Genomic DNA, 56,947 nt, shown 5'->3' on the forward strand with positions numbered 1-56,947 from the left:
AAAAAGGCGGCGTAGCCCTAGCTGCCGTGGCCACAGGTTTGAGCGCACCGACCGACAGCGCATTGGGTATCGCCGCAGCGACAGCCAGCCCTGCGGCCGCTACCAAATCGGCCAATACTTTAAAGGCGTAGCCGCTCAAAATTCAGACGGCCAATTAACCGCCGCACAAGAAACCGCCCGCGCAGTGGCCCACGGCGTCATCGCCGCGGCCACCTCAGCAGCCGGAGACCACAACGCCCTCACCGCCGCAATTAGCGCAGGAGGCGCAGAAGCCGCCGCGCCGTATGTAAGCCAATGGCTGTATGGCGAGAAAGACGGCAGTAAGCTGACCGCGGAGCAGAAAGAAACTGTGTCGGGCATTCTGAGCCTGGGCGGAGTGGCGGTAAGTGCGGCTGCAGGTGGCTCGGGATCGGACTGGGTAGCCGGCGGGCAGGCTGCGCAGACGGCGGTGGAGAATAATTTCTCATTGAGTGATTTTGGAATTTCTCAAAATGCGCAAAACAATCTTCAACAAATGGCACACCAACAAGTTCAACAATTTGTCGTAAACGCCCGTAGTTCTCCCGATGAGAAAAGTAAGTTAATCGAGTTATTAAGGTCTTATGGTGCAAATAAGGCAATTTCAGCAGAAATTACAGCAGCTCTTGGAGTAGGTGCAAATGTTAATGTAACTATCAATGAAAATCGAGATCTGATTATTTCAATTGCAGGTACTGCTGGGGCGGGTGTATCAGGATTTATTGGTGCAACTACATCCGATAAATCGCGGAAAGACGGTTGGTATTCAGAAGTTTGTGTAAATGGTAAGTTAGGAGCCGCTGGTGGTGGCTGTATAGGAGCCAATTTGGAAAAAGGTGCCCCAGTTATGCATACACTAAAGCTAGGCGTTGGCCTTGGAGTAATACCAGTTGAAGCAAATGCAAATATCGGCTACCAATCAACTTGGAAGTTAAAGAATCCTACAAAACAAGGACATGAAAACAAATGAAAAATTTAAGCTTTTTCTCGATATTTTTCATAATTTATTTTGTTCAAGTAATTTTTCATTTCATATTATGCTATAAAATATTGAAGTCTGAAAATAAAATATCAGGATTTTGGGATTTTATGTATAAAAGCAATAGTATTTATCCGATAATGTATCAAATTTTCTTTAAAAGAAAGATGCTAAAAAGTAAAACAATAACCAACCTGTTTATTTTTAATACATTTTTTGCGATTATATCTTTTATATTTTTATCAATATCAGTATTTTTTGATATCTAAGCTTAGCAAGCGTAGGTACGGTTAGCCGCCCTATGCGGCGTAACCGTACGCACGTCGGCAAACTTTAATAAAAATAACAAGGCTGTCTGAAATCCGTTTTCTTAAAACCTTTCAAACGGCTTTGTTTATTTCATAGGATTTCGTACGGTTACGCCGCTGGAAGCGGCTAACCGTACCTACACGGTCTGAACAATGCGTTTGATAAAGAGAAGGTTCAGCGCGAGATTGATTTGCAAAGGAAAGTAACGCAAGAATTCGGTAAAAACGCCGCGCAGGGCGTTGCCCGACTGTCGGATTACTTGGGCAACAGCCAAGACTTCCAAAGAGCGGAAATACTCCAATCCGCCATCGAAAGCGAACTGACGCAAACCCAAGATGCCCAACAGCGTGAAAACCTGCAACAGGCATTAAATCAGGTAGACGGCTACCTTGAAACCAACCGAGGCCGCTACGAAACCTGGAAAGAAGGCGGCATCGGCCGCAGCATTCTGCACGGAGCAGTAGGCGGATTAACAACGGGCGGCATCGGTGGCGCGCTGGGCGCGGGCGGTGCATCCGCAGCCGCGCCCTACCTCGACCAAGCAGCGGAAAACCTGAATCCGACCGGCAAAGCCGTTGTGGATACCGTAGGCGGCGCAGCTGTCGGCTATATGCTGGGCGGCAATGCCGGTGCGGTAACGGGAGCGAATGCGGATTGGAATAACAGGCAGCTGCATCCGAGTGAGACCCTCGTACTCAATCGTTTGAAGCAAGGGAAAAGTACCGAGGAACAACGCCGTCTGAATGCGGCAGCATGTGCTCTTGTTCGTTGCGCAGAAGGCGTTCCGACAACCGATCCTTATTATCGCCAATTGAGCGAATTGCAAGAATCAGGAGACAGATACCAAGCAGAAAAAAACTTATTGCTCAAATCCGGCAAAGGATTATTTGAATATGGTTTTTGGAACAGCGCAAATGATTTGCGCAGCAGCTATGACCGTGCGATTACCAAAGGCAAAGGCATTGTCAATACGGGAGCCGGAGCCGCTGTGGCAGTTGGCTCGGCAGTTGGAGGGGCTGCATTATGTACTACAGGTGTCGGCTGCCTTGGCGGCGCGGGCATTGCTACCTTAGGTACTGCCGGCGGTTATGCCCAAAGCAAACACGGAGCGGAACAATTATTTGGTACTTACCGCTCTAACTGGGGTAGGCAGGTCATTGATTCTTTAGGCACTCCTATCAAGAACCGTCCGCCTTTGGTGCAAGATGCCGCCGATATTACCTTATGGAGTGCAGAAACCTTGGTTGGCCGTAAATTCAGCCAGCTGACGGGACAAAAATCCATAGACCGTTATATCCAATTACAGAAACGCCAATCTTCGGTTCTGCCTGATAATTACATTTATGATGAGGCCAGCAAAACCTTTATCGGGCCGAAGGGAGGCAGAAGTGTTGCCACTACTTACAAAGACGGTTCGGGCAATACGGTTTACCGCCGTATAGATGGCAATGGCCAACCTCAAAACAGTTACTATGTAGTGAATGCTGATGGGAAGCAGGTTGCGGTAAGAAATCCTGACCCAACCCCCAAAGGTCAAATCGTTACACATTCAAGAAATCTGCATGAGGAATCAATAAAAGCCACAATCCAAAGTTTTGAAAACCAAAATGTCAGAGTAACTACCAATGTTAGTATTCAAAGCCCAAATGCAGCACAACGCTCCGTTATCGACCAAGTACTGAATGGGCAACCAAATCAAAATATTCCTGTTCCTCAAGGCTACACGGTAACCGATATTGCAACAGGAAGAAAAGTAAGTACTATCAAGTTAGATGATAAAGGCTTCGCTGGTTTGGAAATGAAAACAGGAGTAAAAGACCGCGCTTTACAGCGTTCGCAAGCAATCAATTATTTGGAAGCTATCAAGGGGAACGCAGTCAGCATGGGAAAAAAAGCTGAACAAGCTGGTTTATCTAAAGGTCTAACTCCAACTAAAATGTATCAAATCGAGCCCCTTAAATGAGTAAATCTATTATGAATCAAAAAGATGTGAAAGAATTTTGCGAGAACCTAGCTTCAGAACATGTTGGTTGGACATACCACGGTTCAAAATTCAAATACAAAGAATTGAAACACTCAGAAATTCATATCGATCCGTCTTGGGTATTACATTTGTCTGCTGAACCGAGCGTTATTGTTTACAACAAATCAGTCAATCAAGTTGTTAAAGAGTCATTTCAAGGAGAAGCTTTTTACAGTAAGTATTGGACGGCTCGAATGCTTATTCTTAGCCCAGATGCACACAATAACGTCATGATATATAGAGAACTGGTACATACCCGACCTGAAGCAGAGGCCTATATCCGTGCTTTTTTTGAGAGGGGCTTGGATTTAGTCAACCGTTATTTCAGCAGTCCCGATGAAAAAGAATTCCTCAGTAACTATCCGATTGAGGCAGAATTTCCCAATCCCTGTACCGATTTTGGCTACGAAAGTTTAGGGAATTGCATTGCGCGTGCTGTTATTTTGGATTTTGATTATGTTGAACGTTTTATTCGTAATGAATTACCCATTAAACGCGGCGTACCGATTTACGAACCTTATCGTACACGCGTAGCAGAGTGGCTGCCGATTTGGAAAAAACGTGCTGAACTTTATGGCAGTATTTTGAAAAAGTAGCAAGCGTAGGTTGGGTTGAAAACCCAACAAAACCTTATATCTCTAGGTAATTGTTGGGTCATGACCCAACCTACACTTGCTAAAAGATATGGAAAAATTTTTAAAAACAAGGAAATAATATGAAAAATCAAGATATTGAATTTTACGAAGAAATGAAAGAAAAATATAAAAATGATGTAGGAATGTTAGTAACCTTCGCCGGCGATCAAGGAGATATAGCCTTCTTACAAGAACTAGCGGAAACAGGCCGGTTTAATCCATTAGCAACCACCCCTCTCGAAGGGTGGAGTTATTTGCACAAAGTTAATCTTGGAGAAGCATGCCCCTTATCAACCATCCGCTTTTACTTGGACAAAGGCGTAGCAGTCAATGCCCAAGACTGCTACGGCATGACACCGCTGCACTATGCGCTTCGGGTGCAAAACGCCGATGCGGCCATTGCCCTTCTGGAAGCAGGAGCAGATCCGAATATACCCAATATTGACAACTTGCGCCCTTTATCTATGGTTGGGTATACCAAAGACAGGTTGGATGTATTGGAATTAATGCTAAAAACGGAGGTAATGTCCATAATATTATTAATGATAATGAAACTATTTTGGAAAGTTGGAAGCCTAGTGCCATTTCATCTCAATGGGAAATTGATATTTATAAATTGATGAAACAATATGCTTAACTTATCCGCCACCGATATCCAAAACAGCGGTGTGGTTCAAGGCGGTAAAGTACGCTTACGCGGCCAAGACGTGAACATCGACGGCGGCACCGTTGAAGCCGACACCCTCCTCGCCGTCGAAGCCGGCCGCACCGTGATCCAAAGCAGCGGCGGCACCACCCTCAAAGGCGCGCAGGTAAAAGGCAAAGGCGTTGCCCTCAGCACCCGAAACCTCAACATCGAAAGCATACAGGATAGCGCCGTCTACCGCAGCAAACAGCAAAACCTCAGCGGCTCGGTAACCGTCGGTTACGGCGCATCCGCGACTGCCGACTACAACCAAAGCAAAACCAACGCCGACCACCGCAGTATCAGCGAACAAAGCGGCATCTTTGCCGGTGACGACGGCGACAGCCAAAGCGGCGTTACCAAGAGCGGCATCGGCACGCGCAACATCGTGATTGCAAACGACACCGACGGCACACAGGCCAAAGCGGCCTATACCGCCACCCGCAGCGAAACCGCCGAAGCGGATTCAGGCCGTCTGAAAAATGTGTTTGATAAAGAACGGGTTCAGAATGAGATTGATTTGCAGCGGAATGTGAGCCAGGACTTCAGCCGCAATGTGCAGGAAGCCAGAACGGAAATCAACCGCAAAGCCGAAGGCTACAAAGCACTCGCCAACGCAGCGGAAGACAACGCTGCCCAAGCATTACAAAACGGCGATTTGAACGCCTACCGCGAAGCCGTACAAACCGCCAATGAACACCATCAAAAGGCCGACAACTGGCAAAAAGGCGGCGTAGCCCTAGCTGCCGTGGCCACAGGTTTGAGCGCACCGACCGACAGCGCATTGGGTATCGCCGCAGCGACAGCCAGCCCTGCCGCCTACCAAATCGGCCAATACTTTAAAGGATTGGCTGCCGAAAATTCAGACGGCCGGTTAACCGCCGCCCAAGAAAGCGCACGCGTGGTTGCCCACGGTGTGATTGCCGCGGCCACCGCCGCAGCGGGCGACAACAACGCCCTGACTGCCGCCCTAAGCGCGGGCGGAGCGGAAGCCGCCGCGCCGTATGTGAGCCAATGGCTATATGGCGAGAAAGACGGCAGCAAACTGACGACGGAGCAGAAACAGGCTGTGTCGAATATTTTAAGTTTGGGCGGGATAGCGGTTGGTGTAACCGGCAATTCCGCAGCGGATGTTGTGGCAGCGGGAACGGCTGCGCAGACGGCGGTGGAGAATAATGCTTTAGAGACTGCATGGGATGTTGTTAATCTAGGTATTGGAGCAGCGTCTTTAACTTATAATGTTTCTCAGGGTAATTATGGTTCAGCAGCCTTAGATACAGTAGGCTTAATCTATGATGGTGCAGCGACAGCAGTTCCGTTTCTTCCAGCAGGTGCTTCCGCGGCAATTAAAGCAAAACGTGCTGGAAACTCGATTAAGCAATCTATTGCAATTGGACAAGATGTTGCGAAAGCTACAAAAGCTGCTAATCAAGCAGCTAAAAATAGTAAAAACATAACATCAAAAGCAAGTACAACAGGTACAAAAATTCACCGTGAGACAGGTGAACTTCTAGGTGAGAAGAAAGGAAAAGCAAAAAAATTATCAAATTCTGCCAGTTCTTATTTTAAGGGTGCGAATAAATCTACAGGTCTTCAACCCGATTTAAGCTGGAAAGGAACGGGAGTATGGGCTGATTTGACTACTCCCAAGCAGTGGGAAGCACATATTAGAAAATATAATCAAACCCATGGGCAGGGAGTTCCCATTATTTATAAACCAGGTAGGGGGGTATTTGATAGAAGGATGCCATCTATTGGAGGAACTATATCTGGAGTTAATACATTAAATAATCATGAAGGAAATAAGAAAAAATGAGTTATTTAGTTATGATATCTGATAAACATATTATTAAAAAAACAACCTGCTCTTTTAGATAATTTTGATGCTGTCTTCAAGCTTCTCACCGATGAGTTTGGATTTAAAGCACAAATAAAAGAAGATGGGGATTTTGAATTTTTTTATAATGATCAATTTCCTAAAAATATATTAGGCTATGAAGATTCAGTTTTATGGACAAAAAATCCAACTGATAATTTTCTAAAATTATTAATCAATATTTCTAACAGAATTGAAAACTCAAGAGTAATTGGAGATGAAGGAGAATGGTACGTTTCTCTAAATGAAATCCGCTATTTAGAAGTGAATTCAGAGTTAAGAGCTAATATTTTTTTAGAATATTTGAAGGCGTGGTCTCCTGCTATTATTTTAATAATTATAGCTATGGTTTTAAAAATATTTTTTGGTGCTTAAGCAAGCTGTAGCTTGCATAAACTCTAAAATTCACAGATAGGGTGTGTGCCTTTAGCACGCACGCGTTCTAAGGATTTGAATCTGATGTCGTCTGAAAACTAATAAGATTTTTTCAGACGGTATTTTCTCACCCGCAGCGGCATCGGAACGCGCAACATCGTCATCGGCAGCGACACCGACAGCACACAGGCAAAAGCGGTATACACCGACACCCGCAACGAAACCGCCGAAGCAGATTCAGGCCGTCTGAACAATGCGTTTGATAAAGACGAAGTGCAGCGCGAGATTGCTTTGCAAAGAAACGTGAGTCAGGATTTCGGCCGCAACGTGCAGGAGGCCAAAACAGAGGTCAACCAACAGATAGACCGACTGAAAGCACAAAAAGAAGCCGGAAAAATCAGCGAAGCCGATTACCACGATAAAGTGCAAAAGCTGCAATACCTGAACGTGGGTATCAGCAGCGTGGCGGGTGCATTGGCGGCACCGACCGAGAGCGGTTTGGGCATAAGCGCCGCCGCACTCAACCCCGCCGGAGCTTATGCCATAGGGCAGTATTTCAAAGGCTTGGTAGACGAAAACGGCAGATTGGGCGGCGACAAAGAAACCGCCCGCGTGTTGGCGCACGGTATTTTGGCCGCCGCCGCTGCGAAAGCATCGGACGGCAACGCCCTGACCGCCGCGATAAGCTCGGGCGGGGTGGAAGCGGTGATACCGTATGTGTCGGAATGGCTGTACGGCACCCGCGACACGGAGAAACTGAGTGCGGAGCAGAAAACCGTTTTAGGCAATATCGCGCAACTGGCAGGCACAGGGGTGGGGCTGGCTTCGGGCGGCGGCGCGGAAGCGTTTTCAGACGGCCTGCGGGCACGGAATGCGGTAGAGAATAATTTCTCTATGCAAGATTTAGGAATTTCGCAAAATGCTCAAAGTGGTTTGCAACAAATAGCGCACCGACAAGCTCAACAATTTGTTGTTAACGCAAATAGTTCTGCTGCCGAGAAAAGTAAACTATTTGAGTTGTTAAAGGCGTATAAAGCAAATGCTGCAATTACTGCTGAAATAACGGCTGCTTTGGGATTTGGTGCTAATGTTAGTATTACCATTAATCAAGATAAAAGTGTAACAATAACTGCTGCAGGTACTGCAGAATATGGAGTAGAAGGATTTGTAGGAGTGTCCGCTTCTAATAAATCTAGACTAGACGGTTTCTTCTCAGAAGTATGTAGCTCCGGCGGTGGCGCAGTTGTAGTTGGAGTATGTGCTGGAGCAAATCTTGAGAGAAATCAGCCATTAATAGTAACCGGTAAAGTTGGTACAGGAGCAGGAGCTTTTGCAGGTGCAAATGTTGGCTATCAATGGACTGTTAACTTGCCAGAATCAAAGGATGACCACAAATGATTTCATCTCCTTATTTTTTTGGTTTTCTATTTGTAATCTATATTGTTTTGGCTATTTTAAATCTGTTTGTTTCATATAGGATATTCAAAGAGGAAAAAGAAATTTCTAATTTAATAGATTTTTTTGTCTATTCCAGTTCTTTGAATTTTAAAATTTTAAAAATTTTATTTGGTAGAAAATCTATTTCAAATAAAAAAAATTTGAAATTATTAAGAGTTAATTTTATTTCAGCTATGATTGTTTTAATTTTTCTGATTGTTAGTATTTTCATAAAAATATGACAAGTATAGTAAGCTGTAGCAAGCCGTAGCCAGCATCAATATCCTATTCGGGGCGTAGCGTGTGTGCCATCAGGCACGCACGTGTTGTGCGTCCCACAAGGCCGTCTGAAAAAATCTATCATCTTTTTTCAGACGGCCTATCCCAATAAATAATCCTGTTTTGATGAAACGCCTGGGCGACGGCTATTACGAGCAAAAACTGGTGAACGAGCAAATCGTGCGCTTAACCGGTTACCGCCGCCTCGACAGCTACAGTAACGACGAATCCCAGTTCAAAGCCCTGATGTGTCAATAGTCACGTAAAAGTGCACCACAATGAGCACCTAAAAGTGCACCACTTTTAAATCAATATCAACAACGATTTTTAAATCTAAATGACTCATTACCCGTTTCAATCAGTTCACAACGATGCAGTAACCTATCTATAAGAGCCTGTGTCATTGTTTCATCGCCAAATAAAGTCCCCCATTTGGCAAATACCAAATTAGTTGTCAGCATCAAACTGACTTTTTCATGTAAATGACTAATCAGATTGAATAACAATGCACCGCCTTTTTGACTAAATGGCAGATAGCCCAACTCGTCCAATATCAGAAGGTCATATCGGCTCAACTGTCCTATCATTTTGTCTTCCAAACTATCTCGGTCTTTCTCCAAATGGTTAACCAAATCCAATACATTAAAGTACCTTACCCTAAATCCTTCAGAAGCTGCATGAATGCCCGTCGCTGTGGCCAAATGATTTTTACCAGTCCCCGGTCCTCCGATAAAAATAATGTTGCGTTTGTTTCGGATATAATCGTTCTGCATCAGTAAGCGGATATGGCTTTCATCTGCCATTGATTGTTCAAAGACAAAGTCCGCTAAAGTCTTATGTCGAGCAAATTTTGCTGCTTTTATCCTGTACTCAATACTGCGAATATGTCTTTGAGTTAACTCCGTCTGTATCAATCTCTCCAAAATATCTGCCGTACTGCGTTTGCGACGGATACCGTCGGTAACGATTTCATCCCAATGCTCTGCCACAGCATTCAGTTTTAATTGCTCTAATGCAGCAATATATTCATTTCTCTGCATCATCATATCCTTAATTCTTACTATGTTCTAGACCATAGTGTTTCAAGACACTGTTGTAGCGGTTCAGATCAGTCTGAACGGGTATATTCAGTGGAATATCAGGCAGGTTGAATTTTGATATAACCGGTTCATTCAACCGGTTAATTGTTCTGCACTGCTGCTACCGTAGGCATACCGCATTCCATAGCCAACTCTGCAGCCGCTGTACCGACTTCTTCTCCATGTCCGGCAATGAGTGACAATATCTCTACCATAGCTTTATCTCCCGATTTTTGTTTCATCAAGTGCTTTTGCAGTTCTTTTATGGCAGGCGGCAATATCCATTGTTTGAATGGTTCTCCATTTCTCAATGCGCCCGGCTTACGTTTAAGCAGTGGCAAATAATGCTGTGGCTGATAAGCAGTCTGACCTTTTCCCGATAGTCTTACATACTCGGCAACGACTTCTTGCCCATCTACTATTTGTACCTTATCCAAATAAATATGAAGGCTGATCTGCCGTCTCACTAAATGACAAGGTGCACTATAACGGTTACCTTCAAAGTTCACTAAACAATAACTGTTCACAGCAGTTTGTACGATACGGCAGTAGGCATAAGGTGGACGGATACGCTCTTTTAGACAGCTCTCTTGCTCTTGCAAGAAGATTTCTGCAACCGTCTGCTATTTGAAATGAGGATGTTTGCGTTTTGCCATATCACTGTTGCATCTTTCGGGCAGATAACGATTAAGTTCTTCCGGATCGGAGAAAGATAACATTGGCCGGAAGAAACGCTTGCGATAAATACTGACTTGACGTTCTACTTGACTTTTCTCCCGGCCGGCTGCGGGTGTACAGGCAGTTGGTTCAATACAAAAATGGCCGCACATACAGTAAAAACTGTCGGTCAATATCCGCTCTTTACCTTTGAGTACTTTGCTGACAGCGGTCTTGAGGTTGTCATAAATACCTCGTTGAGGAATACCTCCGAAGAATGCAAATGCACGGTTGTGCGCATCAATAAACATTTCGGCAGTTTGATTAGGATAACAACATAAAAAGAAGGCTCTGTTATGACAGAGCCTGAATTGTGCCGGTTAAACTTTGCAGATTTTACCTGCCGGTCTAACGGTTTCTGTACTCCGGTCGAATTGATAAGCCTCACCCGGTTCAAAGCTTAATGGGATGAAAGCATCTGTTGTGACATTAGGTATCTGCTTTTTGTAGAAATTAGCTACAAAACGGCGTACTGCACTGTATGAACCGGTAAATCCTAGTGATTGAAGGTATTCAAAGTGCTGAGCAGACATTCTTTGCCGGGATGGTAAGGTCGGTTGTTGCGTTAAATATTGTTGCAGAATACTGATGAATTCATCTAATGCGGGATAGTGTTGTTTGCTTCGTCGGTATTTGGTCGGTTGAAGCGTTTGGGCATGGATATATTTATTAACGGTTCTACGGTTAATGTTGAGCTGTTTGGCGATTTGTCTGATGGACATACCTTGATTAAATAGGCGGCGTGCTTTGGTAATAGTTTCCATATTAATCATTTCTAGGAAAACTCCGCAAAAACGGAGAGTTTATCAACAATCAGGGTGGTGCACTTTTAGATGCCCATTCCCTGATTTCCTAGTGCAGTTTTACATGCCTGTTAACAGAACAAATGCGACAAACGCAAAAAAACCGGGCGAAAGCACCGGCTATCGTCAACATTAATGTTGACAATCATACATGAATAAACATAAACAAACAAATTCCTAACATAAAGTCAGAGACCGTCTGAATGTTTCAGACGGCCTCTGATGACTAAAAGCAATTCCAATTCATTTCTCAATCTACATACCGACAAAGCGGCGAATCTGTTCCCAATAAAACAAACACCCAATGGCCACCAATGCAACGCTGATGCCGGCCGCGTTGATACTGCTGATTTTCTCTTTGAATATCCACGCGCCGACCAATGTACCCAACACAATCACACCCATGTTCATGCCGGCAAAAACCAGCGTCGGGTTATCGCTTATGGCTTGGTGCGCACTGATGTAGGTGACAATATTTAAGAAGTTCAAGCCGCCGAGCAACACGCCGCCGATGATGCCTTCTTTGGTCCATTTCGTTCCTTTGGAAAACAGATAAGAAAACATCACAATCGCCGCCAAGCAAAATGCCACCAATAAATTGCCGGCAAAGGCCGTGCCGCTTTTGGCAACTTGTTTGAATAAAACATCAATCACGCCATAACCCGCCCAAACGCCCATCAGCAAAGCGATTTGCGTGGTAATGCCGCCTGATTTTTTGCTGCCGTCGGCTTTCCACAGCAGACAAAACAACGCCACGAACGCCAACGCAATACCAATCAGACGGCCCTCGGTTAGTTGTTCGCCGAAAATGGCAAACGAAGCGACAATCGGCAAAAACAGCGACAACCGCTGCGCTGCATCGGATTTCACAATGCCAACGCTTTCCACCGCCTTGCCCATAATCACAAACACACTCGGCAACAGCACGCCTAGCGCGGCAAACAACCACCATGTCGGCAAAAAGCCTACCGGATTGCTCAAATCCGGTTTCAGTACCACCATCGTCAGCGTAATCGCCACAATATAATTCACCGCCACCGCTTGCTCGATTTTAATTTTCTGTTTGCGCGCGACCTTCAGCAACACCGACACCAACACGCTGCACAAAATACTGGCAACAAGATAATGCATATTTTCTTTCTCATTCAAAGGGCTAAAACAAACTTCAGACGGCCTTTAATCGCATAAAGGCCGTCTGAAAAATAAGCGGGTGAAATTAGATTTACAGCCAGCCGTCAGGCGAGACCGGTTTACCGTCGTACAGTTTAACAAAACCGGCAACTACGCGGTAAATAAACCACAAGCTCACGATAAACAAGAGCACCAAACCGATACCGATAAACATCGTGACCGCGCCGATAAAATAACCGATAACGCTGACCCAAAATGTTTTAATCAGGTAGCTGATGTGATGCTCGTAAATCGTGCCGCACATGTCGTCATGTTTCACATAGGCCAGAATCACACCGATAATACATGAAAATGCGGTGAAAACAGTCAACGCATACAGGCCGTAAATCACCATCATATAAGTTCGGCGGTTATCGTTAACCGGTGTTTGGGGAGGAATAATGTCGTTCATCTTTGTCCCTGAAATTTGAATTATGCAGGTGTTGATATTATAGTGGTTCAAATTTTAAAAAAGTGCCAGTCTTGCGCTTGCTTTCGGTGAAACATGGTTTACTATACCATATATCATTTTTAAAATCAGGAGTTCCGACATGAGCGTTGAATATTTCGGCCAACACGCGCGCCTATCCGAAGCCACCGTTGCCAACGGCTTCGTGTTCCTATCCGGCATGGTTCCTGAAAACACGGAACAAGCCGATGCGAAAATACAGACTGCCGACGTGTTGGCACAAATTGATTCATGGCTGCAACAATGTGGTTCAAACAAGAAACATATTGTCGAAGCCACCATTTATCTGAATGACATGGCCGATTACGCCGTGATGAACGAAGCTTGGGATGAATGGGTCGACCCGCAGCATTCTCCTGCCCGCGCCTGTATAGAAGCCAAACTGGCCAAACCGGAATGGAAAGTCGAAATCAAGGTATCAGCTGTTCAAATAAAATGAATGATTCAAGGCCATCTGAAAATGACATTGTATATTTTAGATATTCAGACGGCCTAAGACAGGCGATCTTTATTTTGCCGTCTTTATTTTAGTGATAACGCCCCCATATCATTGCCATTGCGAACCTTATTTGTGACTGTTACCAAGGAATCCCCACCATGCAAACTTGTCTGCCTTTCTTCGGCGTAGTCCGTGTCAGCGGTGACGACCGCGCTGATTTTCTACACAATCAATTATCAAACGACATTCTAAACCTCCCCACCGGCCAAGCCTGTTACGCCACCTACAACACAGCCAAAGGCCGCGTGCTCGCCAATATGGTTGTGCTCAACCGCGGCGACGATTTGCTGCTGGTGATGGCACAGGATTTGGTTGAACCCATCCTCAAAAAATTGCGTATGTATGTGCTTCGTGCCAAAGTAGTGTTTGAACCGCTGGCTGATTTTGCTGTGGCCGGCGAATTGGCTGACGATGCCAAAGCCACAACCGCCGTTGAACCGAACTTGGCGTTTGCCGCAGAAAATCAAAATAATGTTTGGTGCATCAACCTGCCGCACACAGGCCGTTTCAAAGTCGGCTTGTCAGAACAATTACCGCCGTACGACGCAGCCGCAGAAAATGCTTGGAACCTGCACGAAATTTGCAGCGGTTACGCTTGGATTTCCCTCGCCACCAAAGAAACCGCCGTGGCGCAAATGCTCAACCAACACATTATCGGTGGCGTTCACTTTCGCAAAGGGTGCTATCCGGGCCAAGAAATCATCGCCCGCGCCCAATATCGCGGCCAAGTAAAACGCGGTTTGGCCGTATTGCGCGGCAGCTCATTGGAAGCAGCAGGTATTGCGGTGAAGGTTGGTGAAGAAGAAGCCGGTCAAATCATCAATACTACCCTCACCGATGATGGCAGCTTGAATTTAGCCGTGATTAAATTTTCTGCTGCCGAGGCCGCATTAACCGATGCTGATGGCAATGCTTTAACGGTAGAACAATTATTCTTTACAGTTGAGCCGAAAAAATAAGCGAAGATAAATAAATCAATAAAGGCCGTCTGAAATTTCAGACGGCCTTTATTGATTGGTTCACAACCATTCAGAATTAAAATTTCACACCTTTATGCAAAGCCACAATGCCCGCACTCATGTTGTGGTAATCCACGCTGTCGAAACCGGCTTCGAGCATCATCTGCTTCAGCGTTTCTTGATCGGGATGCATGCGGATGGATTCGGCCAAGTATTGGTAGCTGTCGGCATCTTTGGCAATCAATTTGCCCATCACCGGCAGTAATTTGAACGAATACAGATCATATGCGCCTGATAACGGCTTGTAAACCTTGGAAAATTCCAATACCAATAGTGTGCCGCCCGGTTTCAATACCCGATACATTTCTTTTAATGCCGCATCTTTGTGCGTCATGTTGCGCAAACCGAAAGCGACCGAAACCAGATTGAAATAGTTATCCGGAAACGGCAATTTTTCCGCATCGGCCAGCGACACCGGCAAAATCAAGCCTTCGTTGAGCAGGCGGTCGCGACCAACGGTGAGCATCGATGAATTGATGTCAGTCAGCCATACTTCACCTTCTTTGCCCACTCGCTTTGCCCAGCCGCGCGACAAATCGCCTGTACCGCCGGCGATGTCCAACACTTTATCGCCTTTTTTCAGGCGCGCAGTGCTGATGGTGAAATGCTTCCACACACGGTGCAAACCGCCCGACATCACGTCATTCATGATGTCGTAGTTTTTCGCTACCGAGTGGAACACTTCGGCAACCTTGCCGGCTTTTTCATCTTCATCGACGGTTGAAAAACCAAAGTGGGTTTTGTGGTCGCTCATAATCTGCTTTCTTTAAATGGAATAGTTGTGTCTATCTTAATGGCTGCAGCCGCAACTGCCGCCGCACGAATGACCGGTTTTAGCCGGCGCCGCCGAATCTTCAGCCGTCCGAATGCGTGAAGCACCGGCCAACTCAATGCGGCGCAAATAATCGGCCCACATTTCGTCATATTGGCAGGCCAATTTGTGTAAATACGGCCAATCGTACAAGCCGCTGTCGTGGCCGTCTGAAAAAGTGATTTTCAGCGCATACTGCCCGACCGGCTCTAAGCCCATAATGGTGACATCGGCTTTGCCGGTCTGCAAAACTTCCTGTCCGAGCGCATGGCCGCGTACTTCGGCGCTGGGCGAATACGCGCGCAAATACTCGGCCGGCAAGCTTTTGTGCTCTCCATTGTAAATCAAAGTCAAGGCTGCGCGGCCGTTTTGCAGACGGATTTCTTCGGGGATTAGGGGTTCGCTCATTTGATCACTTTCGTACTGTTTTTGCGCAGCATGGCCACTCTGATGGAAAAAATACCGCCCAAAACAGCAAACAGCACCAGCGCATACAAAGAAATGCGCATGGCAATAATTTGATGATTCATGCTCAAACCCAAAGGTGCAACCATTAACAAGACAAACACCAAAAAAGTCAGCATCATCAACGCAATACACACAAATGCATAGCGCGTATTGGCTTGAATTTTCGGATTGGTCATATGATAGCCGATGGGATGAAAACGGTATTTTAGCAGCTTTCCGGTTAAATTTCGATAATCCTCAAATGGCTTTCCAACAATTACTTAGGCCGTCTGAAACTGTTTCAGACGGCATGAATGTAAGAGAAGCCGGCGTTGTTTACAGCGCCCGAAAGACAAGACTGCAATAAACACCCGCAACAATACCCGACACCGCACCGACATCAAGCCGTTTGGCACTTACGCGCAGGATAAAATCACCGTTACTTCACCCGCCCGGCTATACCAAGCCAGCAGAATAACCATTTAAGTATCCTTAAAGCAGCACGTAACTGCCCTCACCACACAACAATACCGACAACCGTTTCAAACGAGCCAAAGAGGTATGACACGTTTGGCTTAATTTAAAAAAAAGACATCGGACAAAAGCTCAAAAAACAAACCGAACGCTACAGCAAATTCTATATGTGAAAAACAATTGCGTTGTTTACACAACAGGTTGAGAACACAGCACGGATAGTTGTTATCTCAGGCCATCTGAATATTTCAGACGGCCTTTCTGTATTCAATCCGCTTAGGCTGCTATAATCGATTCGTCTAAACCATATCAATGGTTTTCTTCCATTTTATTATTACCACAAGAGACTGATTACCCATGGAAAAACCTTGGTTGCAAAGTTATGAAACCGGTGTGGCGCATGAAATCGACATCACCCGTTACCAATCTATTATTGATGTATTCCAAAAAAGTGTGGCCAAGTTTGGCGAGAAACCGGCATTTCAAAACATGGGCAAATCGCTCAGCTACAACGAAACCGCCAAGCTCGCCACCGAATTTGCCTCCTATCTGCAAAATGTTTTAAAGCTGCAACGCGGCGGACGCGTGGCCATCATGATGCCCAACCTGCTGCAATATCCGGTGGCGCTGTTCGGCATTTTGCAAGCCGGTTTGGTCGTGGTGAACACCAACCCTCTCTACACCCCGCGTGAACTCGAACACCAGCTGAAAGACAGTGGTGCAACCACCATTATTGTGTTGGAAAATTTTGCCAATACCCTGGAATTGGTATTGCCACGCACCGACATCAAAAACGTGATTATCGCCTCTGTCGGTGAGATGTTTGGTGCCATTAAAGGCAGTTTGATAAACTTTGTTTTGCGCAAAGTAAAAAAAATCGTACCCGAATACCTCATTGCCAATACAACCACTTTTCAGACGGCCTTAAAACAAGGTGCAGCACACACCTTCCACCCTGTTGATTTAAACCGCGATGATACCGCCCTGTTGCAATACACCGGCGGCACCACCGGCGTGGCCAAAGGCGCTATGCTCAGCCATGGCAATATTTGCGCTAATATGATGCAGGCTTCGGAATGGATTAAAAATCTGCTGCGCGAAGGCGAAGAAGTGGTCATCGCGGCACTACCGCTTTACCATATTTTTGCGCTCACGGTGAACCTGATGATTTTCTCGAATGCCGGTTCCAAAATTATTTTGATTACCAACCCCCGCGATATGAAGAGCTTTATCAGCGACATGAAAAAAGACCGCATCAGCGTGTTTATTGGTGTGAATACTCTGTTCAACGGTTTGGTAAACCGTCCGGAATTTGCCGAAATCGACTTTTCCAACCTGAAGCTGACTTTAGGCGGCGGAATGGCCACACAACGCGCCGTGGCGGAGAAATGGAAAAAAATCACCGGCACACCGATTGTCGAAGCATACGGCCTGACCGAATGCAGCCCGGGGGTATGTTGCAACCCGTTGAATATCGAAGCATACAGCGGGGGCATAGGCTTACCTGTTCCTTCTACTGAAGTCGAGTTGCGCGATGGCGACGGCAAACTTGTGCCGCAAGGCCAACCGGGTGAAATGTGGGTACGCGGCCCGCAAGTGATGAAAGGCTATTGGAACCGTCCCGAAGATACTGCCAAGGCCATCGACAGCAAAGGCTTTATCGAAACCGGCGACATTGCCGTGATGGATGAAAAAGGCTGGTTCAAACTGGTTGACCGTAAAAAAGACCTCATCGTAGTTTCCGGCTTCAATGTTTATCCAAACGAAATCGAAGAAGTAGTCGCCCACCACGATAAGGTTTTAGAAGTCGCCTGTATCGGTGTGCCGAATGAAAAAACCGGCGAAGCCTTAAAAGTATTTGTCGTAAAAAAAGATGATTCGCTCACCAAAGAAGAATTGATCAATTTTTGCCGCACTGAGCTGACTGCTTATAAAATACCGAAAGACATCGAATTCCGTGACGAATTGCCGAAATCCAATGTCGGCAAAATTCTGCGCCGCGAATTGCGTGATGAAGCATTGAAAAAATAAGCGTTAAATTGGATTGGCTCCATATCCGTCAGGCCGCCTGAAAATGAACTGTCCCCCATACTTGCAAGTTCAAAAACTTTTTCAAACAGCCTGAGAACTTTGCAAAACCTCATGAACCACCAATAAAAAACTAAACAGCCGTCATTAGCTTCGCAAGTCCGCTGCACTTCCCCCGTGCAGCGGACTTGCGAAGCTAATGACGTCGGTTCTTTGTGCTGTGGGTTTTTAGGGAGTTTTGCAAAGGTCTCGGCCTATTTATACCACGTCAAAATTTTGTCATCATCTTACGCTATGATACAGACTAACAGAAAAACACAGCAACTTTACATAATCGCTGTATTCAATTCTGTGAAAAACGCCTATTATGCCAACATAACATCTCACAATAAATATCGCAGATTTGATAAAAAAACATAATCTGCACAAAGCAACAAAGTGAAAGGAAGTATTTTTATGCAACATCGTCGACGTCAGTCCATTTTCCAGGCTGCCAAACGCGCCTCTTTTGGTAACAAACCGACGACTCCTGCACAAGCGCAAAGTCGTTAATTAAAATCAAGGTGCATCCATAGTGTGGGTTGCACCTTTACCATTTCTATCATGCCGTCTGAAATTTCAGACGGCATCGTCTCATTAAGATTGTGCTTGAAGATAGGCAGCCAATTTGTCTTCTTCTAAAAACCAATGGCAAATTTCCTGATCACCATGCAGTAACACCGGCACCAATTCGTTGTATTGTTCTTCTAAAATCGGATCTTCATCGACATCAACCACATCCAATTCAAAACCAAATTGCTGTTGAAACGGCTGCAATTGATCACGCATTTTGTGACACAGGCTGCAATACTCACGAAACATCAAAGTCAATCTCATTATATCGTTTCCTTCGTTTTACGATGATATTCAATGCTGCCACATCAACACCAGCGAAATCGGGATAATCGACAACAAAGTCGCCATCAACATCACCCCCAATGTTTCCTTGGCAAAGCCATGAATACCACCAAACAGCGCATACAGGCTGGCCATCGGTGCACCGGCAAACAGCATATCCTTATCCGCCCCCATCAGCCACAAACAGGCAAACACTACCAGTGGGCACAAAACCAATTTACCGAACGTCACCCACGCCATGTCTTTCACATTGCCACGGATACTCATGCCGTAAAGGTTACCGCCAATCATAAATAAGGCCAACGGTGACGTTGCCGTTGCCAGCATAGCGGAAAGCTTGTCCATGAAGGACGGCAATGGCAGCCAACCGAAAGCAAAAATCAAGCCGATGGGCATGGCGATGATAATCGGATTGGTCAGCAAGCCTTTACCAATTCGGGTAAACAATGCCCAATAATTGGTCTGCCCGCCCTTGGCCAAATCCAGAAAAATAAACATCAGCGGCAGAAGCAGCAGATTTTCCGTCAGCACGTTCATGGCAAAATACACACCCGCCGCCGGACCAATCGCCATCAGTAGCAATGGATAACCGACAAAACCGGAATTCGACATTCCTACCGCCAAACCGTTTAACGCGGCCAATTTCGGATCTAGGCCGCGTTTTTTAGTGGCATACCAACTGATAAAAAACAGCAAACCCGAAGCCAGCGTATAGCCATAAAAATATTCAGGCTTGAACACATCGGCAATCGGCCGCGTGGCAATAGCATTAAACACCATCATCGGCATACCGATTTTGATAACGAATTTACCCAGGCCGTCGAGCTGCTCACGACTGAAAATCTGTTGCCGCATCACGCCATAACCGATGGCAATCATCAAAAAAACCGGTGCGATAATGGTAAAAATGGCGGACATAATCAATCCAAGTATGCTAAATCAAATGCTGTTAAACAAGCGAATCGCTATTGTAAAACAGAAGGCCGTCTGAAAAAGATTTCGTTTATCTTTTTTCAGACGGCCATTATTCGGCTTATTTAGCAAACAGATTAAGCTTTCTTTTTAAACACTGCGTTCAAGATACAGCCCAAAATAAAACCGACCACCGCAGGCATTACCCAGCCCAAGCCGATGTCGTACAGCGGTAACGCGTTGTTAATCGCAGCAGCTGTTTCATCGCTGAAACCGAATGCGGCTTTGTAGGCATCTAACACACCGACAATCAAGGTGAAGAAAATGGTGCAGATGTACACAATGCGGCCACCGCCGAACAGATTATGCAAGAACGCCAGCAAAATAATCACTACGGTCAACGGGTAAAGCAGCATCAACACCGGAATCGAGAAGCTGATGATACCGACCAAACCTTTATTGGCAAAGAGCATCGATGCCAAAGTGAAAATGGTTACAAACGTTTTGTAAGAAATACCCGGGCACAAGCGGTTGAAGAATTCTGCATTGGCCACGATCAAGCCGATTGCGGTACTCAAACATGCCAAGAATACAATCACGCTCAGCAAAATGTTACCGCCGTTGCCAAAGTAATATTGCGCTGTTTTCGACAATACTACCGCACCATTTTCCTGTATGCCCAAACCGGCCACGCTGGTGGCGCCCATGTAGCCAATCATCAGGTAAACCACTGCCAAGCAAGTGGCAGCGACCATACCTGCGATGGTGGTGGTGCGCAACAATTCTGCGCGGTTATCTACGCCCACGGCACGTACTGCGTCAATCACGATGATGGCGAATACCAATGATGCCAACGCATCCATGGTGCCGTAGCCTTCCAAAATACCTTTGGCAAACGGACGAATGGCAAAATCACCTTGCGGCGCAGTCAACGCGCCCATCGGGTTCATCGCGGCATAGCCCATCAAAATGGCAATCGTCACCAACAACACAGGGGTCAAAATTTTACCGATACGGCCAACCAGTTTGCCCGGTGACAGCGATAGCCAATAAGCCACACCGAAAAAGAACAAGCTGAACAATGCCAAGCCCAGCGTTTTGTTTTCTTCGCTGATATAAGGCACCACACCGATTTCAAACGATACTGTTGCCGTGCGCGGTGTGGCAAACAAAGGACCAATCGCCAAATACAGCGCCGAAGCAAACAAAATACCGTATAATGGCGTCACACGCGAGGCCAATACCTGCACGTCGCGTGAGTTGGAATAGCCAATCGCAATCACACCCAATAACGGCAAACCGGCACCAGTCAGCAAAAATCCGAGCATGGCCGAAAACCAATTTTCACCGGCCTGTTGTCCCAAAAAAGCAGGGAAAATCAAATTACCGGCACCAAAAAACAAAGCAAACAGCATCAGGCCGACAACCCATAGCGATGCCTTTTGATTTCCTGAAGAATTCATGTATAACACCTGTTTTTCTTATCTGTACAATTAAACATCATGCACTATATAGGTTTGAAACCGCCAAAGACATGATCAACTCAAGCTTTACTTTTCTACGCCCAAACTCAACCCAACCGCGTAACATGCCGACGGTTGTGCTATAAAAATGTAAAGCAGGTGTCAAGAATAGTCAAATTTTCAAAAATCAGCAACTCATTTTTAATGATTTTCAGATATTTCCCGAGCAGCATGTAAACTTAAACTACCCCGTTTGGCATATGTCTGACATAATGCAAAGGCCGTCTGAAGTTTCAGACGGCCTTGAGTATTCTCTCAATTTAGGCAAACTTAAGCTTGAATGTTAATTCCTGCCGTTACCGTGGTTTGGGCAGAGGTACCGGTATTCAGAAACGACGCGGCCAAATCGCTGCAAGACCCGCAACAAGTGGCTACGCCCAATTGGTCTTGCAAATCGCTCATGGTCACGGCACCTGCGGCAACTGATTCTTTAATGTCGCGGTCAGTGATGGCGTTACAAATGCATACAAACATGTGAGTGCTCCTGATTCCATCTCAATAATGAGATTTAGTTTTATTCTTAAACGTAAATATAAATAAAAACCTTTCCCATTGCAATCGCTTATTTGCACAAAATAGTTTGATATTTTTTACTAAACATAAAATCTTGATAAAATTACTAAAATACAAATAACTATATAATTTAGCTATAAAAAAATCCTTCTGAAACATCATATTGCTTTCAGACGGCCTTTTCTTTATCTATTGATTAAGCCAATACACCCAAAATCACGCTGCCTGCTTTAAACACCGCCGTCGCATATTGCCCCGGGTGCAAGTCAAGCTGTTCCGTACTTTGTACAGTAACGCCTGCGTGGATATGCACATTGCTGCCCAAATCCAAGGTCACAATCGAATTGACCGCACCGCGTTCGACATGTTTAATTACGCCTTTAAGCTGGTTGCGGGCGGAAAGTTTGACGTGTTCCAAATTGGTGGCGATGATGATGTTGGCGGATTTAATCAAAGCAATCGCTGTGTCGCCCTCTTTCAAACCCAATTGCGCGCAACTTTCGCTGGTAATGGTGGCAACCAATTCATGATTACTCGGTAAGGTCAGCACCACTTGAGCATGAATGCCGCTGGTTTGAATACTTTTGACGATGCCGGCGAATTGGTTGCGTGCACTGGTTTTCATAATGTTCTCCTTCATGTTCAGACGGCCCATCATAAATAAAAGGCCGTCTGAAAATCAGTTTCTCGGGTGATGTTGCTCGACCACGCTTTTTAATCGCTGGTTGGCAACATGGGTGTAAATCTGTGTGGTACTGATGTCGGCATGCCCCAACAAGGTTTGCACCACCCGCAAATCTGCGCCGTGATTCACCAAATGCGTGGCAAAAGCATGGCGCAAGCCGTGTGGGCTTAAAGCGGTAATGCCCGCCACTTCGGCATATTCTTTGACAATCAACCACGCCAGTTGGCGTGAAATGCCGACCCGCTTTTGACTCACAAATAATTCATCACACATTTTTTCTTTAAGCAGCAGCGGGCGCGCTTCCTGCAAATAGCGTTCAATCCAATACACGGCCTCCTCCCCCAATGGGATGATGCGCTGCTTATTACCCTTACCAATGGTGCGAATCCAACCTTTGCTCAAATCAATATCGCTTAATTGTAATTTCACGGCTTCGGTGACGCGCAAACCCGTGGCGTACATTACTTCCAGCAAAGTTTTATCGCGCAAACCGTGCGGCGTATCGGTATCGGGCGCCTTCAAGAGCTGGTCGATTTGGCTTTCTGTAATCAGCTTCGGTAATTTCTGCGCCTGCTTCGGTGTCTTTAAAAAAGTGGTGGGGTTGTCATGGCGCTGATCGGTTTCTTCCAACCAGGCATACAACCTTTTACACGCCGACAATGCCCGTGCTTGCGAGCTCGGTTTCTCCGCCGCATCGTATACTGCCTCAGCCAACTCTTCACGCTTCACATTCAACCAGTCGAGATTTTTATGGTTCAAGCGTGCCGCCACTTTTTCCAAATCGCGATGGTAGCTTTGCAGGGTATTCGGGCTTAAACGGTGGTTGAGCCAGAGGTGTTCCAAAAGCTTGTCGATTAGGTTATTCATGATGATTCTATGACTGAGGCCGTCTGAATTGGTTTTCAGACGGCCTGATACTTTTGAGGTTATTTCTTGCTAACTGTTTCCAATACTTCCTGCGCATGTCCGGCTACTTTGACCTTGCGCCATTCGTGCGTGATTCCGCCTGCTTCGTCCAATACAAAAGTGCTGCGCTCGATCCCCAAAGATTCTTTGCCGTAGAGTTTTTTCAGCTTGATGACATCAAACATTTTGCACACGGTTTCATCTTTGTCGCTCAAGAGCTCAAATTGAAAGCCTTGTTTGGCACAGAAATTTTGGTGCGCTTTCACACCGTCACGCGAAATCCCGACTACGGTGTAGCCCAACGCTTTGAATTGCTCCAAGCGGGCATTGAAATCCAAGCCTTCGGTGGTGCAGCCGGGGGTGCTGTCTTTCGGGTAAAAATACACAATCAGCGGGAGATGCTCGGCAGAGTGGAAATCTTTGCCGCTGCTGGATGGAAGGGTAAATTCGTATGTTGACATGATAAATTCCATTTCAGACGGCCTTCGGCCTGTAGTGTTAGATTATTTTTCACTCAAATTCAAATAATTGCGGCTACCCTGCAAATCACTCATGGCACGCAGCAATAAGTTGAAATGCTCGTCATTACCGTTAACTTCCAATTCATCGGCATTCACAATCAGTAAGGGGGCGTTTTGATAAAGGTGGAAAAAACGGCTGTATTCTTCATGAATGCGGTTGAGATAGCCGGCCGGAAACAGATTCACCACGCCATCGCCACGTTTTTGCAGGCGCTTGCGGTTGGTATCTGCGGCAGTTTGCAGGTAAATCACCAAGTCCGGTACAGGATATTGCGGCATGGCGCGGCGTTTCAATTCCCAAAACAGAGTTTGCTCTTTATCGTTCAACACCACCGGCACAAAAATCTGGTCTTTTTCCAACAGGAAATCGGCGACAATCACGCTGCCTTTTTCTTCTTCGGCGTTAATCACGTCCACACTTTCAGCACGGCGCATCAGGAAAAACAGCTCGGTCGCCAAACCGTGATTATTGGCATTGGCGTAAAATTGCGCCAAAAAGGGATTTTGGTCGGCATTTTCAGTCAGATGCAGCGCATTGAAATGGCTAGCCAAGCGGCGGCTCAATTCTGATTTTCCGCTACCGATGGCGCCTTCAACCGCAATATAACGATAATTCATGTTGATTCCCTAATCTGTCTTTTTATTGTCAGGCCGTATTTTATCAAACCCTGCAATGGTATCAGTATAAACATGCCGTCTGAAAAAGTATCGAGTCTTTTCAGACGGCCTATTTCATTGTTCCTCTTCATTCAATAACCGAATGCCGTCATCGCCCAATTGCGCGGCGATATCGGCAGCATTACCATATTGGCCCAATTCAAAATGCGGCAGAATTTCGGCCAATGGCTTCATCACAAAACTACGCTCGTGCGCTCGTGGATGCGGTAAAGTTAAATGTGGATTGTCACTGCTTTGATGATTATAGTCGATGATGTCTAAATCCAAGGTGCGCGGCGCATTCCGGAATGTGCGTTCACGGCCGAAATCCGCTTCGATTTGGTTCAACGCCGCCAGTAAATCGACACCGCTCAAATCGGTCGATACCGCACACACAGCATTCACAAAATCCGGTTGGTCATCGTAACCGACAGGTTCGGTGATGTAGAATGAAGAAGTTCGTTCAAGCTCAATTTGCGGATGGGCGGCAATCGCCACCAATGCAGCACAAATTTGACGGGCAGGATTTTGTAGATTACTGCCCAATGCAATAATGGCAGATTTTTGGTTCGACATTGTTCAGACGGCCTTAGAAATAAGGTTTGGATAAAGCCATGTATACAATCGTGGCCACACACGCCATGGCACTCAAATAGGTTACATAGAATTTGCTCGAGCGCGGTGCGGAACGCATCATCGCCACGCCAAAACCGATATACACCAGCAATAAAAAGATTTTTACCGCCAACCAAGGTGCATTAAACGGTGTGAAATGGGTAAGCTTCATCAGCCACAAACCGGTAAACAACAACATGGTGTCGTTTAAATGTGGCAAGGCTTTCAAGATGCCGGGTAAAGGCTTTTGCGGATTTTTCCACAATAAGAAAAAACGCAGATTAAACAATAAAATCGTAATCGCCACAAAGAGCATGTGACTGTGTTTGACAATTAAATATTGCATGATAGTGATGATAGTTGGTTTGAGAATGTCGCTATTCTACCCTAAACATTCATTTCTGACGTAACTTTTGTATCGCCAAAACATACGGGGGATGGTTTTGGCGGTTGATAAAATGGTATTTCAACACGGCAAATTCTTGCTGTGGCAGGGATTGTGCCCATGCCTCGACGGCCTCCGCTTCCACACGACCCGAATCATGGCCGGGATATAACACTGTTACCACAATACCGTTAGGATTTAGCAGCGATAACGTGCTATTGAGCGCCGCAAGGCTGCTGTGTGCTGATGTGGTGATGTTTTTGTCTCCGCCCGGCAACCAACCAAAATTGAACACTGCTGCATCCAAGCGCTGCCGGATATACTTTTCGATATATTGATGACTATCTTCAACCAAAGCTGCGCGACCCAACAAATTTTCCGCCATTAATCTGGCTTTAGTCTGCTCCATGGCTTGCCGTTGCACGTCAACCGCCCAAACTTTGCCGCGATTACCTACGGCTTTGGCCAAAAAAACCGTATCGTGGCCATTTCCGGCGGTGCCGTCTAAGGCCGTGTCGCCATCGTTTAAATGCTGAGTCAATAATTGATGCGTGAAAGGAAGAATATTCTGTATCGACATGATATTCTCTTGGTATGACTTACAGACCGTTTGAAAATAAAAATACCTTACCGGCATCGGTAAGGTATTAAAATAATGACCTGCATTATTCTGCTGACTGTGTTTCCACTTGCACCGGCGCTGCCGCTTCCGCTTGGGCAGCGGGTTTGTTTTCATGCTGCAAACTTACCGCACGAGCCGGAACGATGGTTGAAATGGCATGTTTGTAAACCATCTGGGTCACTGAAGTATTACGCAGCAGAACAACGTATTGGTCAAATGATTCGACTTGGCCTTGCAGCTTAATGCCGTTAACCAAGTAAATCGAAACCGGTACGTGCTCTTTACGCAACGCATTCAAAAAAGGATCTTGTAACATTTGTCCTTTAGCTGTCATATTCTTTAACTCCGTTATTATGATTTTAAGGAAAGCTGTGGATAGCTTTATGGGTGTGATTGTAGCGTTGAATATATATTTTTACCAACAATTTTGGGTAAGAATATGCAAACTTTTTAACAGGGTTTATTCATCTATCCCATTTGATTTATCTGCTATTTGACTCTGATTTGTTTAGATACTTACTCATCTCCTTCTTCTTTTTCAATTTTATTTCTTATTCGGCATGTTTCATGACGCCCCGCCGCACACATATCAAAAACCGGAAAACGAAGTTTTACTATCGTTTTCCGGTTTGGCTTTATTTGCTGTGCTGTTTTTTAACACTGACTTGGCGCTTCTTGGCTTTGCCCCCGCTATTGCATACTTTTTCGTCTTTACGCTCTTCACGTTTAGCAATCCGGTTGCTATAAGCTGCACGGCGTAATGGCTTTTTCTTCGGCTTGTCTTCTTTTTCTTCGTAAGGGTTTTCCGATACATTATATTGAATACGCAAAGGTGTTCCTTGAAGATTAAAGGCCTTACGGAACGTTTGCGTCAGATAACGCGTGTAGCTGTCGGAAATCGCGTGCAACGAATTGCCGTGCACCACAATCACCGGCGGATTCAAACCCCCTTGGTGGGCATAACGCATTTTCGGACGGGTTAAACCTGAACGCGGTGGTTGCTGACGCTCGATGGCCGTCTGAAGCACACGAGTGATTTTCGGTGTCGGCATTTTAATCATGGCCGCATTGTAAGCTGCTTGAATGCTGTCGAACAAACCGTCAATGCCGCGTTCTTTCAAAGCGGAAATAAAATGGAATTTGGCAAAATCCAAGAAATATAATTTGCGGTTGATGTCGCGTTTCACTTGCTCACGACGCTCTTCACTGAGGCCATCCCATTTGTTCACCGCGACCACCAACGCACGGCCTGCTTCCAAAGCAAAACCCGCAATCGTAGCATCTTGGTCGGCAATATCCTGCTGCGCATCCAATACCAATACTGCAACGTTGGCTGCTTCAATCGCCTGCATAGCTTTAATTACCGAGAACTTTTCTACTGCTTCATCTACTTTGCCGCGACGGCGCACGCCGGCAGTATCGATGATGGTAAACGGTTTCCCTTCTCGCTCAAAATCGATGTGGATACTGTCACGCGTGGTACCGGCCATATCGAATGCAATCACACGCTCTTCGCCCAAAATAGCATTCACCAAAGTCGATTTGCCGACATTCGGGCGGCCAATCACGGCAAAAACCGGATGCTTGGCGGTTTCTTCCTCTTCTTCCGGCTCTGGGAATTCGGCCAAAATCTCTTCCATCAGGTAATACACGCCATCGCCGTGCGCACCTGAAATTACGTAAGGCTCTCCCAAGGCCAACTCGAAAAACTCGGCGGACAATACCGCCTGATTGCCACCCTCACCTTTGTTCACGGCCAGATAAACCGGACGCGGGCTTTGACGCAAGCGGTCGGCAATAATTTTGTCTTGCGGTGTTAAGCCTGTGCGGGCATCAACCAAAAACACCACCGCATCTGCTTCGTCAACCGCTTGCAGGGTTTGGCGCGCCATCTCGTGCAAAATGCCACTATCTACCACCGGCTCAAAACCGCCGGTGTCAATGACTAAATAAGGTTTGCTACCGACTTTGCCGTGACCGTAATGACGGTCGCGCGTCAAACCCGGCAAATCGTGTACCAACGCGTCTTTGGTACGCGTCAATCGGTTGAATAAGGTAGATTTGCCGACATTTGGCCGTCCCACCAATGCAATTGTTGGCTTCATTTTTTACTTTCCTTTTTCAGACGGCCTATATTTGCAGGCCGTCTGAAAACACATAACGGCTTGCCGGAGACAATCTCCGACAAGCCTGCTGTTTGTATCTTGAGTCTGCATAAACCGCGCCTAATAACTTCGCACCATCATGCAGGATTGTTAAAACCATCTCTATTTTCAGACGGCCTTATTTTTGCGAATCCAATTTCATTTGAACCAATTCGCGTCCTACTGAATCTTTGGGTAACTTAGCCAATGCCTGCTCATAGCTGGCAGCTGCTTCTTTGGCTTTTCTTTGCGCGGCGAAAACATCGCCTTTGGTTTCCAGCAGCAAAGCTTCGTAATCGGCATCAACTTTGGTATCCAACGCCGACAAAGCTTCATCATATTTCTTCTGCTGCAATTTCACCACGGCCAAACGCTGCGCCGCCAAGGCTTGAACCAACGGCTCTTTTTGGTTTTTCAATACCCAGTTCAGATGGCCTGAAGCCACATCGTAACGGCCGGCATCAAATTCGGTCGCCGCTGCCATCAATGTTGCCTGAGCAGCAGGAATGGTGTCAGCAAAATTCTGCTGAAGGTTTTTCAAATCGGCATTAATGGCTGTTGCATCGCCTTTGTTTTGTGCCTTTTCAACCAATTTCGCCAACGCACCGGCTGCTTCTTGGCTTTTTTTCAGCAAATGGCTTTGGTACATGGTGTAACCCAAATAGCCTAATGCAGCCAGCATCAGCAAGGCAAACAACCAGCGGCCGGTGCTTTTCCAAAAATATTTGAAATTGTCTAACTCTTGTTGTTCTTCCAAATGAGCTGCCATTTATGCGTTCTTCCATTGTTGTAAAGTGTTGATTAAATCAGCTGCCGCCACCGTAATTTGGCCTTTTTCACCCTGCATGTCTTTCAGCGTGACTTTGCCTTCGGCCAATTCGTCTTGCGCCACAATCAGAGCAAAATGTGCGCCGCTGCCATCGGCTTTTTTCATTTGCGCTTTCAGGCTTTGATAACCCGAATGCTGCAAAACATTGAATCCCTCGGCACGCAATGCCTGCGCATACTGCATCACTTGCAAAGCAGCACCTTCGCCTTGATGCATGGCATACACATCGGGCGCAGCGTTGGCTTTCAGCGAACCGTATTCATGCACCAATAACAACAAGCGCTCCATACCCATGGCAAAACCAATCGAAGCGGCCGGCTTACCGCCCAATTCTTCAATCAGACCATCATAACGGCCGCCGCCGCACACGGTGGCTTGCGCGCCGAGTTTATCAGTTGTCCATTCGAACACGGTTTGATTGTAGTAATCCAAGCCACGTACCAAACGCGGATTTTCGGTGTATTGAATATCCAATCTATCTAACATGGCTTTGAAGCGGCTATAATGAGTACGCGATTCTTCACCCAAATAATCAAACAAGCGCGGCGCTGCATTGCAAATTTCCTGTAATTCCGGATTTTTGGTATCCAATACGCGCAGCGGATTGGTTTTCAGACGGCGTTTGCTGTCTTCATCCAATTGGTTTTCATATTCGGTCAAATAAGCCACCAATGCTGCACGGTGGGCGGCGCGTTCTTCACGATTACCCAAGCTGTTGATTTCCAGCATTAGATAATCGCTGATGCCCAGTTTTTTCCATAAATCGGCCGACATGGCAATGATTTCAGCATCAATATCAGGACCTTCGAAACCCAAAGCCTCAATACCCACTTGGTGAAACTGGCGGTAACGGCCTTTTTGCGGACGTTCGCGGCGGAACATCGGCCCCATATACCATAATTTCTGCGGGCTGTTATATAAAAGATTATGCTCAACCACTGCGCGCAAGCATGAGGCCGTGCCTTCAGGACGCAAGCTCAAGCTCAGTGAATCGTTGGAATCGGAAAAGGTGTACATTTCTTTGCCGACTACATCGGTTTCTTCACCGATGGAGCGGACAAACAAACCGGTTTGCTCCACAATCGGTGTACGGATTTGCTGATAGCCATAAGCGCGCGCCCATTGGCTGACCATGTCTTCAAGAGCCTGCCAAAAAGCGGCGGTGAGTTTGAAATCTTTTTGTTCAACAGGTAAAAGGTCGTTCATGCCTTTTACGGATTGGATTTTTTGTGCCATTTCAAATCAGAATGCTTAAATCAAATAGTCGCTAATTATAGCTTATTTTTAGCAGATTGTGTTTTCAGACGGCATGTTGGAGGCCTTAGGCCGTCTGAAAATCATTTCAGTACCGATAAGGCTTCGGGTAAAATATGCGGCATGAACACACGCATTAATCCCCTACCGCTGCTTGACGGCATCAAACCCAGCTATCTGGTCTTGCAGCACGATAAATCATTTTACGGCTTGCCGCTTTTGCACTTTTTATGCATCCGTTTTCCGTTTGTCGATGAAACCAATTGGCGCAAACGCTTAAACAGCGGATTCGTGGTCAGCTCAGACGGCATGGCTTTGAATTCGGATACGCTATTTCAGCCGGGGCAAACGATTTATTATTACCGCGAAACCAGCCGCGAAGACGAACCGCGCATTCCGTTTGACGAAAAAATCCTGCATATCGACGAGCATTTGATTGTGGTGGACAAGCCGCATTTTCTGCCGGTGATTCCCAGCGGCCGTTTTTTGCGCGAAACCTTGCTAACCCGCTTACGTCTGCGCCCTGATTTGCAACACTTAAGTGTCGAACATATCACACCGATTCACCGTCTGGACAAAGACACGGCGGGCGTGATGCTGTTGTCGCATAATCCGGCCAGCCGCCGCGATTATCAGACCATGTTCCAAGATAAAACAGTACGCAAAACTTATGAAGCGGTTGCTTCCACACGCACGGATTTGGTTTATCCTTATTCGGTACAATCGCGGATGGTGCGCGGAGACAAATTTTATTTAACGCAGGAAATCGATGGCGAGCCGAATGCGTTTACCACCATCGAATTGATTGAAAACCGTGGCGATACCAGCCTTTACCGCTTACAGCCGATTACCGGCAAAAAGCACCAGCTTCGGGTGCATATGATGAGCTTAGGCATGCCGCTGTTAAATGATGCGCTTTACCCTGTTCCGCTGGCAGCAGGCGATGAAGATTATGAAAAACCGTTAAAATTATTAGCCAAAAGCATTGAGTTTATCGACCCAATCAGTGGCGATAGCCGGAAATTCGAAAGCACCCAAAAGCTGTAAAACAAAGGCCGGCTGAACTATCTATTTTCAGACGGCCTTTTTTAATTAAACATTTTTAATCGGAATTACACGAGGCTGAACACGTTTTGCACCGCCTTCACGGTAATTCTCTTTCACGTATTCTTCGACAATCAGCAAGAATTCTCGCGCAATGTTGTCACCTTTTAAGGTCACTTTGCGTTCCCCATCGACATAAACCGGCGCAACCGGTGTTTCACCCGTTCCCGGCAAGCTGATGCCGATGTCGGCCAATTTGCTCTCACCGGGGCCGTTCACCACGCAACCCATGACAGCCACGTTTAAAGATTCCACCCCCGGGTAAACTGTGCGCCATATGTTCATTTTTTGACGCAAATAATTTTGCACATTTTGCGCCAATTCTTGGAATACGGTGCTGGTGGTGCGACCGCAACCCGGACAAGCCGTTACCATCGGTGTAAACGAACGCAAACCCATGGTTTGCAAAATTTCTTGGCCGACAATCACTTCCTGCGTGCGCGAACTACCAGGCTCCGGCGTCAAGGAAATGCGGATGGTGTCGCCAATGCCTTCTTGCAGCAATACTGCCAATGCCGCGGCGGAGGCCACAATACCTTTGCTGCCCATACCGGCTTCAGTCAAACCCAAATGTAGCGGATATTGGCAGCGGCTACCCAGCTCACGGTACACTTGAATCAAATCCTGCACCGCACTGACTTTGCACGACAAAATAATCTTGTCTTCCGGCAAGTCCAAGCTCACCGCTTTTTCAGCCGACTTTAAAGCGGAAACGATCAAGGCTTCTTTCATCACTTCTTCCGGCGGTCGCGGCGTAGCCGAAGCCATGTTGGCGTCCATCATGCGCTTGGCCAAACTTTGATCTAAAGAACCCCAGTTTACACCGATGCGCACGGCTTTGTTATTTTCAGCCGCAGTACGAATCATGTAGGCAAATTTTTCATCGCCTTTTACGCCTTTGCCGACATTGCCCGGATTGATTCGATATTTGGCCAAAGCTTTGCCGCACTCGGGATATTCCGCCAACAGTCGCTCGCCGTTGAAGTGAAAATCGCCGACCAACGGCGTGTTGCAGCCCATGTCGTCTAAGCGTTGGCGGATTTCGGCTACTTTGGAGGCCGCTTCGGGGCTGTTGACGGTAATCCGTACCATTTCCGAGCCGGCATCGCTCAATTCTTTCACTTGAAAAGCGGTTCCTTCGGCATCAGCGGTATCGGTGTTGGTCATGGATTGTACCACCACCGGTGCGCTGGAACCCACGGTTACGTGATCGATTTGTACTTGATGTGTTTGGCGGCGTTTGAGTGTGTTCATGTTTATTTTTTTCCTGCGATAAAGGTAGCAGACTGTTTGCCCTGCGCACGGTATTCAACCGGACGAATGCTGGTGCCGCCATAATTGGCTTCAGCACCGGCCGCAATACCAATCCAAACTTCATAAGGCGCACCGCCTTTGAAGCGGCGCTCGCTGCCGGCCGGAATGATGTTGCTGAATACCATTTTGCCGTCTTTATCATGAATAATCAGATTACTGCGGTATTGCACTTTCACCCATAATTCATCGGCAGCAACTTCAATTTTCGGCTCGGAGGCTGAGGAAGCGGCTGGATCTGAAGCGGAGGAAGCAGCCGCAATCACTTGCGTGCCCTGCTCGGTCATTTTGGACACTTCAACATTGCTGGCCTTTAAGGCCGGTGCCTGTAGGCTGTTTTGGACGGCGCTGCTGTCTTGCGTATGTTGTTGGTTATTTTCTAAATTCGACTTGTTCTGCCATAGATAAATGCTACCGGTGATTAAAGCCAGAGCAGCCACACCCAAAATCCATTTTGGGAAACCGTTTTTTTCCACACTTTGGTAATTGAAACCCACATCTTTTTCGCGATTGACAGCATAAACATGATCAGCGGTCTGCGGCACAACAGTTTTCAGACGGCTTGAAATTTGCTGCTCATCCATTTTCAACAAACGCGCATATGAGCGCAGAAAACCTGTAGCAAAAACCAAGCCCGAAAAGCTGGAATAATCACCTTTTTCCAAATCTTGAATTTGCTCTGCTGATAATTTCAGACGGCCTGCAATATCGCTGATGTCTATGCCCTGCTTTTCGCGCAATTGGCGCAATTCGTCACCCAATGCTTTTGCCGCTTCGATGTTGTGTACTGGTTTTTGCTGATTATCCATGTATTATCGACCTGTCGTCACTGCCTGTAGTTCTTCGGAATAAGGGAAATTGGCTCTTAATTGCGCTTCATATTCGTAAGCGGCTTGTGTGTTGCCCAACGCATTAGCCAAGCGCCAGCCCAACAGCAAATCATCTGCCTGCAATACGTCAACCTTGCTTTGGTATTGGCGGAAGTAATAATCGGCATCGTTCAGATTACCTGCCAACATTTTGGTGCGCGCCAATTCTTTGAATGCCGGCGGGAACTGCGGAGCAGCCGCCAAAGCGCGTTCTAAATAAGCTTCAGCCAATGAAAATTGGCCCATTTTTGCGCTGCAAATGCCTTTGTTCAAATTCGCCACATACGGGGTGGGGTATGTCGGATCGGACAGCGCTTTATCGAAATATTGAATCGATTCGGCCGGATTATTCATATGGCTGCAAACAAACCAGCCGTAGTTGTTGTTGATTTCCGCACTATCGGGCTTTAACGATAAGGCTTTCAAAAAACTTTCTTGCGCTTTGTCCTGCACCTTCAAATATTGGTAAATCTGCGCACGCACCAACCAAGCCACTTCGTTTTTGGCATTAGAACCCAACGCATCTTCAATCGCCTGCGTTGCCTGGCGGTAATCCTGAACACGCATATATTCCAGAGCCAATTGCGTTTTGATGTTGGAAACCTGTTGCGCTCTCTCACGCGGACTCGGCCCTGGCGAACCGGCACACGCGGCTAATGTGAAAATTACGATCAAAGACGATAAAATGTTTAATTTCATGACTTAACCCTGTTGCTCAACCAAAATCTGCTGCCATTTCTGCTGACGCTTGGTTTTATCCTGCACTTGTCCCGCCAGCTGACCGCAAGCCGCATCAATATCATCACCACGCGTTTTACGCACCGTCACCACGTGTCCGGCCTGCTGCAAAATATCACGAAACACACGAATATTTTCATTAGAAGAACGATTGTAGCCTGAATTTGGAAACGGATTAAACGGAATCAGATTGAATTTACACGGCACATCTTTTACCAATTCAATCAGTTCACGCGCGTGTTGTGGCTTATCGTTAATGCCGTCGAGCATAACGTATTCGAAGGTGATGAAGTCACGTGGCGCCTTAACCAGATAACGCTGACATGCCGCCATCAGTTCTTTCAGCGGATATTTTTTATTTAACGGCACAATCTCATCACGCACGACATCGTTAGATGCATGCAACGAGACCGACAAAGCCACAGGCATGACATCGCGCAATCGATCCATCTGCGGCACCATACCCGATGTGGATACTGTTACGCGGCGGCGGCTCAAACCGTAACCGTGATCATCAAGCATAATACTCAAAGCAGTGACCACGTTATCAAAGTTGGCCATCGGCTCCCCCATTCCCATCATCACCACGTTGGAAATCACCCGCTCATTTTTCGGCGTCACACCCATGGCTTTGTTTGCCCACCACAATTGACCGATAATTTCAGCTGCGGTTAAGTTGCGGTTAAAACCTTGGCGGCCGGTAGAACAAAATGTACATTCCAATGCGCAGCCTACTTGCGAGGAGATACATAATGTACCGCGCCCTACTTCGGGAATAAACACCGTTTCCACGCCGTTACCCGTACCGACATCCAACAACCATTTACGCGTGCCGTCAGCCGATTCCTGCGAGGTCATCAATTGCGGAATGCCAATGGCGGCCTGTTCGTTTAATTTTTGGCGCAGAGATTTGGCCAAATCGGTCATTTCGTCAAATTCAGAGGCACACGATTGGTGAATCCAACGCATAACCTGTTTGGCGCGGAATGGTTTTTCACCCATTACGGCAAAGTGTTCGGTCAGTCCCGGTAAATCAAAATTCAATAGATTGGTTTTCATGTATTCATAAACTATGAGAAGCTGTTAAATTAAAACTGTATGAAATACAAAATACAGCTTTAATTTACAAGCTTTTTATTTTCAGACGGCCTATTTTAATAAATGGCCGTCTGAAAACATGCCCGACAAAGTCTTATAGCCGTCTGATTATTTTCCCGAGACAGTTGTATTCGGAAAAATTATTCAGACGGCCTCAAACAAATTGACACCGGGTCAATTTTAACGAGAGCAGATTTCGCTGTCTTTAAAGAAGTAAGCGATTTCGATGGCAGCATTTTCCAAGCTGTCAGAACCGTGTACGGCATTGGCATCGATAGATTCGGCAAAGTCGGCGCGGATGGTACCGGCAGCGGCTTCTTTAGGATTGGTCGCCCCCATCAGCTCGCGGTTTTTTGCCACGGCATTTTCGCCTTCCAACACTTGAATCATCACCGGACCGCTGGTCATGAATGTGACCAAATCGGTAAAGAAAGGACGCTCTTTGTGTACGGCGTAGAAACCTTCGGCTTCTTCTTGGCTCAGCTGTTTCATTTTTGCGGCAACGATTTTCAAGCCGTTACTTTCAAAGCGGTCATAAATTTTACCGATAACGTTTTTACCCACGGCATCTGGTTTTACGATAGAGATGGTACGTTCAATAGCCATGTCATGTCCTTATATTCATTGCATTTTGCAATAGGGTTTTTCAAAATTCGGTGAAGCTTTATTTTACCAAACTTCGTTTGCTTTTGGTAAAAAGCAGCATTAACCGGCCAAAAATTACGTTTATTTTTTCTTACCCAGCGTCAAATGTGGCTGCTCCAAATACACTTCAGACTGCATTTCCACCATACGGCTGGCAGTACGGGTAAATTCTGCGGCAAAATCACCTTCAACATAAATATCATTCACATCAACTGCACTGGTGGCGCACAGCTTCACTCGGAAATCATACAATACGTCAATAAGCCAAGTCAGACGACGCGCTTCCGCTTTTTCCAGCGGTGTCAAACGCTCTAAGCCGGAAACAAACATGATTTCGTAATTCTCGGCCAAATACAGATAATCCGCTTGCGAACGAGGGCCAAAGCACAATGCGCGGAAATCAAACCAGATTGCTTTGTCAGATTTGGCTTTGTGTGGAATTTCACGGTCATGAATAATACTGATACCCGGATTCAATCCCGATGTATGCGCCATTTCTTTAAACAATTCAGCCAGTTTGTTTTCGTTTTCTTCATTACTCGGCACAAAGAAAATTTCAGCGGGCTTCAAAGTACGCAAGCGGTAATCTTCGCCACCATCAACGTTCAATACCGTCAAATTCGATTCAATCAAGGCAATGGTCGGCAAAAAGCTGCTGCGGTTTTGTCCTTGCGGATACAGCTCAGACGGTGCGTAGTTGGAAGTTGCCACCAACACCACGCCTTCGTTTAACAAATTTTCCAGCAAGCGGCCGAGAATCATGGCATCGGCAATGTCGCTGACGTGAAATTCGTCAAAACACAAAACGCGCGTTTCTTGAGAAATATCGGAAGCCACGGCTTTCAACGGATTGGCTTCGCTTTTTAAACCTTTCAGGCGCTGATGGATTTCTGCCATAAAAGCATGAAAGTGAACACGACGTTTGCGTTTATAAGGCAGACAGCCGAAAAACGCATCCATCAGAAAACTTTTACCACGCCCTACGCCACCATAAAAATACAAGCCTTTCGGCACTTGCGGCGAACGCAGGCTACGGCCCAAAAAACGGTTGCGTTTGCGTTTGAACATCATCAGCTCAGTCCACAAACGGTCTAAATGCTCAATGGCAACGGCTTGCGCCTCATCACGGATAAAATTAGGCTGCTGGGCAGCGGCCTGATACCAAGTCAACGGACTGTGGTTTTCAAAACTTGGCGGGACAAACAGATTTTCTCTATCACTCATTACCGAACCTTATTATTTATTAATTCTGACTGAATGGCAGCCATTATAAATGATTTCAGACGGCCTCCAAGCATTTATCGTATGAAACTTCTTTATTGCTTGAATTTATAAGAAAAAACGCCGCATTTCTGCGGCGTTTGTTTACTCAGGTTTTTAGTTGGCGTTCTCTTGCAGAGCCAAGTCCACACGTTCGCGCAACTCTTTACCCGGCTTGAAATGCGGAACATGCTTTTCAGGCACTTCCACACGCTCGCCGGTTTTCGGGTTGCGACCCACTCGGGCTGGACGGTGGTTCAAGTCAAAGCTGCCGAAACCACGGATTTCAATGCGTTGGCCGCGAGCCAGCGAACGGGACATGGTATCCACCAAAACTTTCACGCTATACTCAACGTCTTTAGCCATCAATTGATTTCCGTTTTTTTCGGCAAAAACCTCTGCCAAACGAACCATTAATTCAGACTTAGTCATTGTCTGCAACCTTATTCTTCACCAGACAATTTGGCTTTCAGCAAGTCACCCAAGCTGGTGGTACCGGCGTTGGCAGTTGCTGCAGAATTTACCGAGTTCAAAGCGTCGCGGTTTTCTTTAGCGTCTTTGGCTTTTACAGACAAGCGGATGCTGCGGTTTTTGCGGTCAACAGTTGCGATAACGGCTTCAACTTCGTCGCCTTCTTTCACGACATTGCGCAAGTCTTCAACGCGCTCGCTAGACCACTCAGCTGCTGGCAAGTAAGCTTCTACTTCATCAGACAATGCAACTACAGCACCTTTAGCGTCAACAGATCTCACAGTACCTTTAACCAAAGCACCTTTGTCGTTTACGCTGACGAAGTTACCGAATGGGTCGCCTTCCAATTGTTTGATGCCCAAAGAGATGCGCTCTTTGTCCACATCGATGGCCAATACAACGGCTTCAACTTCTTCGCCTTTTTTGTATTTGCGAACGGCTTCTTCGCCAGACTCAGTCCAAGAGAGGTCAGACAAGTGAACCAAACCGTCGATACCGCCTGGCAAGCCTACGAATACACCGAAGTCGGTAATCGATTTAACCGCACCGGATAATTTGTCACCTTTGTTGTGGTTGGCGGCAAATTCTTCCCATGGGTTGGCTTGACATTGTTTCATGCCCAAAGAAATACGACGACGGTCTTCGTCGATTTCCAAGATCATCACTTCTACTTCGTCGCCCAATTGAACCACTTTGCTTGGGTGTACGTTTTTGTTGGTCCAGTCCATTTCAGAAACGTGTACCAAACCTTCGATACCTTGTTCGATTTCAACGAATGCACCGTAGTCGGTCAAGTTAGACACTTTACCGAACAGGCGGGTACCTTGTGGGTAACGACGGGTCAGACCGCTCCATGGATCTTCGCCCAATTGTTTCATACCCAGAGAAACGCGTTGTTTGTCTTGGTCGAATTTCAATACTTTGGCTTCAACTTCTTGGCCGACTTCCAACACCTCGCCTGGGTGTTTCACACGGCGCCATGCCAAGTCGGTGATGTGCAGCAAACCGTCAATGCCGCCCAAGTCAACGAATGCACCGTAATCGGTGATGTTTTTAACGATACCTTTAACAACCGAACCTTCTTGCAGGTTTTCCAGCAAGGCTTTGCGCTCTTCACCCAAAGTGGCTTCCAAAACGGCACGACGCGATACCACCACGTTGTTGCGTTTTTTATCCAATTTGATAACTTTGAATTCGATCTCTTTGCCTTCAAAGTGTGAAGTGTCTTTAACCGGACGAATGTCAACCAAAGAACCCGGCAAGAATGCGCGGATGCTGTTGATCATCACAGTCAAACCACCTTTTACTTTACCGTTGATCACGCCAGACAAGATGTCGCCGTTTTCCATTGCTTCTTCCAAAGCAATCCAGTCGGCAGCGCGTTTGGCTTTTTCGCGAGACAGTTTGGTTTCGCCGAAGCCGTTTTCAACAGATTCGATGGTGACGGTAACAAAGTCACCAACTTTAACTTCAATTTCGCCTTGAGCGTTTTTGAATTCAGCTACGTCGATCAGAGATTCTGATTTCAGACCTGCGTTAACGGTCACAAAGTTTTGGTCGATTGCCACTACTTCAGCGGTAATCACCTCACCTGGGTTCATCTCTTGCAGGGTGAAGCTTTCTTCCAATAACTGAGCAAAATTTTCCATAGACATAAATAACTCTTTTCGGTACACCGCCAAGGGGTGCGGGGTAAGTTAGACATCGCTCGCCGCCCTTGGCACGGCAAGCGTCAAAATCAATCGATTAAAATAAAAATGCTGCGGTAAAAATACATTTTGCAGCTTTCTTATTTTAACCGACTATAATTTTCAGACGGCCTTTCATGATAAAAAGGCCGTCTGAAATCAAGCAAAAGAATTATACAGCAATTTTCAAACTTTGCCATACCAATCAAGCACTTTTTTTACGCTTTCTTCAATACCCAGCTCGGTGGTATCCAAAAGCTGCGCATCCGGCAATTGCTGCAACGGCGCAACGGCTCGGCGGCGGTCGGCTTCGTCACGCGCTTCGATATCCGACAAAATGCGGTCAAATTCCATACCTTCGCACGGCAAGCCGATTTGCTTGGCACGGCGCTCTGCACGCACTTGCGCGCTGGCGGTCAAAAACACCTTCAACGCCGCTTGGGGAAAAATCACCAAGCCGATATCGCGCCCATCAGCCACCAAGCCTTTACCGGTTAAAAAATCACGTTGGCGCTGCAATAAAGCGGTGCGTACTTGCGGCAATTTCGCCACAGCAGAAGCGCCCATACCGATGGCTTCAGTGCGGATTTGTTCGGAAACATCTTCGCCATTCAGCAAGACTTTTTGACCGTCAAACTCAGCCGGTAAACTTTCCGCCAATTTGGCTACACCGGCCTCATTTGTCCACTCGACATTTTCTTTTTGGGCATAGAGGGCAGTCAACCGGTAAAGCGCACCCGAATCCAGATAATCAAAGCCCAAGGCAGCGGCAACGCGTGAAGCAACCGTTCCTTTTCCTGAAGCACTCGGCCCGTCAATAGCAATAACTTTTTGTTTTTCCGACATATCCGTTCTCTTAATCGTGTTGGGTTTGAAGGCAGCGCAAAGGCCGTCTGAACAATCATTGCGACCAGTAGAGGCATTATAAACAATCTCGACCGCAAATTCATGGTTTCAGACGGCCTTCGCATGCAAAGACGATACAAAATTTACCGGAATCATCGTATAATCGCGCCCGATTGCTTCAAAATCATAACGGAATTTAACATGCAACAACTTAAACTAGCTATCTCCGGCGCGCAGATTTTATTTGTCGCGTTCGGGGCGATGGTGCTCGTTCCCCTTCTAACCGGTCTGAATCCTGCCTTGGCTTTGCTTGGCGCAGGTATCGGCACGCTTTTATTTCAATTGCTCACCAAACGCAAAGTACCGATTTTCTTAGGTTCTTCGTTTGCTTTTATCGCGCCGATTATTTATTCCATCAGCGAATGGGGCTTGCCGTCGACCATGTTCGGCCTGTTTGCCGCCGGCTTTATGTATTTTATCTTTGCCGCACTGATTCGCTGGCGCGGCTTGGAAGCGGTGCATAAATTATTGCCGCCTGTGGTGATTGGTCCGGTGATTATGGTAATCGGTTTGTCGGTAGCCGCAGCGGCCAGCCAAATGGCTATGGGCCAATCCGGCGGCCGGCAAGTAATCGAGTACAGCAATTCATTGATTCTGGCCGGATTCACTTTTGCCGTAACTGTAGTCGTGTCGGTATTCGGCAGCAAAATGATGAAGCTGATTCCGATTTTAATCGGCGTGGCTTCAGGTTACATCTTGGCACTCGCCATGGGTTTGGTCGATACATCGCCGATTGCCAGCGCGCCTTGGTTTGCCATTCCCCACTTTGAAACGCCCGAAGTCAACTGGCAAGCGGCTTTATTTATGTTGCCTGTCGCCATTGCTCCCGCCATCGAACACATCGGCGGCATCATGGCCATCGGCAACGTGACCGGAAAAGACTACGCCAAAGATCCGGGCTTGGACAAAACCCTTGCCGGCGACGGCTTGGGCGTGTGTGTGGCCGGTTTAATCGGCGGCCCGCCTGTCACCACTTACGGCGAAGTCACCGGTGCGGTGATGATTACTAAAAACAGCAACCCGAAAATCATGACTTGGGCAGCCATCTTCGCAATTTGCATGGCCTTTTTCGGCAAATTTAACGCGTTTTTAGCCTCGATTCCTTTGCCGGTGATGGGTGGCATCATGATTTTGCTGTTCGGCACCATCGCTTCATTAGGCTTGAAAACGCTGATTGATGCCAAAGTGGATTTAATGCAACCGAAAAACTTAGTCATCGTCAGCTCGGTACTCACCACCGGCGTGGGCGGCATGATCATTAAGTTTGGCACACTCAGCTTCGCCGGTGTCGGTTTGTGCTCAATTCTGGCGATTTTGCTGAACTGGATTTTGCCGACTGCGAAAGATCCTGCTGCGCCGGTCGAATAAATCTTGTTGATATAAAAGGCCGTCTGAAAAAATCATTTTCAGACGGCCTTTTCTTAAATATCAATAATATCAATTCAGGCCTTAACGCTCACCAAACAGATTAATCACCCCATCTGCCAACGCTTTTTGCCATACCGCATAATCATGGCCTCCACCGTATTCGCGGTAAGTCACCATATGGTTGTGGCGTTGCAAAATGTCACCCAGTTGGCGTGATGAAAAGGCGATGCCTTCTGCCGCAGCCTCTCCCTTGCGGGCGGTTTCATACTTTCCAGCCATGATGTACCACTTTAACGGTAGCTCGGATGATGAAGCAACCGTTTCCTGAATACCTTCACCCGTCTTATTTTTCCACCAAAAAGAACCCGACATCGGCAGCACATTGGCAAATTGTTGCGGGTGGCGCAAAGCAATGTAAGCAGCGGCCAAACCACCATAGCTACTACCTGCAATCACAGCCGATTCGCGGTGGTGGACATGGCCGGTTTACTGCTCGACAAAGGGAATCAGTCCTTGCGACACCATATCGGCAAACTGTGGGTTGGCAGGCAATTCTTTGCTGCGCTCATGGTTGTCAATCATCACGGCAATTATGGGCGGCAGGTTTATTTGTGCACGCAAGCGGTCGAACACGGCAGGAAGCTGCGTTTTCTCCAGATAATCTTGCCCGTCAAAAAGATACAGCCATACAGGTTTTGCATTGTCATCTTGGTTGGTTTGATAAATCCATAGCCGGCGCGTATTGTTAAGTATTTTACTGGTAAAAGCATATTGTTTCAGACGGCCTTTTGGTTTATCGAGGCCATCTGAAAAAGCCTCCTGATTCAAATCCACCAAAGAGTCTCTACCAAACGGTGCGGATTAAACGGGTCTGGCTGCAACCCCGCCAACAATGCGCGCCGTTTGCGGTATTGTGCTTCTTTTTCGTTGCTATCCAAATTTTCAGGCGAAGGCACATCGGGAGCAAGCTGGTAGCTTAAGCGTAAATCATTGGGCACGGTGAAACTTTTGTACCAAACGTCGCTGTCAGGCAGCTTTTCCATCCACTCATGGCCGTTGCCCGGGGCACCCAATACGCGCACATTTTTTTGTGCGCCACGATAAAGAAACGTCAGCAAACGGCCGGAACTGCCTGTCCCTTCCACCAGTGGTGTGCCTTTGCCTGCCATTTCTTGCCAAAATTTTTCCAAGGCTTGTTTGTCGTGTTTCAAATCCTGCTGCAAGGCTTGCAAACGCGGGCTTTGCGGTGCGGTGTTTTCACGAATAACGCCATCGATGGTGGCCTTGCTTTGTTTTAATGTTAATGCATAGCAGATTCGTGGATTTTCCTCCGCCTTCAAACTCAGATCCGCCCACTTTTCAGACGGCAACCACAATAAAAATTGTTGCTCGTTGGTTTGGTTATGAAACAACATGCACTCCAGGCCGTCTGAAACCGCATTCAGCGTCATGCCTTTACGCGCAAAATCAACGCCGCTGAAACGAATATTCCCCTCAATATAGCGGCCTTTTGATAAATCCAACGGAATATCGGCAATCCCTCGCCCATTCAAACAGGCTTGGTTATCTGTCTTGGCAACGGAAAAAGCGGGCAGCATAAATAAAGCAAAAAAAGTGCGTTTCACTGTATTTCCTTAAAGATTCAGACGGCATTTGACGAGAACGGCCGCCTGAAGCCACATCACAAGATTTTTTACCAGCGACAACCTGCCGAAAGCGTCACCACACGCCCTTTGCCGTAAAAACAGGCATTGCCGTTGGCACAGGAGGCAACGTATGCTTTGTTGGTCAGGTTTTGCACGTTAAGCTGAACCTGCGTGCCTTTGAGTGCGCTCCAATGCCCGCCCGGTTTGTAAGCCAGCTTCATGTCCCACAAAGTATAGGCCGGTACGCGGAAAGTATTGGCGCTGTCACCCCATGTTTTGCCGATGTGGCGCAAGCCCAAACCCGCACTGACACCGCTCAATACACCGGAAAAGCGGTAATCCGTCTACAATGAGAAACTGTGCCCCATGAGGTTGTACCAACTGCTGAAGCATCGCTGTCTTCGCGTACTTTTTTGTCCAGATAAGTATAATTACCGCTGATGCCCCAAGCTGGTGTGATATCACCCTGAATCTCGGTTTCCGCACCACACGTGCGAACTTTCCCGCGCTGCGTCTTCTCGTAGGTCGACGGCGTGTAAACGGTCAGGTTTTTCTGCTCGATATCAAACGGCGTTCGGCGTAATCCAATCCGAATAGCTCATCGTGTTTGACCGAGCCGGTATTGCCCTGCCAACACAAGCGGTTGTCAACCAACAAATCGCGTGAGCTATCTTCAAAACGGCGGGCTTTGCGGATAAGTCGCTGTCCTCTCCTGCATACCACACCACCAACGTTTTCCAGTCATCTGAATACTGACTGTAACGCAGGTTTTGCTCAACGCTGAAACCGTTGCCGAAATCATGGCTGAAACGGTGGCCGATATGGGCTTTTCGGTTATTGAAATTGTGGAAGTTTTTATCCCCTGCGAAGAAATCGTAAGGAATGTAACAGCTTTCCACCACGTCCACCGTGCCTTGACGCACCAAAAAGTTGCGGTCGCCAGCTTCGGGTTGACGCTCATAAAATGCTTTCAACGTCCATTCTGTTTGCTCATTCGGCTTCCAGCGTAAAGACGATATCAGGGTCAATTAACGCTGCCGCGCCACATCGCCCGCCTGCCAATTCACCTGCTTGGCGTCGCCGACGATGCGGCAAGCCCATTCGTCATCTAGGGCGCGGTCAAGGTCGATACCGACTTCAGCCAGTTTGCCCGTGCCGGTTTTGAATATTACTTCGTTTTCATTGCTGCCGCTGGCTTCTTTAAACGGAATATTAACCAAGCCGCCCGGATTGGCTTGGCCGTACAATACCGATGACAGCCCTTTCAGCACTTCGATGCGGTCAACGAATAAGGGCTGATCTCCAGCGAAGCCGGATAGCGCAAACCGTCTAAAAATGTCGGTTGGCCGCCACCGCGGCTTTTGAAACCAATGCCCCGCACCGACATTTCGATAATGCCGTTTTCACCACGGTAGCCACCTGAGGCACCTGCGGTATAAGCCAGCGTTTCCGCCATATCTTTCGGATCTCGCTCGTCCAAATGGCTACGGGTGACCACACTCACACTTTGCGGCACGTTGTTTGAGGGGGTCGCGGTTTTCGTGGCGGACCAGGATTGCTGGGGTGAGGCCGTATACTGGTAACGCCGCGTTTCATTACCCCGCCACTTCAACAGTTTCTAATTCCACAGTATCTTGGGCATAAGCAGCCTGAATTGCCAATACGGTGGGCAGCAGCGAAAAACCGATAATTAAACGGTAATTCATTATAGCCCTAATCTAACTGATAATAATTATTAAAAGCTTATCATGTCAGTTTTTGCTATACTGATACCCGAATTTTCCGCAATTTTATCCCCACCGAAAATGAATCATTACAACCGTTTCCCCATCAGCAACCATATGCAGACAGGCACATCAGTATTTGTCGTTTTACCGATGGTTTAGAGTTGAAATATGCCGAACTGCAGACACTATCCCAGATAGAATCAGAAGTCCGCTTCGACCCCGACCTGCGCCTGATTTTCACGCTTGAAGGCACTACCCACCTGCAATTAGGTAAGCGTGAGGTTTTCCTTCATGCTTCGGATTCCCAAGCTGCGGTATTGCTACCGGTCAACCAGCCGACAGACGGCCGCAAAATTTTCTACAGCGGGCGACAAAATGAATTGGTTTTGTTTTGCAGCAGTCAGCTGCTGGCACAAATGTGCTGTCCGCCCGAAGTTTTGCGCCTGTTTCGCAGCAGTCATCTCGAGCCCCATTATTTTCACCCGACTACCTCTATACAGATGCATTTAAACAATCTGTTATCCGTATCTGAAAAGCCGGAAATCTGGCAAAACTTCTACCGCCACGGTCAAATGCTGCTGATGGGCAAAGTTTTGCAAACGCTGTTTCCCGTCATTCCAAGCGATGAAACTGTAGCCCGCAAACGTCTGCAAAAACTCATCACCCTTCTGCACGATCCGCAGCATTTTAATTAAAATATCGAAACGTTTGCCCGCCTGTGCAATACCAATCCGACCACCCTGCAACGGGATTTTCAGACAACTTTCCACACCAGCATTGCGCGTTATCATTGCGAATACTGCCTCATCAAGCGCGCAGCGCACTCAAACAGGCGCAAACCGTTTATCAGGCCGCGCAACTGGCAGGCTATGATAATCCCGAATGCTTCAGCAAAGCGTTTAAGAAACAGTTCGGCAGCAATCCGAGTGAATACAGGATGAAAGCAGTCTGAAAAATACAACTCAACAAAACCAACAACAAAGGCCGTCTGAACAATATTTTTCAGACGGCCTTCCCACCTTGGTTCCCTACTTACAAACCGGCACCGCAGCCGGATAAATCGACACTTGCGTTTGCGTCAGCCTGAATAAATCTTCCAACTGCCGTTGCGCTTGTGCAGTAGCATTTTTCAAAATATCAGCTTTACACGCGCTGGTGAGTACCTGCCGGCGCGCCTGCTCTTGCACGGTTTTAAACACCGTTTTATCCATCGGCAGGATATTCAGCGAACCGGTTTGTATATCGTAAACTTCAATGTCTTCCAGATCCACACTGAGGATTTCCACTTCCGGCAGGCTGATAATAACTTTTTCATCAATGATGTTCACATCGTCGGCGGTGATTTTATCTAAATCGACTCCAGCCAGCACTTTGCCACGCACGATAAACAAACCGCTTTGCGCGTCCTGCCATAATTTGCGCCAGTCGCCTTTTTTTTCTGTGCGGATGATGGTATCGATATATAAAATGCCGTGCTTTCCAAGCGGTTGAGCTGCTTGATTTGCGTCAACACACCTTCACGCGATAATACTTCAGCCTGCTCTTGGGCAACGCGTTCATGATAAAACCAACCACTTAACGCCGCAGCTGCAACCAACAACAGCACCAGCAGCCAGCGAAAAAATACCTTCATCGCTTCAACCTTAAAAAACTCTTAATGAATCAAACCCAAATATGGTTGCTCTGGGTGAAATTTCAATAATAAAGGCCGTCTGAAAACCTAATTTTACGTTTCAGACGGCCTCGTTTTATAATTTAAAAATTACCATAAGGTAATAAAATTACCTATATTACCAAATTTGCTTTTCGGTACAGTTGGGACTACAATCGACTACGTTTTCACACACAGGCCACACCATGACCATTACCGAATTGCGCCGCCACAATCTGCGGCTATGGATTAACCGGCACTGCGGCGGCCAGCAAGCCCGATTGGTTGCGGCAACCGGCATTAATCAGGGCGAACTCTCCGCTTTATTGAAAAACAAATCCTTCGGCGAGAAAAAAGCCCGAAAAATAGAGCGCGATGCCGCCATGCCCGAAATGTGGCTCGACACCGTACACACACCCACCCCATCCGATTCTAAAGAGAGCAAAACCATGAATATTGCCACCATTCCAGAAATTTTAGCCGATATCAAAGCCGGAAAGATGGTCATCATCACCGATGCCGAAGACCGTGAAAACGAAGGCGACCTACTGATGGCCGCACAATTTGTTACGCCCGAAGCCATCAACTTTATGATTAAACACGCCCGCGGCTTGGTTTGTCTGCCGATGGCCGAAGAAATGGTCGAAAAACTGGGCTTGCCGATGATGACGCAGAAAAACGGCGCACAATACGGCACCAACTTTACCGTATCCATTGAAGCAGCCAACGGCATCGCCACCGGCATCTCTGCCGCCGACCGCGCCTTAACCATTCAAACTGCCGTATCATCTACCGCCAAACCCGAAGACATCGTACAGCCCGGCCATATTTTCCCCTTGCGTGCGCAAAAAGGCGGCGTATTGGCGCGCACCGGCCATACCGAAGCCGGCGTCGATTTGGCGCAGATGTGCGGCCTGATTCCGGCGGCGGTAATCTGTGAAATCATCAACGACGACGGCACCATGGCGCGCATGCCGGAATTGATGAAATTCGCCGAAGAACACGGCCTGAAAATCGGCACCATTACCGACTTAATCGAATACCGCAGCCGCACCGAAAGCCTGTTGGAAGAAATGGGCGACTCACCGGTGAATACCCCTTGGGGTACATTCCAACAACATGTTTACGTCGATAAATTAACCGGCGAAACCCATTTGGCTTTGGTAAAAGGCACCCCTACCGCACAAAATGAAACCTTAGTGCGCGTGCATGAACCATTCAGCGCGATGGATTTCATTTTACCGAATCCGCGCCACTCCTGGTCGCTGCCACAAGCCCTAACCCGTATTCAAAAAGCCGAAAGCGGCGTAGTGATTTTGATGCACCGCACGGAAGACGGTGCATCGCTGCTCGACCGCACCCTGCCGAAGGGCGCGAACCAAGCCTTTAAATGGGACAGCAAAAGTTACGGCATCGGCGCGCAAATCTTGGCCAACCTTAATGTCAACAAACTGCGCGTATTGGGCAAGCCGTCCGCCTTCACCGGCTTAACGGGCTTTGGCTTGGAAGTGGTCGGTTTTGAAGAAGCTGAAAGCCGGTAATTGAATGGTCTTTATTGGGGCCGTATGAAACCCACTATTTCAGACGGCCTCAATTTTTTCTTGCGCCCTACGGCAAATCTTTTATACTGATGAAGCAATCCATCGATTTTCAATAACAGAGGAGACAATCATGCCGAATATCCAACATCAAGCCGAATCGCAAAAATTTTTCTTATTGGCCGATGATGAAATTATCGGAGAATTGGATTACCGTACGCTTAACAATACGCTCGACATCACCCATACCCGCATCGAACCACAACACCGCGGCAAAGGTTTGGCACGCCATTTGGTGAATGCCGCCATTCGGGAAGCCGAGAAAAACAGCTTGAATTTGACTGCAAGCTGTGATTATGCCGAACAGATTTTGGCGCGCGAAGGCCGCTTGTCGCATTGATTTCATTTATTTTATTTTAAAGGCCGCCTGAAAAAATCATCTTTCAGACGGCCTTTGATCATTTATCACTTCTGCCAATAGGTTTTCACGTTCACAAATTCATACAAACCGAATTCCGACAACTCGCGCCCATAGCCTGACGCTTTTACCCCACCAAACGGCAAGCGCAGATCGCTGCTAGTGTGGCGGTTGATGAACACCGAACCGGCCTGAATATGTTCGGCATATTGCCATGCCTGCTCGGTATTACCCGAATAAATCGCCGCCCCCAAGCCAAAAGGCGAATCATTGGCCAATTCAACTGCATGCGCTTCGTTGTTTGCCCGTAAAATCATCGCCACCGGCCCAAACACCTCTTCATGATACACGCGGCAGGCCGGATTCACCCGATCTAAGACCGTAGCCGGATAAAACCAGCCTTTTCCTGCGGGCATCTCGCCGCCCATCAAGCAATCTGCACCATGTTCGATTGCATCGCGCACCTGCCCATGCACGGTATCGCGCAAATCTTCGCGGTGCAAAGGTGCAAGCGTGGTATCGGCATCTTTGGGGTGACAACTTTTCAGCTTGGCGCATTCTGCCAAAAATAATGGGATAAATTGATCGGCAACGGCTTCGACAACAATAATGCGCTTGGCCGCATTACACGATTGGCCTGCATCGCGAAAACGGGAATAACAGGCATCTTTTGCTGCTTGCGGCAAATCGGCATCAGGCATCACAATAAAAGCATTGCTGCCGCCCAGTTCCAATACGGTTTTCTTCAAATGCATACCGGCATGTGCAGCAAGGCGGCGGCCGGTGTGGGTCGAGCCGGTAAACGCCATGGCATCGGTGGCTTCAATGGCCTTCAGCGTATCTTCATGACTCAGCCACGCAGGTATCACCGGTAAATCTCCGCCGATAATATCAAACAAAGCGGCGGTCACACGGGCCACGCTGGGAGCAGGTTTCACCACGCAGGCATTGCCCGCGCATAAAGCCGGTATCGCAAAACGCAAAACCTGCCACACCGGATAATTCCACGGCATGACCGCCAACACCACACCCAAAGGCTCAAAGCGAACTTGGCTCAAACTCGCCTGTGTGGCAATGGTTTTGTGCGCCAGCAATTCCGGCGCCAGCCGTACATAATAGCGAATCAGCTCAACCGATTTTTTCAATTCTGCCTGACATTCATGCAAGCAGCGTCCGACTTCTTCGCACACCATTTCCGCCAAACACTCTTGCCTGTCGGCCAAACGCTCGGCAAACTTTTGCAGCAAAGCGGTACGTGTGGTTGCATTGAGTGCGGCAAACTGCTGTTGGTGTTGGCGAAGCTGGAAAAGCGCAGTTGAAAATTCATCCCACTTTTGTACATCGCGGCGATAAAGCATTTCGCCACTGGCAACGTCTATGCTGTGAAACAAGGTATGCTCCTTTGAGTGCATGTGTTTTTTATATGTAAACCGATATTATAACGAAGGCCATCTGAAATTGTTACTGTATAAAATGGCAGCAATATCGTTAAGAACACCGGATAAATAAAAGATAAAAGGCCGTCTGAATATTCAGACGGCCTTTTGAAGCCATTTGCTTATATGCTTTAAGCCGCCAATTGTGGAAATATTGCCTTCAACCCGGCCACAATAATTTCTACTGATACCGCCGCCAGCAGCATGCCCATAATCCGATTGAGAATACTTAAGCCGGTATCACCCAGCCACTTGCTCACTTTGGCCGATGCCATCAACACAATATAGCAAAACAGGCTAATCAAAAATCCGGCGGCAATGATACTGATCACGTCCCAATAATTTTGTGCGGCAGAGGCGTAAATAATCACGGTAGAAATACCGCCCGGACCAACCATCATCGGAATGGCAATCGGCACCACGGCAAATGACATTACATTATCTTTGGGCTTGGCTGTAATTGTAATCTCGCTGTCTTCGCTGGTACCCAAATCAGGCTTGGTCGGATTATCGTCGCCCTTCATCATTGAAATAGCAATCAGCAACACCAAAATACCACCGCCGACTTGGAACGAACCTACACTGATCCCCAGCAATTTCAAAATAAAACCGCCGCTGATCGCAAAAACCGAAATCACGATAAACACCGATAAAGTCGCTACTTTAGCGATTTTCCGTCGCTCGCGTGTGCTGTGGTTGCGGGTTAAATCCAGATAAATCGACAGCGCACCAAACGGATTAATCAATACCATAAAGGCAACGATTAGTTTGGTGATTTCAACACCCAGTTCCATAGATTATCCCTTTTGCGTGCCTGCTTTTGGCCGTGGCAGTTTTTGTTCGTTGGCAATGCTCATCAACAGCGCCAAAATGATCATAATGGAAATCGTCGCCGTGCCGCCGTAGCTCACTAAAGGTAACGGTACGCCCACTACCGGTAAAATACCGCTTACCATCCCCATATTGACAAAAGCATAGCAGAAAAAGGTCATGGTCAGCGCGCCGGCCAATGTACGGCTGTATAAAGTTTGTGCACGGCCGGCAATATATAAACCGCGTCCCAAAATCACCAAATACACCAGCAATAACAAGATATTGCCGATTAATCCAAATTCTTCGCCAAAAACGGCAAAAATAAAGTCGGTCGTGGCTTCCGGAATATAATCGAGATGCGTTTGTGTACCGTTGAGCCAGCCTTTACCCCACACACCGCCCGAGCCGATGGCAATCATCGATTGAATGATGTGGTAACCGGCACCCAGCGGATCTTTGGTCGGATCAAACAAAGTCAACACGCGCATTTTTTGATAATCATGCATGCCGTAATTCCACACCAGCGGCAAAACAGCCACAAATCCCACAATGGCGGCAAAAATCACTTTCCATGATAATCCGGCAAAATACACCACAAAAATGCCCGAAGCCATAATCAGCGTGGCCGTACCCAAATCGGGCTGTTTTAAAATCAAAGTTACCGGCACTGAGATTAAGCCCAATGCAGTCAGGTAATGCCACCAGTGCAATCGGCCTTCAAAGTGTTGGAAAAACCACGCCACCATCATCGGCAGACCTATTTTCATGATTTCAGACGGCTGAATCCGTATGCCGAGATCAAGCCAGCGGGTCGAACCGTTGACCGTCACACCGGCTACTTCGACACCGATTAGCAAGATGACACCCAACGCATAAATCGGCAACGCCCATTTGGCAATGGTTTTCGGCGGAATTTGTGCTACTACCCACAACAAAATAAAACCAATGACCGTGTGCAGCGTTTTATTTTCCAACTGGCCGAATTCTTGCCCGTCTGCGGAATAAAGTAAAAACAGGCTCATGATGTAAACGGCCGACATGGCAAAAAACAGCCAAGGATCAAGCGGCGCCCACACGGTTTGCTTGATTTTTTTCGCCCACCCGACGCTTTGATGTTCAGTCATGGTGCGCTTCCTTTGTCGGTTGTGGGTTTACAGATTGCGCATAGGCCGTCTGAAAAATCGAAGGGGGAACCGGCTTGGCTTTTTGAACGCCAACCGTTGCTTGTTTCACCCATGTTTCAGATTCAGGCGGAAACTGATTTTGCTTCATGTTCAGCATATAAAAATCGGTCAAGCTGCGTGCCAATGGTGCCGCGTTGGCGCCCCAACCACCGTTTTCCAGCAACACGGCAATGGCAATTTCCGGCTTATCCACCGGCGCGAACGAAATAAACCAGGCATGGTCACGGTGTTGTTCGCGCAAAGCAGCCGCATTATAGGATTTGCCCTGCTGGATTTGCACCACCTGCGCGGTACCGGTTTTACCGCCCATGGTGTATGACAAGCCCGCCCCGATACGATGCCCTGTACCGCCCGGTTTCAACACTTTTACCATCGCATTTTTGATGTATTCAAAATTATCGTGCTTAAATGGAATGGTTCGCTCGGCATTCGGATTGATTTTGGTGATTTCACGATTGTTGTAGTTCAAAACTTCTTTTACCAAATGCGGTCGGTAAACCACACCATCATTGGCCAGCGAAGCTGTTGCATGCGCCATCTGCAAAGGCGTATAGGCGTTATAACCTTGCCCCACACTCACCGATACCATTTCTCCCGGCAACCATTCGCGCGCCGATGGCGATTTAGCCTTGGCAAAACGTTTGGCTTTCCATTCGCGGCTCGGCAAAATGCCGCGGTATTCATTTGGTAAATCGATACCGGTTTGCGCACCTAAGCCAAACTCAGCCAGATAAGGATGCGTTTTATCAATGCCCAGTTCATAGCCTACGCGGTAAAAGAATGTATCCGATGAAACCTGAATCGCGCGGCTCAAATTCGCCGAACCATGACCGCTGCGCACAGCATCACGGAACAAATGCCTGCTCCCCGGAATACTCCAAGCCCCCGGTGCCGGCAATACCGTCGATTGCATCAACTTACCGCTTTCTAAAAAAGCCATGCCGATAAAAGGCTTAAAGGTAGAACCGGGCGGATACAAACCTTGCGTCACTCGGTTGATTAATGGGCGTTGCCAATCTTCATTTAGCAACTTCCATGTTTCCGTATCAATACCGTCAATAAATAAATTCGGGTCAAACGAAGGTTTCGACACAAACGCTAAAACATCACCATTTTGCGGATTAATCGCCACAATCGCACCACGCTTCCCGCCCAAAATGCGATCGGCTTCTAGCTGCATGCGGATATCCATACCCAAACGCAAAGTTTGCCCCATTTTAGCCGGAACATCTTTCAACACTTTGACGATATTGCCATAAGCATCTTTTTCTACTTCTTGATAGCCCGGCACACCATGAAGTTGGTGCTCATAATAATTTTCCAAGCCCGATTTACCGATATGGGTGCTGCCGCGATACAGCGCGGCCAACTCTTCCTCTTTGAGCTTTTCTTGATCCCGGTCACTGATGCGGCCGATATAGCCTAAGAAGTGTGAAGTTAATGCGCCATAAGGATAGGAACGGAAGGTGCGTGAATTGACTTCAACCCCTTTAAACTCATGCAAATGTACGGCTAGTTTGGCAGCTTCTTCATCGGTCAGCTTCAATTTGAGCGGGATATTTTCGTATTTTCGATAGCTTTCACGGTATTTTTTGAAACGTTGCAAATCTGTTTTGCTGATGTTGACATACTGTCTTAGGGCTTCGATTACATCATCCATCTTGCCTTCGATTTCGCTTGGAATCACTTCCAATGAAAAGACAGGATAATTCTTGGCCAACGGCACGCCGTTGACATCGACAATTTCACCGCGGATGGGCGGCTTAGGAATGATGGTAATGCGGTTGGTTGATGCACGGCCGGTAAAATCATCATGGCGGACTACCTGAAGGTAAACAAAGCGGGCCAGTAATATTGCAAAAAGAATCAAAATCAGCACAAAAGCCACCAACAGCCGCAAGATAGAATCTGATTGCGACGCATTGGCGGCTGTTGGTTTCGGTATAGATTTCACCGGTTCGGCGGACAAATTTCGTTTTAACATGACTTTATCGATGGGAACGGCTGAAATTGATCAGAATCAGCATCAATTGGCTGAACAAAGGCCAAAGCAGCGCACCGATAAACGGCGCAATGAAACTTTGCCAAGTAATGATTTGATGGTTTAAAAACAAACGCACAGCGACCAGCACGGCCTGATTACACAACAAAGCCGCCAACACCACCAAAATCTGCATCACATGGCCGTAAAGCATGATTTGGCGATGGTGGCTCAGCACTAAAAACACCATCAAGGTATAAGACAAAGCATGTAAGCCTAAAGAAGTAGCAGTGCCGATATCGACTAACAGCCCGACCACAAAAGCAACACCCATACCCACAGCTTGCGGCCGCTGCATGGTCCAGTACAGTAAGGTCAAAGCCGTCAATTCGGGCAGCCAGAAAAACACGTCAAAAGGAAACGGCATGAAATCCAGCAGCATGGTCACAATAAAGGTAACCACCACCATACTTAACGGCACGGCGTGGAAAGAATCGTCAAATTCGTTCATGAGATTAAGGTTCCGTCGGCGCATAAATATGTTGCGGTAAAACCAGTACAAAACGGCTGCCTTGCAACGCAGCAAAAGGGGTAAGCGTCGTATCGTAATAAGGCGCTCCCGAAGCGCGTACTACTTGGTTGACCGTAGCCACCGGAATACCGGCCGGATACACACTATCCAAACCTGAAGTTAATAAAATATCGTTAGGCTTTAAATCGGAGCCCGTCGGAAAATAACGCAAGTCCAATTTACTGCCGTTACCGTAAAGCAGGCTGCGCTGACCGGTACGCTCCACCACCACCGGTACAATAGTCTTACTGCCGGACAACAAACTGATTTCCGAGCTTTTCATTTGCACCTGTGTGACCTGACCGATTAAGCCTTCGGTATCGATGACCGCGTCACCGTTTTTCACACCGTCACTACTGCCTTTGTTGATAATCAGTTTTCCAGAAAGCGGATCTTTGCCATTGGAAATGACTTCCGCACCAATCACATCACTGATGCCACGTTGTTGCAGGCCATAAAGCTTTTTCAATTCGCTCAATTCACTCAAATTGACTTTATCACGCTGCAAACGGATTTTCAGACGACCATTTTCTTCCTGCAAAATACGGTTTTGCTCCAGAAGCTCGGCCTGAGATTGCGACAGATTGCCGACATATTGATAGAGACGTACAGGTTGATTGGCCAACCACTGTATCGGATACAAAATGGTCGCACCCACCTGACGGATGGATTGAACGGCAGCAAAATGGCTGTCGAGCATCATCAAAGCAATACCCAACACCACATAAACCGCCAGCTTAAATAATGGCTTACGACTGTTGTTGTCACCGTCGAACCGTAAAGAAGATTGTTTCATACCTATCCTTTACGGTTAAGGATTTTCAGCAAAAATGGCATCCCATTTGCCGATATAGTCCAAAGCCTTACCTGCACCGTAAGCAACACAATTCAAAGGTTCATCGGCAATACCTACCGGCAAACCGGTGGCATCGGCCAATAAAATATCGATGCCTTTGAGCAATGCGCCGCCCCCGGTCAGCATAATACCGCGATCGGCAATATCCCCCGCCAATTCAGGTGGTGCTTGCTCTAACGCCAAGCGGACGGCTCGGACAATTTGATTCAACGGCTCGCTCAATGCTTCGCGAACTTCATCTGTAGTAACAGCAATCGATTTCGGCGTACCTTGCGATAAATCACGGCCTTTCACGCGCACGGCACTCATGTCGTCATGGCCAAAGGCTGAGCCGATTTTCTTTTTCAACTCTTCCGCAGTCGCTTCACCAATCAGCACACCACGTTTACGGCGCACATAATGAACGATGCTTTCATCAAATGCATCACCACCGGCACGCACCGAATCCGAGTAAGCCATGCCACCAAGCGACAAAATACCGATTTCGGTCGTACCGCCGCCGATATCCACAATCATCGAACCAGCGGTTTCTTCAATCGGCAAACCTGCACCCAAAGCCGCTGCCATCGGTTCTTCAATCAAATGCACGCTGGATGCGCCTGCTGCAAATGCAGAATCACGAATCGCTTTGCGTTCTACCTGAGTCGAACCGCCCGGGACACAAATCACCACGCGTGGCGGCACCACCATGCGATTGCCGGTTGCTTTTTTAATCAACAAACCCAGCATCCGTTCAGTAATATTAAAATCGGCAATGACACCGTCTTTCATCGGGCGGATAATCTCAATATTACGCGGCGCACGACCCTGCATTTTTTTGGCTTCGGTGCCGACCGCCAAAATTTTGACTTTACCGTTGGCCTGACCGGTTTGTACCGCTACAATCGACGGCTCGTCCAATACGATACCACGGTCACGCACATAAATCAGTGTATTGGCCGTACCTAAGTCGATGGCAATATCATTTGACAGAAAACGGGATAAAAAACGAAACATGAAAATACCTGAAATCTCGGGCAACCGCCCTAGCGTGTTATTTTAAATAATCTTCTCAGAATACAGACACAGCAATT

At 47.2% G+C, this 56,947-nt stretch carries 63 protein-coding genes and 2 pseudogenes; 17 read left to right on the forward strand and 48 right to left on the reverse strand.

The genetic code is table 11. The features are described from left to right. Window positions 1-135 precede the first annotated feature (135 nt). Window positions 136-360, reverse strand: coding sequence for a hypothetical protein (locus tag ACFPVS_RS06155; protein ID WP_378595500.1), 225 nt, complete (start codon window positions 358-360; stop codon window positions 136-138). On the opposite strand from ACFPVS_RS06155, the gene ACFPVS_RS06160 reads away from it, so the two are divergent. From ACFPVS_RS06160 to ACFPVS_RS06195, 8 genes are all read left to right on the forward strand, one after another. Then, window positions 350-988 carry a VENN motif pre-toxin domain-containing protein gene (locus tag ACFPVS_RS06160; RefSeq protein ID WP_378595501.1) on the forward strand — a complete coding sequence of 213 codons (639 nt, stop codon included), beginning with the start codon at window positions 350-352 and terminating at the stop codon, window positions 986-988. The two genes, ACFPVS_RS06155 and ACFPVS_RS06160, sit on opposite strands and share 11 nt — an antisense overlap. Window positions 989-1,565: 577 nt before the next feature. After that, a complete protein-coding gene (locus ACFPVS_RS06165; RefSeq protein WP_378595502.1) occupies window positions 1,566-3,269 on the forward strand; it encodes a hypothetical protein in 1,704 nt (567 codons plus the stop codon). Further along, window positions 3,266-3,925 (forward strand): hypothetical protein, encoded by a 660-nt coding sequence (locus ACFPVS_RS06170; RefSeq protein ID WP_378595503.1) that lies wholly within the window; start codon window positions 3,266-3,268, stop codon window positions 3,923-3,925. The genes ACFPVS_RS06165 and ACFPVS_RS06170 overlap by 4 nt, the downstream gene beginning before the upstream one ends. A gap of 119 nt (window positions 3,926-4,044) precedes the next feature. Then, window positions 4,045-4,584, forward strand: a complete 540-nt coding sequence (locus ACFPVS_RS06175) for an ankyrin repeat domain-containing protein (RefSeq protein ID WP_233572253.1) — start codon at window positions 4,045-4,047, stop codon at window positions 4,582-4,584. A gap of 9 nt (window positions 4,585-4,593) precedes the next feature. After that, entirely contained in the window at window positions 4,594-6,465 is a 1,872-nt protein-coding gene (locus ACFPVS_RS06180) for a VENN motif pre-toxin domain-containing protein (protein ID WP_378595504.1), read from the forward strand. 708 nt (window positions 6,466-7,173) lie between these two features. Next, on the forward strand, window positions 7,174-8,298 hold the full coding sequence (locus ACFPVS_RS06185) for a VENN motif pre-toxin domain-containing protein (protein WP_378595505.1): 1,125 nt from the start codon (window positions 7,174-7,176) through the stop codon (window positions 8,296-8,298). Continuing rightward, the gene (locus ACFPVS_RS06190; protein WP_096295055.1) at window positions 8,295-8,579 is read left to right on the forward strand and encodes a hypothetical protein; all 285 of its coding nucleotides are present in this window, start codon (window positions 8,295-8,297) and stop codon (window positions 8,577-8,579) included. Before ACFPVS_RS06185 ends, ACFPVS_RS06190 begins: the two co-directional genes overlap by 4 nt. Window positions 8,580-8,739: 160 nt before the next feature. Further along, a complete protein-coding gene (locus tag ACFPVS_RS06195; protein ID WP_123804260.1) occupies window positions 8,740-8,874 on the forward strand; it encodes an S-layer family protein in 135 nt (44 codons plus the stop codon). Between the two features lie 56 nt (window positions 8,875-8,930). Here ACFPVS_RS06195 and istB read toward each other — a convergent pair whose 3' ends face one another. The 6 genes from istB to ACFPVS_RS06225 form a co-directional block, all read right to left on the reverse strand. Further along, window positions 8,931-9,662 (reverse strand): IS21-like element helper ATPase IstB, encoded by a 732-nt coding sequence (gene istB, locus ACFPVS_RS06200; protein ID WP_378595506.1) that lies wholly within the window; start codon window positions 9,660-9,662, stop codon window positions 8,931-8,933. A gap of 134 nt (window positions 9,663-9,796) precedes the next feature. Beyond that, window positions 9,797-10,297, reverse strand: coding sequence for a Mu transposase domain-containing protein (locus ACFPVS_RS06205; RefSeq protein ID WP_378595507.1), 501 nt, complete (start codon window positions 10,295-10,297; stop codon window positions 9,797-9,799). A 21-nt stretch (window positions 10,298-10,318) separates the two neighbouring features. Next, the gene (locus ACFPVS_RS06210) at window positions 10,319-10,663 is read right to left on the reverse strand and encodes a DDE-type integrase/transposase/recombinase (RefSeq protein WP_198345345.1); all 345 of its coding nucleotides are present in this window, start codon (window positions 10,661-10,663) and stop codon (window positions 10,319-10,321) included. A 69-nt stretch (window positions 10,664-10,732) separates the two neighbouring features. Continuing rightward, window positions 10,733-11,176, reverse strand: coding sequence for a helix-turn-helix domain-containing protein (locus ACFPVS_RS06215; RefSeq protein ID WP_378595508.1), 444 nt, complete (start codon window positions 11,174-11,176; stop codon window positions 10,733-10,735). Between the two features lie 294 nt (window positions 11,177-11,470). Beyond that, entirely contained in the window at window positions 11,471-12,346 is an 876-nt protein-coding gene (locus ACFPVS_RS06220) for a DMT family transporter (protein ID WP_096296101.1), read from the reverse strand. Between the two features lie 91 nt (window positions 12,347-12,437). Then, entirely contained in the window at window positions 12,438-12,797 is a 360-nt protein-coding gene (locus tag ACFPVS_RS06225) for a DUF4870 family protein (RefSeq protein WP_096295054.1), read from the reverse strand. A 139-nt stretch (window positions 12,798-12,936) separates the two neighbouring features. On the opposite strand from ACFPVS_RS06225, the gene ACFPVS_RS06230 reads away from it, so the two are divergent. Next, the gene (locus tag ACFPVS_RS06230; protein WP_096295053.1) at window positions 12,937-13,293 is read left to right on the forward strand and encodes a RidA family protein; all 357 of its coding nucleotides are present in this window, start codon (window positions 12,937-12,939) and stop codon (window positions 13,291-13,293) included. 158 nt (window positions 13,294-13,451) lie between these two features. Next, complete coding sequence (ygfZ, locus tag ACFPVS_RS06235; RefSeq protein ID WP_123804257.1) at window positions 13,452-14,312, forward strand: CAF17-like 4Fe-4S cluster assembly/insertion protein YgfZ; 861 nt, start codon at window positions 13,452-13,454, stop codon at window positions 14,310-14,312. Window positions 14,313-14,388: 76 nt separating this feature from the next. Here ygfZ and ubiE read toward each other — a convergent pair whose 3' ends face one another. From ubiE to ACFPVS_RS06250, 3 genes are read right to left on the reverse strand one after another with little or no spacing between them, the layout of a single operon-like run. After that, window positions 14,389-15,126: a bifunctional demethylmenaquinone methyltransferase/2-methoxy-6-polyprenyl-1,4-benzoquinol methylase UbiE gene (gene ubiE, locus ACFPVS_RS06240; protein WP_096295052.1), complete on the reverse strand. Its 738-nt coding sequence runs from the start codon at window positions 15,124-15,126 to the stop codon at window positions 14,389-14,391. Window positions 15,127-15,162: 36 nt separating this feature from the next. Continuing rightward, window positions 15,163-15,591 (reverse strand): gamma-butyrobetaine hydroxylase family protein, encoded by a 429-nt coding sequence (locus tag ACFPVS_RS06245; protein ID WP_096295051.1) that lies wholly within the window; start codon window positions 15,589-15,591, stop codon window positions 15,163-15,165. Next, window positions 15,588-15,827 carry a cytochrome b6 gene (locus ACFPVS_RS06250; protein ID WP_096295050.1) on the reverse strand — a complete coding sequence of 80 codons (240 nt, stop codon included), beginning with the start codon at window positions 15,825-15,827 and terminating at the stop codon, window positions 15,588-15,590. Before ACFPVS_RS06250 ends, ACFPVS_RS06245 begins: the two co-directional genes overlap by 4 nt. 634 nt (window positions 15,828-16,461) lie before the next feature. On the opposite strand from ACFPVS_RS06250, the gene ACFPVS_RS06255 reads away from it, so the two are divergent. Continuing rightward, window positions 16,462-18,135, forward strand: a complete 1,674-nt coding sequence (locus tag ACFPVS_RS06255; RefSeq protein ID WP_378595509.1) for an AMP-binding protein — start codon at window positions 16,462-16,464, stop codon at window positions 18,133-18,135. Window positions 18,136-18,768: 633 nt separating this feature from the next. On the opposite strand, the gene ACFPVS_RS06260 is transcribed toward ACFPVS_RS06255, so the two are convergent. From ACFPVS_RS06260 to hisS, 15 genes are all read right to left on the reverse strand, one after another. Continuing rightward, window positions 18,769-19,008, reverse strand: a complete 240-nt coding sequence (locus ACFPVS_RS06260) for a glutaredoxin family protein (protein WP_096295049.1) — start codon at window positions 19,006-19,008, stop codon at window positions 18,769-18,771. Between the two features lie 30 nt (window positions 19,009-19,038). After that, window positions 19,039-19,947: an AEC family transporter gene (locus ACFPVS_RS06265; RefSeq protein ID WP_378595510.1), complete on the reverse strand. Its 909-nt coding sequence runs from the start codon at window positions 19,945-19,947 to the stop codon at window positions 19,039-19,041. 131 nt (window positions 19,948-20,078) lie between these two features. Continuing rightward, window positions 20,079-21,404 (reverse strand): branched-chain amino acid transport system II carrier protein, encoded by a 1,326-nt coding sequence (gene brnQ / locus ACFPVS_RS06270; RefSeq protein WP_096296100.1) that lies wholly within the window; start codon window positions 21,402-21,404, stop codon window positions 20,079-20,081. 330 nt (window positions 21,405-21,734) lie between these two features. Then, window positions 21,735-21,938 (reverse strand): (2Fe-2S)-binding protein, encoded by a 204-nt coding sequence (locus ACFPVS_RS06275; protein WP_096295047.1) that lies wholly within the window; start codon window positions 21,936-21,938, stop codon window positions 21,735-21,737. A 235-nt stretch (window positions 21,939-22,173) separates the two neighbouring features. Further along, the gene (locus tag ACFPVS_RS06280; protein ID WP_096296099.1) at window positions 22,174-22,602 is read right to left on the reverse strand and encodes a TOBE domain-containing protein; all 429 of its coding nucleotides are present in this window, start codon (window positions 22,600-22,602) and stop codon (window positions 22,174-22,176) included. Between the two features lie 54 nt (window positions 22,603-22,656). Continuing rightward, window positions 22,657-23,532, reverse strand: a complete 876-nt coding sequence (xerD, locus tag ACFPVS_RS06285) for a site-specific tyrosine recombinase XerD (RefSeq protein ID WP_096295045.1) — start codon at window positions 23,530-23,532, stop codon at window positions 22,657-22,659. Window positions 23,533-23,588: 56 nt separating this feature from the next. After that, window positions 23,589-24,029, reverse strand: a complete 441-nt coding sequence (locus tag ACFPVS_RS06290; protein ID WP_096296098.1) for a peroxiredoxin — start codon at window positions 24,027-24,029, stop codon at window positions 23,589-23,591. Window positions 24,030-24,071: 42 nt separating this feature from the next. Continuing rightward, window positions 24,072-24,707: a deoxynucleoside kinase gene (locus ACFPVS_RS06295; RefSeq protein WP_096295044.1), complete on the reverse strand. Its 636-nt coding sequence runs from the start codon at window positions 24,705-24,707 to the stop codon at window positions 24,072-24,074. Between the two features lie 114 nt (window positions 24,708-24,821). Beyond that, a complete protein-coding gene (gene folK / locus ACFPVS_RS06300) occupies window positions 24,822-25,322 on the reverse strand; it encodes a 2-amino-4-hydroxy-6-hydroxymethyldihydropteridine diphosphokinase (RefSeq protein WP_096295043.1) in 501 nt (166 codons plus the stop codon). Between the two features lie 13 nt (window positions 25,323-25,335). Continuing rightward, a complete protein-coding gene (locus ACFPVS_RS06305) occupies window positions 25,336-25,707 on the reverse strand; it encodes a SirB2 family protein (RefSeq protein WP_096295042.1) in 372 nt (123 codons plus the stop codon). Window positions 25,708-25,756: 49 nt separating this feature from the next. After that, the gene (mnmM, locus tag ACFPVS_RS06310; RefSeq protein ID WP_157742711.1) at window positions 25,757-26,383 is read right to left on the reverse strand and encodes a tRNA 5-(aminomethyl)-2-thiouridylate-methyltransferase MnmM; all 627 of its coding nucleotides are present in this window, start codon (window positions 26,381-26,383) and stop codon (window positions 25,757-25,759) included. 28 nt (window positions 26,384-26,411) lie between these two features. Continuing rightward, complete coding sequence (hfq, locus tag ACFPVS_RS06315; RefSeq protein ID WP_096295040.1) at window positions 26,412-26,702, reverse strand: RNA chaperone Hfq; 291 nt, start codon at window positions 26,700-26,702, stop codon at window positions 26,412-26,414. A gap of 301 nt (window positions 26,703-27,003) precedes the next feature. Then, a complete protein-coding gene (gene der, locus ACFPVS_RS06320) occupies window positions 27,004-28,473 on the reverse strand; it encodes a ribosome biogenesis GTPase Der (protein ID WP_378595511.1) in 1,470 nt (489 codons plus the stop codon). 178 nt (window positions 28,474-28,651) lie between these two features. Beyond that, a complete protein-coding gene (locus ACFPVS_RS06325; RefSeq protein WP_378595512.1) occupies window positions 28,652-29,281 on the reverse strand; it encodes a YfgM family protein in 630 nt (209 codons plus the stop codon). Then, the gene (gene hisS, locus ACFPVS_RS06330; protein WP_096295038.1) at window positions 29,282-30,577 is read right to left on the reverse strand and encodes a histidine--tRNA ligase; all 1,296 of its coding nucleotides are present in this window, start codon (window positions 30,575-30,577) and stop codon (window positions 29,282-29,284) included. A 141-nt stretch (window positions 30,578-30,718) separates the two neighbouring features. On the opposite strand from hisS, the gene ACFPVS_RS06335 reads away from it, so the two are divergent. After that, a complete protein-coding gene (locus ACFPVS_RS06335) occupies window positions 30,719-31,642 on the forward strand; it encodes an RluA family pseudouridine synthase (RefSeq protein ID WP_096295037.1) in 924 nt (307 codons plus the stop codon). Window positions 31,643-31,687: 45 nt separating this feature from the next. Here ACFPVS_RS06335 and ispG read toward each other — a convergent pair whose 3' ends face one another. The 9 genes from ispG to cmk all read right to left on the reverse strand — a co-directional run bounded on the left by ispG (window position 31,688) and on the right by cmk (window position 40,625). Further along, entirely contained in the window at window positions 31,688-32,953 is a 1,266-nt protein-coding gene (ispG, locus tag ACFPVS_RS06340) for a flavodoxin-dependent (E)-4-hydroxy-3-methylbut-2-enyl-diphosphate synthase (RefSeq protein WP_096295036.1), read from the reverse strand. Window positions 32,954-32,955: 2 nt separating this feature from the next. Next, the gene (locus ACFPVS_RS06345) at window positions 32,956-33,819 is read right to left on the reverse strand and encodes a helix-turn-helix domain-containing protein (RefSeq protein WP_096295035.1); all 864 of its coding nucleotides are present in this window, start codon (window positions 33,817-33,819) and stop codon (window positions 32,956-32,958) included. A gap of 3 nt (window positions 33,820-33,822) precedes the next feature. Beyond that, the gene (gene pilW, locus ACFPVS_RS06350; RefSeq protein WP_378595513.1) at window positions 33,823-34,578 is read right to left on the reverse strand and encodes a type IV pilus biogenesis/stability protein PilW; all 756 of its coding nucleotides are present in this window, start codon (window positions 34,576-34,578) and stop codon (window positions 33,823-33,825) included. A gap of 3 nt (window positions 34,579-34,581) precedes the next feature. Further along, window positions 34,582-35,676 carry a dual-specificity RNA methyltransferase RlmN gene (gene rlmN / locus ACFPVS_RS06355; RefSeq protein ID WP_096295034.1) on the reverse strand — a complete coding sequence of 365 codons (1,095 nt, stop codon included), beginning with the start codon at window positions 35,674-35,676 and terminating at the stop codon, window positions 34,582-34,584. 219 nt (window positions 35,677-35,895) lie between these two features. Next, window positions 35,896-36,321 (reverse strand): nucleoside-diphosphate kinase, encoded by a 426-nt coding sequence (ndk, locus tag ACFPVS_RS06360; protein ID WP_096295033.1) that lies wholly within the window; start codon window positions 36,319-36,321, stop codon window positions 35,896-35,898. Window positions 36,322-36,441: 120 nt separating this feature from the next. Then, the gene (gene zapE / locus ACFPVS_RS06365) at window positions 36,442-37,584 is read right to left on the reverse strand and encodes a cell division protein ZapE (RefSeq protein ID WP_096295032.1); all 1,143 of its coding nucleotides are present in this window, start codon (window positions 37,582-37,584) and stop codon (window positions 36,442-36,444) included. Window positions 37,585-37,737: 153 nt separating this feature from the next. Further along, window positions 37,738-38,052, reverse strand: coding sequence for an integration host factor subunit beta (locus tag ACFPVS_RS06370; RefSeq protein ID WP_096295031.1), 315 nt, complete (start codon window positions 38,050-38,052; stop codon window positions 37,738-37,740). An 11-nt stretch (window positions 38,053-38,063) separates the two neighbouring features. Then, window positions 38,064-39,746 carry a 30S ribosomal protein S1 gene (gene rpsA, locus ACFPVS_RS06375; RefSeq protein ID WP_096295030.1) on the reverse strand — a complete coding sequence of 561 codons (1,683 nt, stop codon included), beginning with the start codon at window positions 39,744-39,746 and terminating at the stop codon, window positions 38,064-38,066. A gap of 219 nt (window positions 39,747-39,965) precedes the next feature. Beyond that, window positions 39,966-40,625 carry a (d)CMP kinase gene (gene cmk, locus ACFPVS_RS06380; RefSeq protein ID WP_096295029.1) on the reverse strand — a complete coding sequence of 220 codons (660 nt, stop codon included), beginning with the start codon at window positions 40,623-40,625 and terminating at the stop codon, window positions 39,966-39,968. Window positions 40,626-40,826: 201 nt separating this feature from the next. Here cmk and ACFPVS_RS06385 point away from each other — a divergent pair, with 201 nt between their 5' ends. Next, the gene (locus ACFPVS_RS06385; protein WP_096295028.1) at window positions 40,827-42,053 is read left to right on the forward strand and encodes a uracil-xanthine permease family protein; all 1,227 of its coding nucleotides are present in this window, start codon (window positions 40,827-40,829) and stop codon (window positions 42,051-42,053) included. Window positions 42,054-42,134: 81 nt separating this feature from the next. Here ACFPVS_RS06385 and ACFPVS_RS06390 read toward each other — a convergent pair. The 6 genes and pseudogenes from ACFPVS_RS06390 to ACFPVS_RS06415 form a co-directional block, all read right to left on the reverse strand. Then, a pseudogene (locus ACFPVS_RS06390) lies at window positions 42,135-42,887 on the reverse strand (alpha/beta hydrolase). Then, entirely contained in the window at window positions 42,878-43,678 is an 801-nt protein-coding gene (locus ACFPVS_RS06395) for an enterochelin esterase domain-containing protein (protein ID WP_096295025.1), read from the reverse strand. Before ACFPVS_RS06395 ends, ACFPVS_RS06390 begins: the two are co-directional and overlap by 10 nt. A 68-nt stretch (window positions 43,679-43,746) precedes the next feature. After that, entirely contained in the window at window positions 43,747-44,019 is a 273-nt protein-coding gene (locus tag ACFPVS_RS06400) for a TonB-dependent receptor domain-containing protein (RefSeq protein ID WP_096295024.1), read from the reverse strand. Between the two features lie 243 nt (window positions 44,020-44,262). After that, complete coding sequence (locus tag ACFPVS_RS06405; RefSeq protein WP_123804244.1) at window positions 44,263-44,673, reverse strand: hypothetical protein; 411 nt, start codon at window positions 44,671-44,673, stop codon at window positions 44,263-44,265. Window positions 44,674-44,727: 54 nt separating this feature from the next. Next, the gene (locus ACFPVS_RS06410; protein ID WP_096295022.1) at window positions 44,728-44,970 is read right to left on the reverse strand and encodes a hypothetical protein; all 243 of its coding nucleotides are present in this window, start codon (window positions 44,968-44,970) and stop codon (window positions 44,728-44,730) included. Then, window positions 44,964-45,215 (reverse strand): TonB-dependent receptor plug domain-containing protein, encoded by a 252-nt coding sequence (locus tag ACFPVS_RS06415; protein WP_269768630.1) that lies wholly within the window; start codon window positions 45,213-45,215, stop codon window positions 44,964-44,966. Before ACFPVS_RS06415 ends, ACFPVS_RS06410 begins: the two co-directional genes overlap by 7 nt. A gap of 372 nt (window positions 45,216-45,587) precedes the next feature. On the opposite strand from ACFPVS_RS06415, the gene ACFPVS_RS06420 reads away from it, so the two are divergent. Both ACFPVS_RS06420 and ACFPVS_RS06425 read left to right on the forward strand, forming a co-directional pair. Next, complete coding sequence (locus ACFPVS_RS06420; RefSeq protein WP_096295020.1) at window positions 45,588-46,121, forward strand: hypothetical protein; 534 nt, start codon at window positions 45,588-45,590, stop codon at window positions 46,119-46,121. 23 nt (window positions 46,122-46,144) lie between these two features. After that, the gene (locus ACFPVS_RS06425) at window positions 46,145-46,378 is read left to right on the forward strand and encodes a helix-turn-helix domain-containing protein (RefSeq protein ID WP_096295019.1); all 234 of its coding nucleotides are present in this window, start codon (window positions 46,145-46,147) and stop codon (window positions 46,376-46,378) included. A gap of 76 nt (window positions 46,379-46,454) precedes the next feature. Here ACFPVS_RS06425 and ACFPVS_RS06430 read toward each other — a convergent pair. Next, a pseudogene (locus ACFPVS_RS06430) lies at window positions 46,455-47,059 on the reverse strand (DUF4230 domain-containing protein). 224 nt (window positions 47,060-47,283) lie between these two features. On the opposite strand from ACFPVS_RS06430, the gene ribBA reads away from it, so the two are divergent. Together ribBA and ACFPVS_RS06440 are read left to right on the forward strand one after the other, a co-directional pair. Further along, window positions 47,284-48,618: a bifunctional 3,4-dihydroxy-2-butanone-4-phosphate synthase/GTP cyclohydrolase II gene (gene ribBA, locus ACFPVS_RS06435; RefSeq protein ID WP_378595514.1), complete on the forward strand. Its 1,335-nt coding sequence runs from the start codon at window positions 47,284-47,286 to the stop codon at window positions 48,616-48,618. 76 nt (window positions 48,619-48,694) lie between these two features. Beyond that, window positions 48,695-49,015: a GNAT family N-acetyltransferase gene (locus ACFPVS_RS06440; RefSeq protein WP_255419123.1), complete on the forward strand. Its 321-nt coding sequence runs from the start codon at window positions 48,695-48,697 to the stop codon at window positions 49,013-49,015. 65 nt (window positions 49,016-49,080) lie between these two features. Here ACFPVS_RS06440 and ACFPVS_RS06445 read toward each other — a convergent pair whose 3' ends face one another. The 7 genes from ACFPVS_RS06445 to ACFPVS_RS06475 all read right to left on the reverse strand — a co-directional run bounded on the left by ACFPVS_RS06445 (window position 49,081) and on the right by ACFPVS_RS06475 (window position 56,870). Then, the gene (locus tag ACFPVS_RS06445; protein WP_123804238.1) at window positions 49,081-50,424 is read right to left on the reverse strand and encodes an aldehyde dehydrogenase family protein; all 1,344 of its coding nucleotides are present in this window, start codon (window positions 50,422-50,424) and stop codon (window positions 49,081-49,083) included. A gap of 176 nt (window positions 50,425-50,600) precedes the next feature. After that, window positions 50,601-51,263, reverse strand: a complete 663-nt coding sequence (locus ACFPVS_RS06450) for a MarC family protein (protein WP_096295015.1) — start codon at window positions 51,261-51,263, stop codon at window positions 50,601-50,603. A 3-nt stretch (window positions 51,264-51,266) separates the two neighbouring features. Next, window positions 51,267-52,406 carry a rod shape-determining protein RodA gene (gene rodA / locus ACFPVS_RS06455; RefSeq protein WP_096295014.1) on the reverse strand — a complete coding sequence of 380 codons (1,140 nt, stop codon included), beginning with the start codon at window positions 52,404-52,406 and terminating at the stop codon, window positions 51,267-51,269. Further along, window positions 52,399-54,450: a penicillin-binding protein 2 gene (mrdA, locus tag ACFPVS_RS06460; protein ID WP_378595515.1), complete on the reverse strand. Its 2,052-nt coding sequence runs from the start codon at window positions 54,448-54,450 to the stop codon at window positions 52,399-52,401. The genes rodA and mrdA overlap by 8 nt, the downstream gene beginning before the upstream one ends. Before the next feature lie 4 nt (window positions 54,451-54,454). Further along, window positions 54,455-54,958: a rod shape-determining protein MreD gene (gene mreD, locus ACFPVS_RS06465; RefSeq protein WP_096295013.1), complete on the reverse strand. Its 504-nt coding sequence runs from the start codon at window positions 54,956-54,958 to the stop codon at window positions 54,455-54,457. Between the two features lie 4 nt (window positions 54,959-54,962). Then, the gene (gene mreC / locus ACFPVS_RS06470) at window positions 54,963-55,814 is read right to left on the reverse strand and encodes a rod shape-determining protein MreC (RefSeq protein ID WP_096295012.1); all 852 of its coding nucleotides are present in this window, start codon (window positions 55,812-55,814) and stop codon (window positions 54,963-54,965) included. Between the two features lie 15 nt (window positions 55,815-55,829). After that, window positions 55,830-56,870, reverse strand: coding sequence for a rod shape-determining protein (locus ACFPVS_RS06475; protein WP_096295011.1), 1,041 nt, complete (start codon window positions 56,868-56,870; stop codon window positions 55,830-55,832). Window positions 56,871-56,947: the final 77 nt, after the last annotated feature.

This window comes from Neisseria weixii (assembly GCF_042658245.1).
GTDB lineage: Bacteria > Pseudomonadota > Gammaproteobacteria > Burkholderiales > Neisseriaceae > Neisseria > Neisseria weixii.

Bases quoted from the DNA above. Each gene is read 5' to 3' on its own strand.
- ACFPVS_RS06345 (WP_096295035.1), bottom strand. From the start codon at position 33,819: ATGGATAATCAGCAAAAACCAGTACACAACATCGAAGCGGCAAAAGCA.
- ACFPVS_RS06265 (WP_378595510.1), bottom strand. From the start codon at position 19,947: ATGTCCGCCATTTTTACCATTATCGCACCGGTTTTTTTGATGATTGCC.
- ACFPVS_RS06250 (WP_096295050.1), bottom strand. From the start codon at position 15,827: ATGACCAATCCGAAAATTCAAGCCAATACGCGCTATGCATTTGTGTGT.
- der (WP_378595511.1), bottom strand. From the start codon at position 28,473: ATGAAGCCAACAATTGCATTGGTGGGACGGCCAAATGTCGGCAAATCT.
- mreD (WP_096295013.1), bottom strand. From the start codon at position 54,958: ATGAACGAATTTGACGATTCTTTCCACGCCGTGCCGTTAAGTATGGTG.
- ACFPVS_RS06335 (WP_096295037.1), top strand. From the start codon at position 30,719: ATGAACACACGCATTAATCCCCTACCGCTGCTTGACGGCATCAAACCC.
- ACFPVS_RS06275 (WP_096295047.1), bottom strand. From the start codon at position 21,938: ATGTTTGTATGCATTTGTAACGCCATCACTGACCGCGACATTAAAGAA.
- ACFPVS_RS06180 (WP_378595504.1), top strand. From the start codon at position 4,594: ATGCTTAACTTATCCGCCACCGATATCCAAAACAGCGGTGTGGTTCAA.
- ACFPVS_RS06190 (WP_096295055.1), top strand. From the start codon at position 8,295: ATGATTTCATCTCCTTATTTTTTTGGTTTTCTATTTGTAATCTATATT.
- ACFPVS_RS06230 (WP_096295053.1), top strand. From the start codon at position 12,937: ATGAGCGTTGAATATTTCGGCCAACACGCGCGCCTATCCGAAGCCACC.
- istB (WP_378595506.1), bottom strand. From the start codon at position 9,662: ATGATGATGCAGAGAAATGAATATATTGCTGCATTAGAGCAATTAAAA.
- folK (WP_096295043.1), bottom strand. From the start codon at position 25,322: ATGTCGAACCAAAAATCTGCCATTATTGCATTGGGCAGTAATCTACAA.
- ACFPVS_RS06220 (WP_096296101.1), bottom strand. From the start codon at position 12,346: ATGCATTATCTTGTTGCCAGTATTTTGTGCAGCGTGTTGGTGTCGGTG.
- ACFPVS_RS06245 (WP_096295051.1), bottom strand. From the start codon at position 15,591: ATGAGCGAACCCCTAATCCCCGAAGAAATCCGTCTGCAAAACGGCCGC.
- pilW (WP_378595513.1), bottom strand. From the start codon at position 34,578: ATGAAATTAAACATTTTATCGTCTTTGATCGTAATTTTCACATTAGCC.
- rlmN (WP_096295034.1), bottom strand. From the start codon at position 35,676: ATGAAAACCAATCTATTGAATTTTGATTTACCGGGACTGACCGAACAC.
- ribBA (WP_378595514.1), top strand. From the start codon at position 47,284: ATGACCATTACCGAATTGCGCCGCCACAATCTGCGGCTATGGATTAAC.
- ubiE (WP_096295052.1), bottom strand. From the start codon at position 15,126: ATGAGCGACCACAAAACCCACTTTGGTTTTTCAACCGTCGATGAAGAT.
- ACFPVS_RS06175 (WP_233572253.1), top strand. From the start codon at position 4,045: ATGAAAAATCAAGATATTGAATTTTACGAAGAAATGAAAGAAAAATAT.
- ACFPVS_RS06225 (WP_096295054.1), bottom strand. From the start codon at position 12,797: ATGAACGACATTATTCCTCCCCAAACACCGGTTAACGATAACCGCCGA.
- hisS (WP_096295038.1), bottom strand. From the start codon at position 30,577: ATGGCACAAAAAATCCAATCCGTAAAAGGCATGAACGACCTTTTACCT.
- zapE (WP_096295032.1), bottom strand. From the start codon at position 37,584: ATGAGTGATAGAGAAAATCTGTTTGTCCCGCCAAGTTTTGAAAACCAC.
- ACFPVS_RS06385 (WP_096295028.1), top strand. From the start codon at position 40,827: ATGCAACAACTTAAACTAGCTATCTCCGGCGCGCAGATTTTATTTGTC.
- ndk (WP_096295033.1), bottom strand. From the start codon at position 36,321: ATGGCTATTGAACGTACCATCTCTATCGTAAAACCAGATGCCGTGGGT.
- rpsA (WP_096295030.1), bottom strand. From the start codon at position 39,746: ATGTCTATGGAAAATTTTGCTCAGTTATTGGAAGAAAGCTTCACCCTG.
- ACFPVS_RS06290 (WP_096296098.1), bottom strand. From the start codon at position 24,029: ATGTCAACATACGAATTTACCCTTCCATCCAGCAGCGGCAAAGATTTC.
- ACFPVS_RS06450 (WP_096295015.1), bottom strand. From the start codon at position 51,263: ATGGAACTGGGTGTTGAAATCACCAAACTAATCGTTGCCTTTATGGTA.
- rodA (WP_096295014.1), bottom strand. From the start codon at position 52,406: ATGACTGAACATCAAAGCGTCGGGTGGGCGAAAAAAATCAAGCAAACC.
- ACFPVS_RS06255 (WP_378595509.1), top strand. From the start codon at position 16,462: ATGGAAAAACCTTGGTTGCAAAGTTATGAAACCGGTGTGGCGCATGAA.
- ygfZ (WP_123804257.1), top strand. From the start codon at position 13,452: ATGCAAACTTGTCTGCCTTTCTTCGGCGTAGTCCGTGTCAGCGGTGAC.
- ispG (WP_096295036.1), bottom strand. From the start codon at position 32,953: ATGAACACACTCAAACGCCGCCAAACACATCAAGTACAAATCGATCAC.
- ACFPVS_RS06475 (WP_096295011.1), bottom strand. From the start codon at position 56,870: ATGTTTCGTTTTTTATCCCGTTTTCTGTCAAATGATATTGCCATCGAC.
- mreC (WP_096295012.1), bottom strand. From the start codon at position 55,814: ATGAAACAATCTTCTTTACGGTTCGACGGTGACAACAACAGTCGTAAG.
- brnQ (WP_096296100.1), bottom strand. From the start codon at position 21,404: ATGAATTCTTCAGGAAATCAAAAGGCATCGCTATGGGTTGTCGGCCTG.
- cmk (WP_096295029.1), bottom strand. From the start codon at position 40,625: ATGTCGGAAAAACAAAAAGTTATTGCTATTGACGGGCCGAGTGCTTCA.
- ACFPVS_RS06370 (WP_096295031.1), bottom strand. From the start codon at position 38,052: ATGACTAAGTCTGAATTAATGGTTCGTTTGGCAGAGGTTTTTGCCGAA.
- ACFPVS_RS06155 (WP_378595500.1), bottom strand. From the start codon at position 360: ATGCCCGACACAGTTTCTTTCTGCTCCGCGGTCAGCTTACTGCCGTCT.
- ACFPVS_RS06210 (WP_198345345.1), bottom strand. From the start codon at position 10,663: ATGTTTATTGATGCGCACAACCGTGCATTTGCATTCTTCGGAGGTATT.
- mrdA (WP_378595515.1), bottom strand. From the start codon at position 54,450: ATGTTAAAACGAAATTTGTCCGCCGAACCGGTGAAATCTATACCGAAA.
- ACFPVS_RS06170 (WP_378595503.1), top strand. From the start codon at position 3,266: ATGAGTAAATCTATTATGAATCAAAAAGATGTGAAAGAATTTTGCGAG.
- ACFPVS_RS06295 (WP_096295044.1), bottom strand. From the start codon at position 24,707: ATGAATTATCGTTATATTGCGGTTGAAGGCGCCATCGGTAGCGGAAAA.
- mnmM (WP_157742711.1), bottom strand. From the start codon at position 26,383: ATGCCGGTAAGGTATTTTTATTTTCAAACGGTCTGTAAGTCATACCAA.
- ACFPVS_RS06215 (WP_378595508.1), bottom strand. From the start codon at position 11,176: ATGGAAACTATTACCAAAGCACGCCGCCTATTTAATCAAGGTATGTCC.
- ACFPVS_RS06260 (WP_096295049.1), bottom strand. From the start codon at position 19,008: ATGAGATTGACTTTGATGTTTCGTGAGTATTGCAGCCTGTGTCACAAA.
- ACFPVS_RS06305 (WP_096295042.1), bottom strand. From the start codon at position 25,707: ATGCAATATTTAATTGTCAAACACAGTCACATGCTCTTTGTGGCGATT.
- ACFPVS_RS06280 (WP_096296099.1), bottom strand. From the start codon at position 22,602: ATGAAAACCAGTGCACGCAACCAATTCGCCGGCATCGTCAAAAGTATT.
- hfq (WP_096295040.1), bottom strand. From the start codon at position 26,702: ATGACAGCTAAAGGACAAATGTTACAAGATCCTTTTTTGAATGCGTTG.
- ACFPVS_RS06325 (WP_378595512.1), bottom strand. From the start codon at position 29,281: ATGGCAGCTCATTTGGAAGAACAACAAGAGTTAGACAATTTCAAATAT.